This is a genomic window from Micromonospora sp. AMSO1212t, assembly GCF_008868145.1.
Lineage (GTDB): Bacteria > Actinomycetota > Actinomycetes > Mycobacteriales > Micromonosporaceae > Micromonospora > Micromonospora tulbaghiae.
The window spans coordinates 56,960-110,075 of record NZ_WBKS01000005.1 but is presented as its reverse complement, the minus strand read 5'-3'; the positions used below and the strand labels follow the sequence as shown (position 1 = coordinate 110,075).

The following is a 53,116-nucleotide window of genomic DNA, read 5'->3' as shown; positions in this document are numbered from 1 at the left end:
GCCCGTTGTAGGGCACCACGGTGAAGTCCTTCAACGACACCCAACCCGACCGCGGCTGCGCCAACGCACCCGTCGACGACCACCGGTACGACGACGGCAGATTGCACGTGCCACCCGGAGGCGGCGTGGTCGGCGCCGGCGTGGTGGGGTTGCCGCCGCCACCGTCCACCCGGACGAGCTGCCACTGCTGGTTGGCGCCGTTCCAGTCGTCGTACTGAACGATGTTTCCGCCGTCGGCGGTCGAGGCGCCCTGCACCTCCACCACCTTGTTGCTGTTGCGGTTGATCAGGCGAACGTAGCCGCTGTCGGAGTCGGCCAGCCGGAACTGCTGGTTGGTCCCGTTGGTGTCGGACCACTGCACGATGCTTCCGCCGTTGGCGGTCGACCAGTTGTAGACGTCGAGCACCTTGCCGGACAGCCGTGACTTCAGCCGGTAGTAGCCGCCGCCGGAGTCGACGAACTGCCACTGCTGCTGGTTGCCGTTGTTGCGCGTCCACTGGGTGATCCGCGCGCCGTCGTTGGTGGCCAGGTTGTAGACGTCGAGCGCCTTGCCGCTGTTGCGGTTGACCAGGACGTACCAGGCGCTCGTGTCGACGCTCGCGGCGGCGGCGGGCGCGGACACGACCGCCACGGCGCCGGCGCCCACGAGTAGCGCTGCCGCGCCTGTCGCGACGACGCGTGGCAGCCATCCGCGCCGTCGTGGCGGCGACACCGTCGATGGGGACCTACCGAAAGCAAACATGTTCCTCCCTCAGATCAGACATGTTGTGAGCGCTAACAATCCGTCGAAGCGCACTGATCCCACACCCGGCCTGCCACGCGGCCAGCCGCGCCCGCCCGGTGACTCGCCCGAGCCGTCGCCCTATGCCATCGACTGTGAGCGATAACACGCCGTTCGTCAAGTCGTAACAGTCGATGGATGACGGGCGCGTGACGCAGTGGGGCCATGTCAGCTTCTCGACCCAGCACTATCGCCGCCCTCGGCGCGGCCCGACAGTGCACACGGCTGGAGGGGTGGTGGGGGAGTTGGGGCAGCCGACGGACGAATCCGTCATGATCCGGGACTGGTTCAGCGTGCCGCGGGTGTCCGCCGAGGACCGGGCCGCGGTCTTCGGCGTACGCACCCAGGATCCACGGGTGGAGTTCGTCGCGCTGACGATCCGGTACTGGACGGACGCGCACGCCACGCGCTCGATGACCCGCGATCGGGTGCTGGCCGCGATGACCGGCCGCATCACCCCGGACAACGTCTGGGACCTGGTCTCGATGCTCGCGCGACTGCGGCTGGCCGAGGCGTTCTTCGACCTGGCCGCCTCCGACGTCGACTCCGACGGCGCGTTCCGCCGCTACCTGCTCGGCCTCGATCCCGCGCTGCTCGACGCGATGCGGCACTACGCGGCCTGGAACGGGATCAACCCGAAGCTGTTCCTGGACGGCTTCGCCGTCGGCGTCGGGGAGTCCGTCGCGACAGTGGTGGTCGACCTCGGCAAGCTCGTGCAGCTGATCGGACGTCTCCAGCAGGAGCAGTTCACCACGCTCATCGTGCTCACAGTCGACCCCCGCGCCGGTGTCCAGCGCCTCGCCGACCAGGCCACAGTCGTACGCCAGGCGCTGGCCGGCATCGTCGCCGCGCTGGACCCGACGACGGTTCCGGAACGGCTGCTGGCGCTGTGGCGCGGCTGGGCCGCCCAGTTCGCCCGGCACCTGGACGACCTCGACCCGTTCGCCGCCGGCCGCCTGCTCGGCCGCGTCGCCGGCGACCTCTATCAGGTGCTCACCGGTCTGGTGCATCTCGCCCGGCTGCTCGGCGGCGTCGCGGTCCGCGCCGCCGTCCGGTACGTGCCGCTGCTGCTCGCGGGTGCCCGGGAGGCGCGTTTGCTGACCGCCCAGACGGCCGCGCTGCTGGTGGCGATCGGCCGGGCGGCGATCCTCGCCGCGCCCCAGGTCGGCCTCGCGATGCTGCGGACGCTCTTCCCCCCGAAGGTGCTCGACGCGCTGTTCCGGCAGGGCCGGGTGCTGCTCGCCGACGCCGAACTCACACTGACCCTGTTCAACCAGGCGGCGCACGCCGAGGCGTTCGCCGGCGCCGGGGCGGGCACCCGGCTGGGCGCGCTGGTGAGCCTCGACGGCCGGCCCGTGCTGATGGCGAGCATGTCGGAGACCGTGTCGTCGGCCGGCCGTGCCGCGACCCGCGCCGAACTGAACGAGGCGCTCGACGAGATCATCAAGCGGGTCGAGGACCTGCGCGAGCTGAAACCACCGAAGACACCCCGGGACATCCGGGCCGCCGTCGTACGCGCCGCCATCGCCCGGCAACTGGAGCAGCGGCTGACCACCGCGTTCAACAGGGCGCTCCAGACCGTCGCGTACGAGGAGTTCCGTGCGCTGCGCAAGGCCGGGCAGGCGCAGCCGTGGCGGCTCGGTCAGCAGGTGCACCGGCGGATGGCCGCCGAGGTCGCGCAGCTCGTCGGCCGGTCACCCGGCCTGGAGCCGTTCGCGGAGAAGTCGCTGGCGACGGTGGTCGAGGCGGTCCGCGCGGCCCACCCGGAGCTGGCGCCCGCGCTGCGCGGCTCCGAGACGGTGCTGCGGCAGACGGTCGCCCAGATGCTGCTCGGTCACCCGGACCGGGACCTGCTGCTGCGCCTCGTCGGGTTCACCGGCAACCCGGCCGCGACCGGCGCGGAGAAGGCGCTCGCCACCCACCTAGCCGAACGGTTCCGGTGGAAGGCGTCCACCACGGTCGGCGACCTCCGCTCCGACCTGCTGCTCGTCGACCCCGAGGCGGCCCGCGTCACGAACGTCGACTGGACGTCCTCGACGAAGCTGGAGCGCTTCGAGAAGACCTGGGGAACCGTCGCCGACGACCTCGGGGAGACGTTCGACGGGCGCTGGGAGGCGATCGCGGAGGCGTACCAGCGCGCCGCGAAGGGCGGTGTGCCGGCCGAGGTCGTCGCCGGGCTCGACGAGCTGACCGCGCACGCCGTACGCGAGACGGTCGTCCGCCAGGCCGCCCTCAGCCAGTTGTTCCCCGGGTTCTTCGTCACCTCGCACGAGATGACGTACCGGGGCCTGCAAACCCTGTTCAACCTGCCGCTGTAGAGGAGCACCGATGGGCAGAGTCGTCGTCGCCGACGCCGATCCGGCGACGCTTGGTTTCAGCACCGCGCATTCCGACCGGTACGTCTACTCCAACTACTTCGTACCGGTCCGGCTCACCTTCGGCGGTGGCGAGACGCCCATCCTGCCGTTCTACGTCAAGCAGGCGCTGATCGAGGCGATCCGCTACGGCGGGCTCGACGGCGACCGGCTGCCGCACCTGCTCAAGGAACTCGGCCTCTACGACCTGTGGAAGGCCAACGACATGGACGCCGCCACCGAGGCGCTGCCCGGCGCGGACTCGGGCATGTCGTACCGGGAGCCGCCGGCGCGGCGCCAGACGCTGCTCGGCGACCAGCAGGCGGAGTTCCTCGCCGGCCTGCTCCAGTCCGACGTGGGCATCGCGTTCCTCGACCGCACCCGGATCCGGCCGGTGGGTTTCGCGCTCGGCGAGCACGTGTACGCGCTGGCGCTCGCCCCCGGTGAGGAGGCGGTGCTGGAGCAGCGCACCTACACCAAGCGCGAGCTGACCCTGGAGGAGCAGAACGAGTCGGAACAGCAGACCGACGTCGAGCTGACCAGCGCGCTCACCACCGAACTCCAGGAGGGCTTCGAGCGGCAGAAGTCGCTCACCGACACCTGGGGGCTCAACGCGAGCCACACCGGCCAGTACACCAGCCCGACCGGCATCTGGGGCACCTTCAACGCCAGCCACACGATCGGCTTCGCCACCAGCGTCACCTCGGCGAGCCAGGAGACGAGCCGCCGCGCGGTCAAGGACAGCCGGACCGCCACCTCGAAGGTCGCGGCGCGCTACCGCACCCAGCACAGGACCGACTTCAAGCTGGTCAGCGAGACCGGTACGGAGTCCTCCTCGAAGCGCACCGTCCGCAACCCGAACCGGGCCACGCCGATCACGCTGCACTACTTCAAGGTGCTGCAACGGCTGGAGCTGGCCCACGAGCGGTACGGGGCACGGGTCTGCTGGGCCCCCACGATCAAGGATCCGGCGTTCGCCTTCGCCCAGAAGATCATCGACGGGCGGAAGCGGATCCGCGACAACGCGAGCGCCGCGCTGCCCCCGATGCCGGTGAAGCCCGAGCGCCCGCCGCGTGGCGAGCCCGCAGCGGTGGAGACGCGCGTCGTGTACTCCCCCGTGGTCACGCTCGACAAGTGGGGACTCACCGGTGACATGAGCGCCGACTACGACGTCGACGTCGCGTTCGACGCCGGCTGGGAGTGGGACGGCGACATCGACACGATCCGGCAGAACCTCACGCTGATCACCCGCCGCCCGCCCGAGGCGATCGCCGCCCGGGTGGTGGGCGTGCCGGTGGTCACCGAGGCGGACGGCCGGCCGGTGCTGCGCGTACGCGTGCACGTCGGCGCCAGGAGCTGGCTGGCCGGTCCGGGCGCCGACGTACAGCTCGCCGCCGGGTTCCGGCGTACCCCGACGGTGGTGGACCAGACCGCCGACGACGCGGCGTACAACGCGCTCGTCGCGGGCTACCTGACCGATCTCCAGGAGTGGCAGGACCGGCGCGACGAGGCACTGGCGGCGGCGGAGACGGCCGGGGACGAGTTCGAGGCGCGGTTGCGGGCCGGCTTCTCGCCGGTGAACGAGATGGTCTCGCAGATCGTGGAGGCACACTTCCCGGCCAGCGTGCGGGACGAGGCGTGGGAGATCGACTTCTGGCACCGCGTCTTCGACTGGGAGCGCGCGTCGTTCGTGGCGTACCCGGGCTGGTGGTCCGGCGGCGACGCCCGCGCCCCGGAGCGCGACCCCGGCGACTTCGTCAACGCGAGTTGGGCGAAGCTCTACCTGCCCGTGCGGGCCGGCATGGAGCTGATCGCGCTGCGGTGGATCTTCGGCAAGGTGGTGGCGACCAGCCTGGCGCCGCAGGTGGAGCACGAGCTGGCGGCGTTCGTGGACGAGCTGACGACGTACCGGACCGGCCACCTCGGCACCGGCGACGAGATGCCCGAGCTGACCACCGAGTGCCAGGACGTGCCGGAGCGGGTGTACTGCCTGGCGAAGTGGACCGAGTTGATGCCCACCGACGGCACCCACCTGGAGGTGGTGCAGGGGGCCACGACAGCGGCCGACGCGGTGACCGCCAAGGAGATCAGCGACGCGGAGGCGTTGCGGGCGGCGCTGCTCGACGGCGAGGTGCAGACCAACCGGCTCCGGACCAGGGCGTACGACCAGATGACCGAGCCGGCCGACGTCGGCATCCACCTCGGCACGGCCTCCGGGAGCGGCCCGGTCGTCTGAGCCGCTCGTCCACCCCGATCCCTCGTCTGACCAGGGGATCGGGGTGGACGATTTCTGGCAGAGTCTGAACTTTCGATTCGTGGCCTAGATGGTCAAAAAGGCGCATAATTGATCCCTTACGGTCGCTCCCCGAGCGACGACGACGCCGGCCGGCGAACCGTCCAAAAAGAACCGTCTCCCCACCGGTGGGTCGATGGTGCTGGATCCCCCAGAGGCACTAGGTTGGCCGTCGCCGCTGTGCTCGGCCGGCGTACACGAACCTAAGGAAGACTCATGACAACCGCACCCTTGCGCCAGGATGAGCCCCCGGTCTCGCTGGGCAGGGTCCGCGCGGAGCCGCTCGACCGGCTCTCCGCCGCGGACATCTCCCCCATCGTGCGCCGGGTGATGGCGGCTCACCTCGATCAGACCCGGATCCCGGCGGCGAAGTTCTCGTCGTTCATCTGATCCGCGATGGCCCCGGGGCCCGCCCGCGCGGCGCTCACCGAGTTCGTCCTCAAGGTGCACGCCAGGTGTGACCTGGCGTGCGACCACTGCTACGTCTACGAACACGCCGACCAGAGCTGGCGCCGCCGCCCGGTACGGATGACGCCGGAGGTGCTCCGGGCAGCGGCCGGGCGGATCGCCGAACACGCCGCGGCCCACGACCTGCCGGACGTCACTGTCATCCTGCACGGCGGGGAACCGCTGCTGCTCGGTGCCGAGCGGCTGGGCGAGGTGCTCGCGGACCTCCGGCGTGTCATCGACCCGGTCACCCGGCTCCGGCTCGGCATGCAGACCAACGGCGTACTGCTCTCCGAGCGGCTCTGCGACCTGCTCGCCGAACACGGCGTCGCGGTCGGCGTATCGCTCGACGGCGACCGCGCCGCCAACGACAGGCACCGGCGCTTCCGGTCCGGGGCCGGCAGCTACGACCAGGTGCTGCGCGCGCTCGCCCTGCTGCGCCGCCCGGCGTACCGGCGGATCTACTCCGGCCTGCTGTGCACTGTGGACGTACGCAACGACCCGATCGCGGTGTACGAGTCGCTGCTCGCCCAGGAACCTCCGCGGATCGACTTCCTGCTGCCGCACGCCACCTGGGACGACCCGCCGTGGCGGCCGGCGAGCGACGGCACCGCGTACGCGGACTGGCTGCGTGCCGTCTACGACCGCTGGCGGGCCGACGGCCGGCCGGTCTCCGTCCGCCTCTTCGACTCGCTGCTGTCCACCGCCGCGGGCGGGCCCAGCGGCACCGAGTGGCTCGGCCTCGACCCGGTCGACCTGGCGGTGATCGAGACGGACGGCGAGTGGGAACAGGCGGACTCGCTCAAGACCGCGTACGACGGCGCGCCGGCCACCGGCATGACCGTCTTCTCGCACCCGGCCGACGACGTGGCGGCCGACCCGCTCCTGGCCCGCCGCCGCTCCGGCCGGGCCGGGCTCATCGACGAGTGCCGGCGGTGCCCGGTGGTCGACCAGTGCGGCGGCGGACTCTTCGCCCACCGGTACGGCGCCGGGCACTTCGACCATCCGAGTGTCTACTGCGCCGATCTGAAAGAGCTGATCGTGCACGTGAACGAGAACCCACCAGCACCCGTCCGGCTCGACGCCGGCCTGCCCGACGACTTCATCGACCGCCTCGCGGCGCCGACCGGCGACCGGGTCGCCATCGGCCGGCTCGTGGAGGCGCAAATCGCCATCGTCCGCGCGCTGCTCGCCGAGGTGGCCGACCGCCTGCCGGCCGGCGGGGCCGGAGCCGACGGATGGGCCGCGCTGACCGCCCTGGACCGGAGCGCGCCGGAATCCGTGGCCCGGATCGCGGCCCATCCGTACGTGCGGGCGTGGGCTGTCGACTGCCTCGCCGGCACCGGCACCGGCGCCCGGCAGGGGCCGGACTACCTGAGCGCGATCGCCGCCGCCGCCGCGCTCCACGCCGGCACCCCGGTACGCCTCGACGTGCCGGTGCGATCCGGCCGCCTGCACCTGCCGACAGTGGGCACCGTCCTGCTGCCCGAGGTGGGCGACGGTGCCGCACGGGTCGAGACCGGCCCAGGTTCGCTGCGGCTGACCGCCGGGGACGTGACAGTGGCGATCCACACCGGAGAGCCCGGGGACGCGCCCCGATGGTGGCCCACCCGCATGCTCGCCGCGCCGGACGTGAGCGTCCTGCTGGAGGACGGCGACCCGCACCGCGACTGCCACCGGCTGCCCGCCGGTGACCGGCTCGACGACACCGGCGCCGCGCGCTGGGCCGAGACGTTCGCGTCGGCGTGGCAGGTGATCCGGGACGAGGTGCCGGGCCACGCCGAGGAGCTGCGCGCCGGGCTGCGGGCCGTGGTGCCGCTGCGACGCAGCGGCGCCGGTGTCAGCGAGGCGTCGACCGCGCGGCAGGCGTTCGGCGGTGTCGCGGCCACGGAGACCGACGCCGGTTCGCTGGCGGTGCTGCTCGTGCACGAGTTCCAGCACAGCAAGATGAACGCCCTGCTGGACATCTGTGACCTGGTCGACGGCACCCGGCCGATCGACATCACGGTGGGCTGGCGGCCCGATCCCCGGCCCGCGGAGGCCGTCCTGCACGGCATCTACGCGCACGCGGCGGTGGCCGACATCTGGCGGATCCGGGCCGACCGCCAGGTCGACGGCGCGCAGGCGGTCTACCGGCGGTACCGCGACTGGACCGCCGAGGCGATCGGCGCGCTGCAACGGGCGGACGCGCTCACCCCGGCGGGCTCGCGGCTGGTCCGGCAGGTCTCCCGTTCGATGTCCGGGTGGCCGTCGTGACCGTCGCCCGGACCGTGTACCGGACCGGCACGCTCGCCGCCGACCTGCGCGCGCTCGGGCTCGGCCCCGGCGACGTGGTGCTCGTGCACTGTTCCCTGCGCGCGCTCGGGTCGGTCGACGGTGGGCCGGGCGCCCTGGCCGCGGCGTTGCGGGCCGCCGTCGGTCCGTCCGGCACCGTCGTGGTCCCGGCGCAGACCCCGGACAACTCGGTGAGCAGCGCCGCGTACCGCGCCGCGACCGCCGGGCTGACCGACGAGGAACGCCTGGCGTACGAGGAACGGATGCCCGGCTTCGACCCGGCCGTCACACCGTCGTTCGGGGTCGGCGCGTTCGCCGAGTACGTACGCCGGCTGCCCGGCGCGGTCCGCAGCCGGCACCCGCAGACGTCGTTCAGCGCGTGGGGCCCCCGGGCGGAGGAACTGATGCGCGTCCACGACCTGGACTCCCACCTCGGGGAGCGGTCCCCGCTGGCCGCCCTGGAGGCGGCCGGCGCGTGGACGCTGCTGCTCGGTGTCGGTTATGCGACATGCACCGCGCTGCACCTCGCCGAGTACCGGCTGCGCCGCCCGCCGCAGCGGCGTCCGTACCGCTGCTACGTGGTGCGCGACGGCCGCCGGGAACGGCTCGACTTCGAGGCGCCGCACCTCGACGCTGCCCTGTTCAGCGAGATCGGCGCGGAACTGGACCGGGCGGCGTTCACCCGGCACGGGACGGTCGGCGACGCCCCGGCCCGGCTGCTGCCGATATCCGGCGCGGTACGCACCGCCGTCGCCTGGATGGACGCCCACATCGGACGGTGAAGGCCTGGTAACCCGAGCGCAACCTCTCTACCCTGATCGATAGACGCCGTATCGTGTCGACCGGGGAGCAGCGCGTGATCATTGGCGGTTGGGGGTCAGGCGCACTTCCCGTGGAACGGTCGTGTCGCCGTGACCTCTGAGCGGCCCGCGCTGCCGGGCCCGCCCTATTTCTTCCTCAGCTACGTCCCCCCGCCGACGCACAACGACCGCACCCCGGGCGACCACTGGGTCCGCCGCTTCTACCACGATCTCAACCTGGCGATCGACGGCCGGCCCGGCGACCGGTTACGCCGGCAGGGTTTCGCCGACTTCATGGTGCGGCCGCCGGACGACCGGACGGAACGAAAACGCACCGCACTGGCCGAGGCCGAGGTGTTCGTGCCGCTGTACTCACCGGACTACCTCAACCGGGACGACTCGCGCCGGGAGCGGGAGTGGTTCCGGCAACGGCTGCTCCGGGCCGGCCGCCCGCCCGACGGCGACAACATCCTGCCGGTCCTGTGGATCCCGTCGCCCGCCGCCGTGCACGCGCCGGACCAGGCCCGGGCGGTGGCGATGGCCGCCGACGTGGACGCGTACGCCGCGAACGGCATGAGCGCGCTCTGCCGGCTCCAGAAGTTCCAGCACGCCTACAAGGAGGTGCTGGGCCGGCTCGCCCAGCACATCGTCGACACCGCCGAGCAGACGCCGCTGCAACCGGCCGAGCCGCCGACCGGCCCGACCGATCTGCCGTCGTCCCCGACCAGCGAGGTGCCGTTCCGGGCGGTGGTGATCGCGCCCGAGGAACCGGCGGAGGCGGGCCGGCTCAACGGGCGGTCCGACACGCACGCCGGCCGGTGGCGCCCGTTCCGCGACCGGCCGCCGGTGGTCGACGACGTGACCGACGCGGTGCAGCGGTTGCGGATGCCGATCGACGTCCGCGACTTCATACCGGACGCCGGGCTGTTCCGGGGCTGCCCGGGCGTACTCATGATCGATCCTCGGGTGGTCGAGACGCCGGACGGTGCGGAGGCCGTCCGCGCGGCCGTCGCCTCGCTGCACCGCTGGGTGGGCGTCGTGGTGATCATCGAGGACTCGGCACCCGGCCGCCGCTCCCACGCGGCGGTGCTGCTCGACCAGGCCATCGCGATCTTCCCGGCCGCGGCACGCCCGCTGGCGATCACCACGTACGACGACTGGCGGGCCGGGATCCACGGCCTGGTCGACCGGATGCGCCGCCGCTACCTGGAGGCGAGACCGGCCTACCCGCCGCCGGGACGGCCGATCAGCAAACCCCGGCTCTGGGAGAACCCGCCGCCCGACGAGGGAGTGGACACATGACCCGACGCGAGGGACAGGTCGTCACCTTCTACTCCTACAAGGGCGGCACCGGCCGGACGATGGCGCTGGCGAACGTCGCCTGGATCCTCGCCGCCAACGGCAAGCGGGTGCTCGCCGTCGACTGGGACCTGGAGTCCCCCGGCCTGTCGCGCTTCTTCGCGCCGTTCATCGACCGGGACGCGCTGGAGAGCACCGGCGGGGTGATCGACCTGATCCGGGAGTACGAGTGGGCGACCACCACCAAGCAGGACAAGGGCGACGACCGCTGGCACGAGCAGTACGCCCGCGTGCACAAGTACTCGTTCTCGCTGAACTGGTCCAACTTCCCCGGTGACGGGACGCTCGACTTCCTCGGCGCCGGCCAGCAGAACAACGACTACGCCGGCGCGCTCGCCGGGATGAACTGGGACGAGTTCTACGAGCGGCAGGGCGGCGGCTACTTCTTCGACGCGCTGCGCGCCGACATGAAGCGCAACTACGACTACGTGCTGATCGACAGCCGTACCGGGTTCTCCGACGTCGCCGACATCTGCACCATCCAACTCCCGGACGTGCTGGTCACCTGCTTCACCCTCAGCGAACAGGGCATCACCGGCGCGGCCAAGGTGGCCCGGCTGGTCGAGCACCGCTACGGGTCGCGGCGGATCCGGGTGCTGCCCGTGCCGATGCGGATCGACCCGGCGGAGAAGGTCAAGGCGGACACCGGGCGGGCCGTGGCGCGGCAGCGCTTCAGCGGTCTGCCGAGCGGGATGAGCGAGGCCGACCGGGACCGGTACTGGGCCCGGATGCAGGTGCCCTACCAGGCGTTCTACGCGTACGAGGAACTGCTCGCCACGTTCGCCGACCAGCCCGGCGTCAACGGGTCGCTGCTGTCCGCGTACGAGGTGCTGGCCCGGGAGATCACCCGGGGCGAGGTGGAGTCGCTGCCGCCGATGAGTAGCGCGGTACGCGAGCGGGTCAACGCCCGGTTCACCCGCACCTCCAACTCGGTGGAGAACGAGATCCTGCTCCGGCACGCCCCGTACGACCGGGTGTGGGCGGAGTGGATCGGGCACCTGCTGGTCTCGGCCGACGTCCGGGTGACCGACCCGTGGTTCGCCGAGGACGAGACGCCCCGGACGGCCCGGGAGCTGATCATCGTCTCCGAGTCCAACGCCACCGAGGAGGCGGTGCTCGCCGCGCCGGACCGCTCGCCCGACCAGGTGCCGCTCGTGGTCTACGTCGCGGACGTGCGACGCCTGGCGAACGTGCCCGCCGCGCACACGGTCTCGGTGGCCGGCCTGGAGGCCCGGACCGCCGCCGCGCGGATCCTGCGCCTGGTCGGCCGCGAGGGGGTGCCGGCCGACCTGGAACTGCCGACCGGACCCCGCTTCCCCGGCCGCGACAACACGGTGTTCGAGGTGCCGGGCCGCAACAAGCGCTTCACCGGCCGGGAGGCTGACCTGCGCGAGCTGCGGACGCTGCTGCGCAGCAGCCCGAAGGTGGTGCTCTCCGGCACCGGTCCGGTGGCGTTGCAGGGCATGGGCGGCATCGGCAAGAGCCAGCTCGCGCTGGAGTACGCCCACCGCTACCGCGCCGCGTACGACATGGTGTGGTGGATCGACGCCGACCAGGTGCCGTTCATCGAGTCGGCGATCGGTGACCTCGCGCCCTACCTGGGCGTACCCTCGTCGGAATCGAACCGGGAGAACGCCCGGCTGGTGCTCCAGGCGCTGCGCCGCACCGACCTCCGCTGGTTGCTGATCATGGACAACGCGGACGAGATCGAGGGCGTCCTGCCGTACGTGCCGGACGGCAAGGGCCACGTCCTGATCACGTCCCGGAACCTCCAGTGGGTCGAGCGGGCCACCACCGTCCAGGTGGACGTGTTCAAGCGCGCGGAGAGCATCCAGCACCTCACCGAGCGGGTGCCGACCATGCGCGTCGACCAGGCCGACCGGATCGCCGCCCTGCTCGGTGACCTGCCGATCGCGGTGACCGCAGCCGCGGCATGGCTCGCCGACACCGGCCACTCGGTCGACAGCTACCTCAACGAGATCGCGAAGTTCGGTCCGGGCGCGGTGATGGAGCCGAACAGCAACGTCTCCGTGGAGGCCACCTGGGAGCTGTCCCTCAACCACCTGCGGACCCGCAACCCGGCCGCCTACCGGGTGCTGCAACTCTGCTCGGTGTTCGCGCCGGAGATCTCCGCCGACCTGGTCTACAGCGACGAGTTCGCCGAGGCGCTGGTGCCGTTCCACCCGCAGGCGAAGGAACGGCTGGTCCGCCAGCAGCTGGTGCAGCAGGCCAACCGGCTCGCCCTGGTCCGCGTCGACCTGCGGGCCGAGAACCCGTCCGGCAGCGAACGGGGCCGGGGCGGCCTGGTGCTCATGCACCGGCTGCTCCAGCACGCCGTCCGGTCCCGGATGACGGAGGTGGAACTCGACGAGGCCCGCCAGCAGGTCCACCTGGTGCTCGCCGCCGCCCGCCCCGAGGGCGAGGTCGACGACCCCGACGGGTGGCCCCGGTTCCGGGTCATCTGGCCGCACCTGGAGGCGTCGAAGGCGCCGCTGAGCCGCAGGGTGGAGGTGCGGGCGCTGATGATCGACCGGGTCCGCTACCTCCAGTTGCGCGGCGACCTGGAGACCGGCCGGCGGCTCGGGCAGGAGGTCGCGCAGACCTGGGAGCAGATGCTGGCGGAGGAGACCGACCCGCGGGCGCGCGACGACCTGCGCCGGCAGTTGCTGCACCTCCAGTTCAACCTCGCCAACATCCTCGCCTTCCTCGGGCAGTTCACCGAGTCCCGGGCGCTGGACGAGGAGGTGCTGGGGGCCCAGCGGGAGCTGCTCGGCGAGGACCACCCGCACACGTTGATGACCGCCGGAGGACTCGCCCGCGACCTGCGCGGCATGGGCATGTACAACGAGGCGCTGCGCCTGGACGAGATCACGTTCAACGCGTGGAAGCGGAACTTCACCGAGGAACATCCGCGTACCCTCGCCGCGCTCAACAACCTCGCCAGCACCCAGCGCCTGATGGGCGACTTCCGGGAGGCGCGAAAGAACGACGAGATGGTGCTGGCCGGGCGCCGCGCGATCCTCGGGGAGAACCACCCGGACACGCTCGCCTCCTCCACGTACGTCGGCATCGACATGCGCGACGCGGGCGACTTCGAACAGTCGGTCACCCGCCTGCGCAGCGTCCACCGGGACCTGCTGCACACGGCCGGGCCGGAACACCTCATCACCCTGCGGACGCAGACGAACCTGGCGGTGTCGCTGCGCGCGGCCGGGCACGCGGTCGAGGCGGGCAAGCTCCTCGAAGCCGCCTACGAGCTGCTGAACGAGCGGTTCGGGCCGGACAACCCGGAGACGCTGACCTGCCGGCTGAGCCTGTCGATCAACCTGCTCACCGTCGACCTGTTCCAGCGCGCCAGCCGGGAACTCACCGAGGTGCACCGCGTCTACCAGCGCAACCTCGGCCCGATGCACCCGCTGACCCTGGTCTGCATGGTCAACCTCGCCATGGTGGCCCGTCGCGCCGGAGACTTCGCCGAGGCCCGGCAGCTCGCCGGCCGGTCCGCCGACGCGCTCGCCGGGGTGCTGGGCAGCGGGCACCCGTACCCGCTCTCCGGCTGGATGAACCAGGGCATCTGCATCGCCGAACAGCCCGACCCGCCGGAGGGCCGGGAGGCCGCGGACCTGGAGGCGCTGAACCTGCTGCGGCGCGCCCACGACGGGCTGGTCCGGATCCTCGGCCGCGACCACACCAACACGCTGCGCTGCCGGGCGAACCTGGTGGTGATGCAGGAGCGGGTGGAGAGCGGCCGGCGGGCGGAGCTGGAGGCGGTCACCCGCGAGCTGACCTACCGGCTGGGCGAGAACCACCCGGCCGTCGAGGCCGTCCGGGAGAGCCGGTTGCAGCGGCGCATCATCGACCCGCATCCGATCTGACAGCGGCGCGCTCCACCGGGTCGGCCAGCCAGGCGAGGATCTCCGGCAGCACCTCCACCGCGCCGAAGTGCGCGCTGCGCGGCTGCACGTGCAGTTGCGCGCCGGGGATCTGCTCGGCCAGCCAGCGGGTGTGGCTGGCCGGGGCGAAGTTGTCGTCGGCGCCGTGCCACAGCCGGACCGGCATCCGGATGTCCGTGAGCGTGATGCCCCAGTCGGCGCGCAGCGCGAGGACGTCGTCGATCCAGCCGTGCGGCCCCTGGCGCAGCGCCTCGGCGTAGGCGTCGGTCAACTGCCTGCGGATCGGCACGCCGGCCACCACCCGGCGGTCGGCCTCGGTCATCTGCTCGACCAGCAGCGCGAGCAGCGAGCCCGGGTCGTCCATCGTCCGCTCGGCCCGCAGCCGCAGCTGCTCGGCCAGCACCGGAACGTCGCGCTCGGCGGCGCCGTAGTCACGCACGTTGGCGTCGGTCATGCCGCCGAACCAGTCCAGCCCGGCCGCTCCGGCCGGGGCGAGACCGACCAGGACGGCGGTCCGCCGTACCCGATCGGGCAACAGCGCGGCGCAGGCCAGCGCGTGCGGGCCGCCGCCGGAGCGCCCCACCACCGAGAACCCGTCCAGGCCCAGGTCGTCAGCGATGGCCGCGACGTCCGCGGCGGCGTCGGCGACCCGGCGGCCGGGCAGCCGGCTGGAACCGCCGTAACCCGGCCGGTCGTACGAGATCAGCCGTACGCCCAGCCGGTGCAGCACGATGGACCGTGGTCGTGGACCGTTGCGGCTGCCGGGTGTGCCGTGCATCAGGAAGACCGGCCAGCCGCGTTCCGCCCCGGCGATTTCGACCGCCAGGTTCCTCCTTCCCGTTCGGACGATGTGCTCTCGGTGCCGGGGCGTGTGTGCCAATCGGGGCCTCCGAACGGGTGGTGGCGGTAACGGGTGGCGTGGTCAGACCGCCTCGGCGGCCGGGATCTGGTCGGACGGGTCGGACGCTGCGAGGACGCGCAGCGTGTCGAGCGCGGACGCCAGCGAGACCTCGGCCGGTAGCCGGTCGTAGGCCCGCAGGTAGTCCAGGAGCAGCCGGCACAGACTCGCCTCGTCGAGGAACTCGTCCGGCAGCCGGTGCGCGAGCAGGGCGTTCATCGTCCTCGGCGGGATCTTCGGCCAGGCCAGTTCGGCGTACTCGCTCAACGCCATCAGCAGCCACAGCGCGGTGCGGTTGTCGACCCGGGCGGCGGCGAACTGCTCGGCCATCTCGGCCGACACCACGCCGTCCTCCAGCGGCAGCTCCGCGAGCCGGTCCTCGATGTCCGCGAGCACCCGGCGGACCCGGGGCACGTACCGCTGCGGCAGCCGGTGGAGCCCGTGCCGCAGGATCAGCGCGTGCAGCACCGCGTGGTCGTCGGTCGTGCCGAGCGAGTCGACCAGTTCCGGGAACTCGTCGATCAGGTACGGGCACGAGATGATCAGCTCGGGCGGCGCGGTCGGCGAGTCGGGCAGGCGGCTCAGCGCCACCCGGGTCAGCCCGCACACCACCTCGCGGGGCAACTGCGCGCCGTCCTCGGCGAGGCACTCCAGCAGGACCGTGGCGCTCGTGCTGGACACCGCCTCCGGTGACTCGACGGCACGCGCCCACAGCCGCCGGTAGCTGCGCTCGTCGTACAGGATGAGCTGGTGCAGGGACGGCACCGGCCAGCGGCGGGTGGCCAGCGACACCAGGTCGGCGTGGAACCGGCCGGCCTCGAAGCTGTCCGGCTGCTGGCCGCGCCACGTCCGCGCGCCCGCCTGCAACTGGCCGTAGGTGGTGATGTCGCCGAGCAGCCGCGCCTCCTCGGCGGCCACGTTCACCGTCTCCCCCCGGCGTTCGCGCCACCGCTCGGCGATGATCCGGCCGTCGGCGTCCCGGCCGAGCCAACTGATCATCGCGAGCTGGCCCTTCTCGTCCAGCCCTGCCCGCCACAGCCGGACCGTCGACACCCAGGTCGCCTCGTCCATCAGGTCGGTGTGGCGTACACCGTCCGGTGACACCAGCGCGGCGAGCGCGACCAGGTTCGCGGTGTACGCCGCCAGCAGCCGCACCGGGTCGTACGGCGCGGGCCGGTAGCCGTCCACGCCGGCCAGGTTGGTCCGCTGCCGGGCCTCGGCCAGCAGGCCGGCGATGGTCTCCACGATCCCGTTCCGCTCCTCCGGGTGGCGGGAACTGAGCTCACGGGCGAAGCCGACCACTGCCTCCCGCTTCACCAGCGGCTGGTGGGAGAGCAGCGCGCGGAACTGGCCGGTGTCCAGTTGATAGCCGAAGCCGGCCGGGCTGCGGGTGTGCCGGCGCAGCTCGGCCAGGCTCCGCAGCGCCCCGATGACGTACTCGGCGATCAGGAAGTCGCCGATCGTGGTGTGCAGGAACTCGTACGTGCGCCGGGCGTCCTCGCCCTGCACGTCGTCCGGGCCATACACCACGAAGAACGCGGCGGTGACCAGTTGTTCCGGGCCAAGCACGTCGCCGAGTTCGAAGCGGGAGCCGTCTCCGGACCCGGAGCCGAAGCAGCCCAGGTCGAGGCGGAGCGCGGCCCGGTTCACCAGCTCCCGGTTGCGGTTGAACATGGCGAACGCGGTGATCGCCAGGTCGCGCCGGAGCTGGTGCTCGCGGGCCTCCCGCTCGTGGGGCGGAAGGGCGGTCGGCGCCTTCTCGCTCACCTGTCGCCTGATGAACGCGGTGAGCAGGCCGGTGAAGAGGTCGGACCGGGAGATGGTGACGCCGGGACGGCGGTCGGCCCAGTGCTCGTTGTAGTAGATCGCCAGCAGCGTGAGCAGCAGCGGCTGGCGGGCCAGCTCGCCGTGCGACAACAGTTCCCTCGCGGACAGCCGGCGGTAGCCGGGCCGGTCCTCGTTCGCCGCGTTGACGGCGGCCAGCCACGCCGTCACCTGGGCGTCGGTCAGGTCCTCCAGCCGGACCAGCACAGTGCCCTGCGGCACGCTGGCGCGGTCCATCACCAGGATCCGGGACGTGATGATCGGGATGACCGAGTAGCCCAGGTCCCACTGGGCCTCCTGGAACTCGGCCACCCGGTCGATGTACTGCGAGTGGGCCGTGCCGGTCACCTGCACGAGTTCGTCGAACCCGTCGAAGATCACCACGACCGTGGTGTGCTGGGTGGCCCGGCGCAGGTCCGCCCAGCGGATGCGCTCGTCCATCATCTGCTCGATCGCCGCCTCGATCTGCTCGGTCGGCGACGAGTCACCGGACATTCGCCGCAGCGGCACCACTATCGCGGTGAACCGGCTCGCCGGCAGCCGGGCCGCGATCACCCGGGTCAGCAACGTCTTGCCGGCGCCCGGCTGGCCGAGGAGCAGCAGCGGACGGTGCAGGCTCGCCGGGTCGGTCAGGTACTCGGAGAGGAACCCGACGAGGTCGCCCCGGCGCGGCTGGTCCTCCCACCAGCGCTCCCGCTCCGGTGATGTGTGCTTGCCGTACTCGGCGGCCCGGAAGTCGGGGCTGATGAAGCCGCTGTCCACGTTCGGCAGCCGCAGGTGGAAGTCGACGTCCTTGATCCGCAGCAGCGGCTGCCGGAACACCGCCGCGAGCGAGCCGGTGAGCCGGTCGAGTGATTCGCGGAGCAGGTCGGGCCGGTCGGCGGCCACCGGGCCGGACAGCTCGGCGAGGTTGCGGTAGAGCTGCGCCAGCGCGTCCAGCCGGGCCGAGACCTCGGTGGTGAGTTTCCGGTTGTCGATCAGGTTGTGCTCGATCGCCTGCCGGATCATCCGGAACCCGAACTCGGGGAGGTCCGCGGCGAGCCGGTCGAAGCGGTCCTCGTAGTGCCACATGGCCCGGCCCACCACGCGGGAGCGCATCGACGTCAGGTCGAGTCCGCGCCGCACCGACGGCCAGGCGGCGAGACCCTCGCAGAACGCGATGGTGGCGTCGTAGAGCTTGACGTAGGCGGCCTCGACGTCCCGCCGGGTGTCGTCCATGCCGTGCACCGAGGAGGGCAGCGGGAAGTAGCCTCCGTCGATCTCCTGCGGGAGCGTGTGGTGCCGCCGCTCGGCCGGCACCATGCCGGCCTTCTCCTCGTCGGTCAGTTCCAGCCTGTCGAAACCCGGCCCGACCTCGTCGCGGAAACCGTCGAAGAACGCCGAGAGCGCCAGCACGGTATGGCTGGCCTCCAGCAGTTCGTAATACGACTTCCCGCCGGTTGTCCGGATGCGGCCGGCCTGGTTTCCGGTGGCGTCCCGGACGAGCTGCATGAGCGCGTTCTTCGGGCCGAGCAGAGCGAGCGCCGCACCCTGGGTGAGCGCCCCGGCACCGAGGATTCCCGCGCTGACGACCTTGTCGGTCTGGGTGATGCGCGTGCTGCCCGGGGCCAGCAGTCGTAACGCATCTCGATAGCTGAGGCTCGAACGGCGCGGCATGCCGCCCCTTTCGCCGCTGACGGCCGGATCTCTTACAAGGATAGAAACTCCAGTGACGGAAAGCTATCTATCCCTCACTTTTCGATGTCGATCCCGTCCAGGCCTCCGGGGCGGTCCACCGCTCGCCGCCCCCGCTTGACGGGGACATTTACACCCTTTAGCTTTGCATGACGTCGGACGTAAGACGTCTTTGCGCGCAGCATCACTCCTGGGCACGCCTCACACGCCCCCGTCCGACGTCTCCCCCTCGAAGGACAAACCACATGAAGCTGTCGGCCCTCGGCCGCATCGCCCTGGCCACGAGTGTCACAGTGCTGACCGTCGGCGTCCTGCCCGACTCGGCGCAGGCCGCCGCCCCTTCGGTGAAGCGGAAGATCCTTCCCGTCCTGGTGGAGTTCAGCGACGCCTCGTTCCAGTTCCCGGACAAGGTGAAGGCGTCCACGCCGGACACCTACTTCGGGTCGAAGAAGGACTCCGCCGCCTCGTTCCTCTCGGAGGTGTCCCGCGGCAGGTACACGGTGGTGCCCGCCGTCACCGGACAGTTCCTCGGTCCGATCACACTCGACCTGAGCGCCGCCGGTTGCCCGCACGGCCAGATCAACACCATGACGCGGGCGGAACTCGCCAAGCGCGGCCTGGTCGCCGGCGAGGACTACGACAGCCTCTCCATGGTCTTCCCGGCCCAGAAGACGAACTGCCCCTGGGCCGGGCTCGCCACCCAGCCCGGCCCCACCACCTGGATCAACCTGTACGGCACGGCCAGCGGGATCGACGTCGTCGGGCACGAACTGGGACACAACCTGGGCTTCAGGCACCAGGGCCGCTTCCTGTGCACCGGCGGCGACCTGACCGCGTGCAGGTCCGAGGGTTCCAGCTACAAGAGCATCATGGGCGGCGGCGGCTACCGGTCGGGCTTCACGGCACCCGAGATGATCCACGCCGGATGGCTCTCCGACAGCACCACCAAGGTCACCAAGTCGGGGACCTACACGCTGCGTCCCCTGCACGGCACGGGCAGCGGAACGCGGGCACTCGACATCGCGCTGGGCAAGGACCGGCTCGTCCTCGAGTACCGCCACGCGGCGGGCAGCTTCGACGCGACGATCGAGGGTGTGCACGCCTACCGGGTGCCGGCCGGCACGTACAGCGGCGCCTCGCTCATCGACACCACGACGGCGAACAAGACGGCCGCCAACGACGCGCCGGCCAACGTGGACGCCGTCAAGAAGCTGACGGACCGAGCGAACCGGGTCTCGGTGGCGGTCGTCTCCTCCGGCAACGGCACGGCGAAGATCAAGGTCGCGCTCAACGGCGACTCCCTCGCCGCCGTCGGAGCCCCCAAGGCGAGCCCGTCCGCGACGCCCACGGCGAGCGTGTCCCCCACCCCGGGCGCGAGCGCGTCCCCGACCGCCGGGCAGGTCGCTGCCGGTGACACCGGACCGGCCCCCGACGGGTCCGCGACGGCGGACCTCGCCGCCACCACCACCGGCACCTCCCGGACGGGGCTGCTCGGCGCCGCCGCCGGTGCGGTGGCGTTGGTGCTGGCCGGCCTGGTGACACTGTTCCTGACGCGCCGTCGCGGTCGCGGCAAGCACGCCTGACGTCGCTGTCCCCGGCCTGGCCCGCATCGCGCGGCGCCGACCTGTACACCGGCCATAGGCGTTCGCACGCGTATGGTCGGTGGGTGGGCAGCAGACAGGTTCGGCAGGCGTACGGGTCGGTCGCGGAGCTCTACATCGGGCTCTTCGGCACCACCGGGCAGGTGCACGACGACGACCTCGCTCTCATCGGCCGTCACCTGGCCGGTCGGCCCGGCCCGGTGCTCGACCTGGGATGCGGGCCGGGTCATCTCACCGATCACCTGCGTTCGCTCGGCGTCGACGCCACGGGCATCGACATGGTGCCCGAGTTCGTGGCGCACGCGCGGGCTACCTATCCGGGCGGCCGGTACCTGCTCGGGTCGCTGGACGACCTCGCCGTCGCCGACGACTCCGTCGCCGGCATCCTCGCCTGGTACTCGCTGATCCATCTGCCACCACCGGACCTCGACCGTGTGCTCGCGGGCTTCCGGCGCGCGATCGTCGCCGGTGGACCGCTCGTGGTCGGCATCTTCGTCGGCGACGAGATCGGCGCCTTCGACCACAAGGTCGCCACCGCGTACCGCTGGCCGGTGGACGAGTTCTCCGCGCGGCTGCGGCAGGCCGGGTTCGCCGAGGTCGAGCGCCTGACGCGCCTCGACGACGCCACCCACCGTTCGCACGCCGCGCTCGTGGCCGTCGCGGCCGGCGATCAACCGGCCGGACGTCCGGGCCAGCAGGAATGCCGACGGCCGTGACAAGATCGGCGCTCGGAGCCCGACCGGCCGGAAGGACACCATGACCGCGTACGCCATCGCCCATCTCCAGGACGCCGCCCCGCACCCGGACATCGCCGAGTACATCGAACGCCTCCCGGCCACCCTCGCGCCGCACGGCGGCCGCTTCCTCGTGCACGCGACGCCGCACGAGGTGAAGGAGGGCACCTGGCCCGGGGCCGTCGTGATGCTCGGCTTCCCGGGCATCGACGAAGCGCGGGCCTGGTGGGACTCGCCCGCCTACCAGGAGATCGCGCCGCTGCGCTCACGGCACATCGAGGGCGACATCATCCTGGTCGAGGGCGTGCCTGACGACTACTCCCCGACCGGCATCGTGCAGGCCATCCGGGCGTCGCTGCCAGACGCGTCGTGACCCAGGCCGGCCGCCGCGCCCGCGACCTCGGGATCGTCGTCGGGTCGCTGCCCACCGGGCCGCACAACGCGATGACCGACGTCCCCGGCGTCCTGGTGGGCCACACCACCGTCGACGACGGCGCCGACCTGCACACCGGCGTCACCGCGATCGTGCCGGAACAGCTCGGCACCGGGCGGGGGACGCTGCCCGCCGCGGTGTACGCCGGCAACGGCCACGGGAAGCTCGTCGGGTCGACCCAGGTGGACGAGCTCGGCGTACTCGAATCCCCGGTCGTGCTGACCGCCACGCTGTCGGTGTTCCGGGCGGCGGACGCGCTGCTCGGGCACCTGATGGAGCGCCGGCCGGACGGGCTGTCGTTCAACCCCCTGGTCGGTGAGACCAACGACGGGCACCTGTCGGACATCCGCCGCCGCCCGATCACCGAGACTCATGTGCTGGCCGCCCTCGCGGGAGCGACCGGCGGACTCCCCGCCGAGGGCTGCGTCGGGGCCGGCGCCGGCACCACAGCCCTGGGCTACAAGGCGGGCATCGGCACCTCGTCCCGCACGGTCCGAGCCGTCGGCCGCACGCAGACGGTCGGCGCGCTGGTCCAGTCCAACTTCGGCGGCGTCCTCACCGCGCTCGGCGTACCGCTACCGGTGGACGATCTGGTCCCGGCCGCCGACCGGGCCGAACCGCCCGGCAACTCGTGCATGATCGTGGTGGCGACCGACGTACCGCTGGACGCGCGACAGCTCCGGCGGCTCGCCCGCCGGGCGGTGTTCGCCATGGCCCGGGTGGGTGCGTCCTTCAGCAACACCAGTGGGGACTACGCGATCGCGTTCACCACGTCGGATCAGCCGCCGATTCCGGACGCCGCGATCGATCCGGTGTTCGCCGGCGTGCTGGACGCCGTGGAGGAGGCGCTGCTCAACTCGCTGTTCACCGCCGTCACCACGACCGGCGTGGGCGGTCGTACCAGTCACGCGGTTCCCCACCGGGCCGCCGTCGAGCGGCTCGCGGCGGCGGGACGGCTCACAGCCCGGCCGTACGCCTGATCCACTGCGCCTCTCGCCGTCGGCCGTTCGGCGAGGGGCCGAGTCCGATCATCCGCGCCATCGATGCCGATGCTCCGGCCGCTGCCAGCCGTTTCGTCGCTTGTCACGCCGGTAAGGGCCGGTCTGTCGGCTCAGCGACACTGTGGGCCGGACGCGTCGCTCCACACTGCCCGCTGTGACCGAACTCCCTCCCCAGAGTCCGCGGCGCGTACTGGCGCCGCTGTCCGACAAGCCCGGTATCCCGCTCGCGGCACCGCCACGGCCGTCGTGGTGGAGCCGCCGGTCGGCTGCGATCAGGGCTTTCCTCGGCCTTGCCTGCAGCGGCGCGCTGCTGGGCATCGCCATGACCGGATGCTCCACTTCCGAGCCGAGCGGATCACCGGAGAAGGCGGTGGCCCAGGAGGTGCCGACCGTGGCGGCGCCCACCACCGCGGCCCCCTCGCCCGAGGTCAGCACCGTGTCGCCCGAGCCGTCGCCCTCACCGACCACGGCCGCGCCGACCACCGCGAAGCCCGCGTCGAAGCCGAAGCCGCGCAAGACCACGGCGCCCGCCGTCTACTACAAGAACTGCGATGCCGTACGCGCAGCCGGCAAGGCGCCGCTGCGGCGCGGCGAGCCGGGGTACCGGACCGGGCTGGATCGTGACCTCGACGGCGAGGCATGTGAGCCGGGTGGCGGCAACGGCAGCTCCGGCGGCGGGAGCACCGGAGGCGGCAGCACAGGCGGTGGCGGCAGTTCGGGCGGCGGCAACGACCCGCGCTTCGGCACCTGCAAGGAGGCGAACGCCAACGGGTACGGCCCGTACCGGCAGGGCAAGGATCCGGAGTACTACTGGTACATCGACCGGGACAACGACGGCACGGTCTGCGAGTGACACGCGACTCCGGGGCGGACCGTGGTGCCGCCCCGGTTGTCACTCCAGCTCGTCGTCGAACGCCCTGCGGGCGCGCTCGATCTGCCCCATGTGCGCCTCGGCCCATTCGAGCAGGACGTCGACCGGAGCACGCAGGGTCTTGCCCAGCGGGGTGATCCGATACTCCACCGCAACCGGGCGGGTCGCCACGACGTGGCGTTCGACGATGCCGTTGCGTTCGAGCCGTCGCAGGGTCGCCGTGAGCGACTTCTGCGTGACCGCCGGGATCGCGCGGCGCAGCTCGTTGAAGCGGCACGGGCGCTCGCACAGCTCGTTCAGGACGCTCAGCGACCACTTGTCCAGCACCTGATCGAGCAGCTCTCGATGCGGCGCGTCGATGCGCAGCTCGACGGCACCGGGGCTCGCGGTATCGCTCATGAAACCAGGTCTCCTTGAAGTGTCCTTCGTCAACTAGGTATCAATAGTAAACCTAAGTTGTCCTGCGGAGGAGAAACGATGTCTGTCACCCGCTTCAGCCCTGACGGTCTTCAGCCGAACACGCCGTACCACCACGTGGCGGTCGCCACCGGATCGCGCCACATCCACATCAGTGGCCAGGTCGCGCGGTTGGGCGACGGCTCGCCTGTCGCGCCCGGGGACCTGGCCGGGCAGGTCGCGCAGGTACTGCGCAACACCGGCCGGGCGCTCGCCGGCGCCGACGCCTCGTTCGAGGACGTGGTCCGGTTGACCTTCTACGTCACCGACTGGGCGCCCGAGAAGATCGGGCCGTTCATGACCGGCATCGAGTCGGTCGCCGAGGAACTCGGCCTGCCGTGGCCGCTTCCGCCGGCGTCGCTGATCGGGGTCGACCACCTGTTCGAGCCCGATGTGCTGGTGGAACTGGAGGCGACCGCGATCGCGCAGTGAGCACCTTCTTGCTCCGGAAACCCGGTCGAGCAGAGAGGCAGTCGATCAGCCTCGGCCGGGGTGCCCCTACGGTCCAGGGTCAGTTGAGCTGAACCGTAGGGACACCTGGTCGACCACACCCACCTGAGCCGTTTTCGGTGGCCTGGGTGGGCCACCGGGATCAGCCCGTGGTGCAGGAACGGATCTGAGGTCTGGCGCTGCTGTTGCCGTTCATCATCGTGGTGAAGCCGAAGGTGTTGCCGCTGCCGTTGGACCGCATCGTCATCACGTAACCGGTGCTGTCCCAACTGGGGGAGCCGTTCCAGGTGGTGGAGACCCGCTGCGGCGGGGTCAGAGCCACGACCACGGTCCAGTTGCTGGCTCCCTGAACCGTCACCGAGGTGTTGTACCGGTCACCCCAGACGTTGGGGATCGTCGCCGTCGCCGTGCACCCGCCGGTGGGAGGCGGAGTGGTCGGCGGCGGAGTGGTCGGCGTGCCGGTCGGCGGCGGAGTGGTCGGCGGCGCAGTGCCGTCCGGGGCCACCGCTCGGCCGGTGCTCGGTGAGATCATGCCCGGACAGAGGTTGCGGCTGCTCAGGTTGGCCATGATCTGCGGAATCGCGTCCCGGGTGTTCTGGATGCCGTCGTGCATCAGGATCACCTGGCCGTCCTGGAGACGGCCGGCATTGGAGACGATCTGGCTGACGCTGGCGCCGTTCCAGTCCTGGGAGTCGACGTCCCAGATCACCTGGCGCAGGCCGAGCGACGACGCGACCGACTGGAGGGTCGAGTTGGTCTCCCCGTAGGGCGGGCGGAACAACTGCGGCCGGACGCCGGTCGCCGACTGGATCGCCGAGTTGGTCTGGGAGAGGTCCGACTGCATCTGGCTCTGGTTCATCGAGGTCATGTGCGCGTGGTTCCAACTGTGGTTGGCCACCCACATGCCCGCGTCGACCTGGGCCCGCGCGGCGGACTGGTTGCTCTGCACGTTCTGCCCGACGTTGAACATGGTCGCCCGTACGCCGTTCGCGCGCAGCACGGACAGCAGTGCGCTGGTGCTGCCGGTCGGCCCGTCGTCGAAGGTGAGGCCGACGTACCCGTTGCAGGTGGCGGCGCTGGACGGAGTGGCGGCGACCGCGAGACCGGCGGCACTGAGCGCCACGGTGGAGGCAAGCACGGCCAACCGGGTGAGACGCGATGTTCGGGGGGCGGACGGGCGGCGGGAGCCGCCGATGCTGGCATACATGCGCAGGTCCTCCTTGGGACTGGTGACACCTGACGACGCATGGATTCAATCGACCAGAGTTGATGTCGACGCGTTCGGAGTATTGCAGCGGCGTTTCGAACACGTCAACGATTTTCCGGAAATTTTCCGGAAAGGATCGGCTGGTCGCTCGCGACCTTGGCGCGGAACCACTCGAAGTCCGTGCCGATCTTGATGTCGTCCAGCGCGACGACCGCGGGCACGCCCAGCTCGTCGGTGAAGTCGGTGTAGACGATTGCCCGCTGGGACCTCTCGATCAGCGCTCCCGGATCAGGTGCAGCATCTCGCCGACCGAGCCGACGGGATCGGTCACCGGAAACTGGACGGCGCGTACCGTGCTGGTCGGGTCGAGCAGCAGGGTGGTGCGCTTGAGCCGGTCGGTGCCCGCGGCGCGGAAGGTGGGCAGCAGCAGCGCCGCGGCGAGCCGCCCGTCGGCGTCGGACAGCAGCGGAAACGGCAGCCCGGCGTACGCGGCGAAGGCGGCGAGTTGATCCGGTGGCTGGGTGCTGACCCCGCGGATGCGGGCGCCTGCGGCGGCAAAGTCGGTAGCCCGAGCGGCGTAGGTGGTGGATTCGAGGGTGCAGCCGAGAGCGCCCGGGATGTCCGCCCAGTGCGGCGGCGGGTCGGGGGTGCCGGGCGCGAACGCGCCTGGGAAGCAGTAGAGCACCGTCCAGGCGTCGGGTGTGGTCGGTGGCACGGGAACGCCATCGTGGCGTACCAGAGTCAGTTCGGGCAGCCGGCGCCCGACGAGGGCGTGGACCCGGCGCGCCTCCGCCGACGCGGCCGTCGCGGTGGCGGTGAGCGAACCGTCGCCGAGCAGGTACCGGTCGCCCCACTCCTGGAGCGCGATCAGCACCGGCAGCAGGCCCTCGCCCTTTGCGGTGAGCAGGTAGTCGTAGCGCGGCGGGCGGTCGGTGTAGCGCTGCCGGCGCAGCACGCCGTGCTCGACGAGGGCGGCGAGGCGCTCGGTCAGTGCGCGGCGGCTCATCCCGAGCCCTTGTTGCAGGCGATCGAAGCGGGTCACCCCGCCGGCGATGTCGCGGACGAGCAGAAAGGTCCACCAGTCGGTCAGCACGCCGAGGGATTGTGCGATGCCGCAATCGGCGTCGGCGAGGTCGACTCTTTTCATGATCATCAGTATAGTGCGTTCCACTATGGAACTGACTACGTTCTGGCGCTGGTGGCTCGCCGGCACGACCAGTCACCTCGGCTCGGCCGTCGGCGGGGTGGCCCTGCCCCTGACCGCGCTGACCGTGCTGGACGCCTCGGCCTTCGAGATGGGCCTGATCACGGCGGCCAGCTACCTCGCGTACCTGTTGATCAGCCTCCCGGCGGGCGTGGTGGTGCAGCGGACGCCGCTGCGCGGCATGCAGGTCACCCTGGACCTGGTCCGCGCCCTCGCGGTCGTCTCCATCCCTCTGGCCTGGTGGTTCGACGTCCTGACGGTGGCCCAACTGGTCGCGGTCGCCCTGGCCGTGAGCTTCGCAAACGTGCTGTTCGACGTGGCGAACCAGACCTTCCTGCCGGAGATCGTGCCGGCCGCGCAGTTGCAGGCGCGCAACAGCCTCAACTCCGGCACGCATGCCGCCACCCAGCTCGGCGGGCCGTCCCTGGGCGGGCTCGCGGTCCAGGTGCTGGGCGCGGTGCCGACGCTGTTCGTGGACGCCCTCAGCTACCTGATGTCCGCGGTGCTGCTGCGCACCCTTCCCGCCCGGCGGGTGCAGCGCCCGGCCGACCGGCCACCGATGGTCCGGATGATCCGCGAGGGCTGGCACTTCGTGCTCCGGCACCCGATCATCGGCCCGGCCATGTGGGACGCCACCGCCACGAACTTCGTCAGCGGGGCGATGCTGGCCCTCTTCCCCTACTACCTGGTCCGCGAGCTGGGCGCGCCGCCGGTCATGGTCGGCCTGCTGCTCGCCGCCGACGGCCTCGGCGCTCTCCTCGGCGCCGCGCTGACCACCCGGTTCACCGACCGGTTCGGCACCGCCCGGGGTCTGATCATCGCGGCATTCGCCAGCGTGCCCGGCGCGCTCATCATTCCGCTCGGCACCGGCGCCGCCGGCTACCTCGCCTTCGCCGCCGGCACCATCATTCTCGCCGTCTCCTCGGTGGTGCTCAGCGTGACCACCCGCACCTACCGGATGCTCGCCAGCCCGCCGGAACTCCTGTCCCGCGTGATCGCCACGGTCAAGTTCGTCTCCTGGGGTGCCATCCCGCTCGGCAGCCTTCTCGCCGGCGTGCTAGCCGGACCGCTCGGGGCCCGCACCACCTTGTTGATCTTCGGTGCGCTTACCGTGCTGTCCCCGATCATCTATCTCTCGACACCGATCCGCCGGCTGCGCGACCTGCCACTCGACGCACCGACACCCACCGAAGCCCGGGCGCCGAGCCGGTAGCAGGACACGCACCCGGACCCTCACACCGCGGTGGGATCACCCGACGAAGGTCCGTAGATCCACCAATCGGTGGAGGCGGGAATCAACCCGAGCTTCGACGCGACGGTCGACGTGGCGGGGTGCGGTGCGGCCGTAACTTCGCGGCATGACCGCGCTAGAGGTACGACATCTGCACAAGCGCTACGGCCAGCAGGTTGCCGTCAACGACGTCTCCTTCACCGTTGAAGAGGGGGAGATCTTCGGCATCATCGGATCCAACGGCGCCGGCAAGACGACAACCGTCGAGTGCATCGCCGGTTTGCGAACACCTGACTCGGGAACGATCTCCGTGCTGGGTCTCGACCCGATCAAGGACCGGGCGCAGGTACGTGAACGACTCGGCGTGCAGCTGCAGGAGAGCAGCTTCCCCGACGCGATCAAGGTCGCCGAAGCGCTCGAGCTCTACAGCTCCTTCTACCGCAAACCCGCCGATTGGCGCGAGCTCATGGAGCTCCTGGGTCTCACCGAGAAGCGCCACACGCGGTACAAGGCGCTCTCGGGCGGGCAGAAGCAGCGGCTTTCGATCGCGCTGGCGCTGGTCGGCAACCCGAAGGTCGCGATTCTCGACGAGCTCACGACGGGACTGGACCCGCAGGCCAGGCGCGACACCTGGAGCCTCATCGAGCGGGTTCGGGACACGGGCGTCACGATCCTTCTCGTCACGCACTTCATGGACGAGGCGGAGCGCCTCAGCGACCGGGTCGCCGTGATTCATGGTGGCCGGGTTGCCGCAGTGGACACGCCGGCCGGACTGATAGCGCAGGCGAGCACGGTGCAGCAGGTGCGGTTCCGGGTGCGGCAGCCGCTCGACAAGAGGGTCCTGACCGAGCTTCGCGACGTGACCGATGTCGCGATCACCGATGACCGTTGGCTGGTCACCGGCAGTGGGCAGCTGCTGAGCAGCGTCGCAGGGGCTCTGGCCCGGGCGCAGGTCGTGGCGGAGGATCTGCGCCTCGACCGGCGCAACCTCGACGACGCGTTCGTGGCCTTCACCGGTCGCGCCCCGCAATCTCCAGGACCGTTCCGGAAGGAGGGCTGACTCGTGCCTGCTCTCACGAACATGATCAAAATTGAGGCGAAACTCCTGCTGCGTGACTCCGCCACCGTCCTCTTCGGGGTGCTGTTCCCGACCGGGTTGCTGCTCGGGCTGGGTGCCGTCCCGGCGCTGCGGGAGTCGTCGCCGGAGACCGGCGGGCTCCGGCCCATCGACATCTGGGCGCCGACCGCACTGGTGTTCGCGATGGTGATGATCGCCGTGCAGCACGTCCCGGCGGTGATCACGACGTATCGGGAGCGCGGCATCCTGCGCAGGGTGTCGACCACGCCCGCGCATCCACGCACCATCCTGCTCGCGCAGATGATCGTCGCGTTCGCCTCGGTGGTCGTCTCCGCGGCACTCATGATCTTCGCCGGGTGGGCGGTGCTGGACATCGCGCCGCCCGCGCGGCCCGTGGAGCTCGCGGTCGCCTTCCTCGTCGGGTATGCGGCTCTGCTCGGGCTCGGCATGATCTCCGCGGCGGTGGTCCGCACGAGCAGTGCCGCGAACCAGATCGGCACCCTGCTGTTCGTGGCGCTGATGTTCTTCGGCGGGGCCTTCCTGCCCCGGACCCTCATGCCCGACCTGCTGCGCGAGGCCGGCCAGTTCGTCCCGCCCGGTCTGCAGGCTCTCACCGCGGCATGGTCCGCCGAAGCGGGCGAGATCACCGCCACCGCGGGTGGGCAGCCCTTCTGGCTGCAGATTGCCATAATGGCGGGCATCGCAGTGATCCTGAGCTCGGTCGCCGCGAAGCTCTTCCGCTGGGAATAGGTGACGATGACCCGAGTTGCCGGGGCCGGCTCCCCTACGCATCCCTCCGCCGTCGCGGAAGAGGCAGAGATCGCCAATCGCTCCCGGCTGGCCTGGAAAGAGGAGCAGCTGCGGGTCTGGGACCTGCTGCATCTGTTCACACCGTGGCTGCTGTTGACGATCTCGACGGCGATCTACTTCGCGTGGGTGCTGCCGACCTCCGGTGAACGTTTCTGGCCGGAGGGGGCATCCGTGCTCGCGCTGGTCATGGTCGCGGTGCTGTGGGTGCTGTTCGGGCACACACGGCCCATCAGGAGGAGAAGGCTGCGGCGGATGCCGATGGCCGTCTACGTCGTCGGACTGCTCGCTCTGTGCGTCACCCTCATGACGTACTCCGACATCTTCCTCGTCTTCACCATCGCGGGCTTCTTCCACGCCTACCTGCTCAAGCCATGGCCGGTGGGGGTGCTCGGAGTCCTGGCCACCTCCGTTGCCCTCAACGGGTCGGCGATGGGAGTGTGGGCGGACCCCGCCCCGGAGGCTCTCGCGCAGTTCATCCTGATCGTCGCCGTGCAGACCGCGGCGATCGGGGCGGGCATCCTGCTCACCGCGCGCAGCGAGCCGGAGGAACGCAAGCGGGAGAGACTCGTCGAGCGACTCGAGGCGGCGCTGCACGAGAACGCCGGGCTCCACGCCCAACTGGTCGTCCAGGCCCGGGAGTCCGGCGCCCAGGACGAACGGCAGCGACTGGCCGGTGAGATCCACGACACCCTGGCGCAGGGCCTCACCGGCATCATCACTCAACTGCAGGCCGCCCAGCGGTCCGCAAGTGTGCGGGGCGAGACGCAGGAGCACGTCACCCGCGCGCTCCAGCTCGCGCGCAGCAGCCTCACCGAGGCCCGGCGTTCCGTGCGGGCGCTCGCTCCACAGGATCTCGCCCGGGCTCACCTGCCCGACGCGCTCCGCACACTCACCGAGCGCTGGTCACGGGACGAGGGGACGCGAGCACATCTGGAGGTCACCGGCGACATCGAGCCGCTGAGCCCTGCCATCGAGGTGTCACTCTTCCGCGTCGCGCAGGAATCCCTGACCAACGTGGCGAAGCACGCCGCGGCCTCCCGCGTCGGTGTCACGTTGTCCTACACGGGCACCGAGGTGCTGCTCGACGTGCGTGACGACGGACGCGGGTTCACGACAGCGACCGGCACCGGATTCGGCCTGACCAGCATGCGGCAGCGCATCAGGGGCGTCGGCGGCCACGTGGAGGTGCAGAGCGCACCGGGTGAAGGGACGTCCGTCAGTGCGCGCGTTCCGGCGATCACCCCCGCGGGTGCCGCAACGAAGGAGGAGACCGACCGATGATCCGGCTGTTGATCGTCGACGACCATCCGATCGTGCGGGGTGGCCTGCGTGACACCTTCGCGTACGCCGAGGACATCGTCGTGGTCGGCGAGGCCGGCGACGGTGCCGAGGGCATCGAGCGGGCGACGGCGCTGGTGCCCGATGTCGTGCTCATGGACCTGCGGATGCCCGTGCTGGACGGTGTCGCCGCGACCGCTACCCTCCGTGAGCGGACCCCGGACGTCCGGGTGTTGGTCCTGACGACTTTCGACAGCGAAAGCGACGTCCTGCCGGCGATCGAGGCGGGCGCGATCGGCTACCTCCTGAAGGACGCTCTGCCGGACGAGCTGATGCGGGCGGTCCGGGCGGCCGCGCGCGGCGAGTCGGTGCTCGCGCCGTCGGTGACGCAGCACCTCATGGGGCAGATACGGCGGCCCAGCGCCGGCACACTGACCGATCGGGAGAAGCAGGTGCTGCAACTGGTCGCGAACGGCAACTCGAATCGCGACGCCGCCAAGGCGTTGTTCATCGGCGAAGCAAGCATCAAGACCCATCTCCAGCACATCTACGACAAACTCGGGGTACGTGATCGAGCGTCGGCGGTTGCCGAGGGTTACCGTCGTCGCCTGCTCACCTGAGGCCGCCGCCGGCCGCCGCACGGCAGGATCGTCGCGAGCGGCATCCAGATCGGGATGGACGACGACTCGGAGTCGAAAATGGGAAAGAAAAAGGCCGTGACCCTTGTTTCCGCAGGTCACGGCCTTGATCTTTGGTGCGCCCGAAGGGACTCGAACCCCTAACCTTCTGATCCGTAGTCAGATGCTCTATCCGTTGAGCTACGGGCGCCTGGTGCTCGGCCAGTCTACACAACCGGCTTTCGCGCGGAGACTCCGGGATTCGAACCCGGGAGGGGCTTTAAGACCCCAACCGCATTAGCAGTGCGGCGCCATAGACCAGACTAGGCGAAGTCTCCCTGGTGACCCCGAGGTCACCGCGCCCGAGGATACAGGCCCGCACCCGCCCGGGGCAAAGCGGATACCGGGACCGGCCCCCGTGACCGCGTTTCCGTCGTGTGCCAGATCACGTCCACGGCTACGCTCCATCGATATGCAGGAGCAGCCGCCGAGCGATCCGCCCCGTCGCGAGCCCGCAGCCAAGGCCCGGCGGAGCCGCTCCCCACGACCGACGTTCAACCCACCGACACCGGATCCCGCCGCGGAGAACGCGACGAGCGACACGCCGGCATCCCGGCGTCCGCGCCGGTCGCCGCCCACAGTCGTCTTCCAGCCGCCGACACCGACCGACGCCGCAGCGCCGACGCCGCGTCCCCGTCCGGCCGCCGAGCCTCCGACAAACGATCCGGGTACGCCTCCCGCTGCACAGCCCGACCCCGTGCCCGCCGAGGCCGGCACGAGTACGCCTCCGGACAAGCCGGCCGCGCAATCACGCCGTCCGGCCGAGGAGTCGGTGCCCGCCGAACCTCCGGGCGGGGACGAGACGCCGAAGCGGACCCGCCGTGCACCCGCCGCGAAGAAGGTCGCCCCGAAGAAGGCCTCTCCCGCAGTCAGGAAGGCCGCCCGGAAGGCGACCCTTCCGAAGCAGGTGGCACCCGAGGCACCGGCCGAGCCGGAAGCCGCCGCGTCCGGGCAGGAGCCCGGCGGGACCGACGCGGTCACCGCGGAGAAGCCCGGCCCCACGCCAGCGAGAGGAGCCCGGACCACCAAGAGCGCCAAGACGCCCACGACTACGGAGTCCTCCGCGGCGGCCACGGCCACCATAGCCACTCCGGCACCGCAGCCAGCGGCGTCAGCCGCCGAACCCGCAGCCGGCGGTCAAGCCCTGTCCGTCGACCAATCCGCAGCCGACGAGAGCCGGAAGATCGAACCGCCCGCCCTGGACCGGCCGGAAGAAGAGCAGCCGCACGACGAGACCGAGACCCCGCCAGCCACCGTCGACGTCCAGCACGTGGCGCGTACCCCGGAAAAGGGCTGGCGGGCGGTGGGGCCGCAGCTGCGCGACCACCCCGGGTTCGCGCCGGAGCTGCTGGCCCTGGCGGCGGTCGACGTGCTCGGGCCGCGCGCCCGGGACTGGGTGGAGCAGGTCCGGCGGGCCTACCCGGAGGCGGACGCCGACGGGGTGGCCCGGCTGGCGACGCGGCGGTTCGTCCGGATGGCCGGTACGGGTGGGGCGCTGGCGGCGGGTGCCGGGCTGTTCGCGCCCGTCGCGGAGCTGGCGGCGGTGCTCTGGACGCAGGCGAACCTGGTGCTGCATCTGGCGGCGGCGTACGGGCGGGATCCGGCGCACCCGGATCGGGCGGCCGAGCTGCTGGTGCTCACGTTGGTGCACCCGGACGACGGCACCGCGCGGGCGGCGCTGGCGGCGGCTCGGGCGGCTGATGCTCCGGCGGAGGGTCCGTGGGGTCGGGTGGCGGAGGCGGCCTGGCGGCTGGCCACGCCGGTGGCCGCGCAGGCGGGCGGCTGGCTCGGGCTGCGGTTGGCGGCGCGGTTGCTGCCGGGGGCGGCGGCGCTGGCGGCCGCGACCGGCGGTACGGCGACTGCGGAGCGGGTGGCCGCGCGGGCGGTCGCCCGATACCGGCCACGCCGCGCCTGACCGGCGGCAGGACGGTGAGGTGGCGACGACCTAGAGCCAGTCGAACCAGGACTTCGGCAGCATCGCGTAGCCGACGAACGCGAAGATGTCGAGCAGCGTGTGCGCGACGATCAGCGGGGCGACCCGGCGGGTACGCAGGTAGAACAGCCCGAAGATGACGCCCATGACGGCGTTGCCGACGAACGCGCCGAAGCCCTGGTAGAGGTGGTAGGAGCCGCGCAGCAGCGCGCTCGTGGCGAGCACCGCGCCGATCCGCCAGTTGAGCTGCCGGAGCCGGGTGATCAGGTAGCCGACCACGATCACCTCCTCCAGCACGGCGTTCTGCACGGCGGCGAGGATCAGCACCGGCACCGTCCACCAGAGGTCCGGCAGCGCGGCCGGGACCAGCGTGGCGTTGATGCCGAGCTGCGCCGCCGCCCAGAACAGCGCCAGCCCGGGCAGGCCGATGAGCGCGGTCAGGCCCGCGCCCCGGGCCAGGTCGGAGGCGGGCCGGCGGAAGTCGACGCCGAGCGTCCGTGCCGGGTCGCCGGGGTCGCGCGCCAGCAGGTGTACGGCGAGCAGCACCGGCAGCAGCGCGAAGACGATCCCGAGCAGCTGGTACGTGAGGTCGAGGTACGGCCGGGCCGACGCGGAGGTGTTCAGGGCGGCGGTCTGCTTGGACAGTCCACCGGTCGCGGTCAGCTTGGCGATCAGCGAGACGAGTGCGTACACGGCCGACTGGCCGAGGGACAGACCGAGCACGAGCAGCGTCTCGGTGCCCAGCATCCGGCGGGAGACCGGGCGGGCCAGCTCGTCAACCGTCACCGGACCATGAAAGCACTTCGGCGACCGGGCCGGACGGTCGCACAGTCTGTGCGACCGGCGTACACGCTCCGTGGACATTCTATGGGGGCCGATCCGCCCGTACGGAGAAGGAGCGTGCCCCTGTGGAGAACTTCGCGCGGCTGCTGAAGGAGAGCTGGACCCTGGTCGAGGAGAACCGGGAGCGGCTCAGCGGTCACTTCTACGCCCGGCTGTTCCTCCTCGACCCGGAGCTGCGCAAGCTCTTCCCGGTGCAGATGAACGGCCAGGGTGACCGCATCCTGGAGGCGATCGTCACCGCCACCCAGACGGTGGGCGACCCGGAGAGCTTCGACGAGTACCTGCGGGCGCTGGGCCGGGACCACCGCAAGTACCACGTGGCGGCCGAGCACTACGCGACGATGGGCGTCGCGCTGCTCGACGCGCTGCGCAGCACCGCCGGGGACGGCTGGAACCTGGAGTACGACCAGGCGTGGCGGGAGGCGTACGCCGGCATCAGCGAGCGGATGCTGGCCGGCGCGGAGGCGGACGAGAACCCCCCGTTCTGGCACGCCGAGGTGCTGACGCACGAGCGGCACGGCCCGGACACGGCGGTGCTGACCGTACGTGCGCTCCAGGATCCGCTGCCCTGGCGGGCCGGGCAGTACGTGAGCGTGGAGGTGCCGCGCTACCACCCGCGGGTGTGGCGGACGTACTCGGTGGCGAACGCGCCGAACGAGGAGAACGTGCTGGAGTTCCACGTCCGCACGCCGCCCGGCGCGGCGGGCTGGGTGTCCGGCGCGCTGGTGCGCCGTACCAAGCCGGGTGACCTGCTGCGGGTGGCCGCGCCGATGGGGTCGATGACGTTGGACCCGGAGTCCACCCGGGACGTCCTCTGCGTGGCCGGCGGGGTCGGCCTGGCGCCGATCAAGGCGCTGGTGGAGGAGCTGACCCGGGTCAACCGGACCCGCTGGGTGCACGTCTTCTACGGCGCGCGCCGCCCGGACGAGCTGTACGGGCTGCCCGGCCTGGAGGAGCTGGTGGCCTCCCACCCGTGGTTGTCGGTGACGCCGGCGTGCAGCGAGGACCCGGACTTCGGCGGCGAACTCGGTGACGTCTCCGAGGTGGTCACCCGGTACGGCCCGTGGACCACGCACGACTGCTACGTCTCCGGCTCGGCCGCGATGGTCCGGGCCACCCTGCGGGCGCTCGCCGCCGACGACGTCCCGCCGGACCACATCCGGTACGACACGTTCGGCAACCTCTGACCTTGCTCCCCCCGAGCCGGGTCGCGTGCCCCCGCCCCCTGGGGCACGCGACCCGGCCCCCCGTTTCTCAGTAACGCCACGGGGTGCCGGTCTCGCGGTACTCCTCCACTGGCACCAGCGGCACGCCGGGTGCCATCCGGTCGACGTAGAGCCGCCCCTCCAGGTGGTCGATCTCGTGCGCGACCAGCCGCGCCATCGCGTACTCGTAGGACGTGATCACCCGGCTGCCGTCCCAGAGGGCGTGTTCCACGTCGATGCGCAGCGGCCGGGGCACCAGGCCGCGGTGGTCGAAGAAGGAGAGGCACCCCTCGTACTGCTCGTCGGTCTCGGCGGCGGCGTCCACCACCCGGGGGTTGAGCAGCACCACCGGGTCGGCGGCCCGGTCGGCCGGGCGCACCAGCGCGGCGGACCAGCCGATGCCGAGCTGGGGCGCGGCGAGGCCGACGCCCTTGCTGAACGGGTGCAGCTCGTCCAGGCGGACCAGCATCCCGGCGAGCCGGTCGATCACCTGCCGGGCGTGCTGTTCGTCGGCCGGCAGGTCGAACTGGCGGGCCCGCTGCCGCAGCAGGTCGTCGCCGCGCTGCACGATTCCCACGGCCCGCATCCGGTCGCCGGCCCGCACCCGGGCGTCGCCGTTGGGCGCGCTGTCCGGTTCGGCGTCCGGCTCGGGGCTGCGGAACCGCCACTGCATTCGGTATCGGGCGTTCAGCGGCGGGTCGTCGGTCCCCCAGTCGAAGACCACCCGGCCGCCGTCCACCGAACGCTGGATCGGGGTACGCAGCGGCCCCTCCTCCGCCGACAGCGAGGTCTCCGCGCCCCACACCTTGGGGTCGAGGTCCGCGGGCAGGTCGAGCCGCACCGCCAGGTGCCGGGTGGGCAGGCGTACGGCCCGCTGGAACCAGGGGCCCCACTTGTCCCGGCCGACGCGGTACGCGTACTCGATGATGACCCGGTCGCCGGGGTAGAGCGGGAAGCGTCCCTCGTCGTTCTCGAACAGCAGCCAGATCTCCTTGAACGCGTCCCGGTCGTGCTTGGCCCGCCAGTGCATCGGCTCGTGTCCGTTGCCGTCGTCCCGGTACGCGGTGAGTTGCAGCTCGGCGAAGGTGAGCGGGTGTTCCCGGTGGTGCCGGTTGGAGCGGCCCGGGTCGTTGGGGAAGCGGTCGACGGCGACCCGGACCAGGTAGCGGGTGACCGGTTCGGTGCCCGCGTTGTACAGCTCCCGCCGGATCGCGCAGTGGTAGCCGTCACCGGTGTGGGTGAGCGTGGCCACCTCCCGTTCCACCACGAGGCCGGTGCCGGGAGGAAGCCACTGACCGGGTACGGGCGGGTCGCGGTGGGCGGTGCCGGTCCGGCCGTGCCGCAGTTCGTCGTACTCCCGGAAGCGCTGCCAGATCGCGCCGCTGGCCTCCAGGACGGCCTCGGCCCGGCGGGCGAAGTCCTCGGTGGGCCGGTGCCGGCGCCCTTCGACGTGGCTGACGTAGGACGGGTCGAAGCCCATCAGTGTCGCCAGCTGCTTCTTGGACAGCCCTCGGCCGGTCCGGTGCCGTGCGAGTTCCGCCGCGAACGAGTCCGCGGCACGCTCGATCGGTGAGGTCGTCATCAGCTTCCTCGTACGCGGGAAGACCATTTTCACGTTGGGTGGCCGAACGTGTACGGAAACTGCCTCGTATTCGACACTCACCTTGACTTTTCAGCGGCGTACGTCGATCCTTACGCCGTCCGCCGCCGGTTCTCCGGCGGCGTTTTCCGTCTCCAGGGCCGGGTAGTACGCGACGACGCGCCAGTGACGGGGGCCTCCCCGCAATGCCGCGGCACCTCTTCCCCTCCCGCCGGGAGAGTGGTTAGGCTAGCCTTAGCTTGGGTCGACGGCAGGCGCCGACCGCAGGGCGACAGGACAGGGGACGGCCAGGTGACTGCGGTGATGCCGGGGCGCGACGCCGCCACCCCGCTCGCCCCGGTGACCGCGACCCTGCGCGCCATGTTCGGCACCGACGACCTGCCCGGGCTCGCACCCGGCCTGCTGGTCCACGACGAACTGGACCGCTGGTCCCCTGCCACCCGGCTGATCGACGGCACGCTGCTGGCCGAGTTCCTGACCGCCGCGGGCCGCCGCTGGGGCGGCACCCCGCACGCCTGCGCCGCGCTGGCCTGGAAGTCCTACAGCTACTGGACTGCGCTGCCCGCGGTGCTCGGCTGGGCGTCCGCCCGCCGGGTGCCGCTGCTCGACCCGGCCCACGTCCTCGTGCACTTCGAGGACCACCACCAGCTACTCACGCTGGGACTGCGCGCCTCGACCCCGGTGGCCGTGCTGCCCGGCGACCCGCTGGCACTCGCCGGCGCTCCGGGAGTGGCGGTGGTGCCGGACGAGGCGGCGCTGCTCGGCGCTCTGCGCGCCTCCCTGCTCGACGCCCACTTCGCGCCGCTGATCGGCGCCATCCAGGGCGAGGTCCGGATCGGCACCCGTACGCTGCTCGGCTCGGTTGCCTCCGGCATCGCGCACGGCATCCTGCGCGCCTCGGACGCGCTGCCCGGCTCGGCCACGGCGGCCGTCGGCACGGTGCTCGACGCGCTGGACCTGAGCGACCTGGTCGAGCTGGTGCCCGGCCCGGCCGGCGAGCCGACCGTGCAGCGGCGTACCTGCTGTCTGGCGTTCACGCTGCCCCGGCCCAAGGTGTGCCAGGGCTGCTGCGTCCGCCAGGGCTGACCGCTCAGCCGGCCAGCGGCCGGACGTCCCACAACCACACCCCGCCGGTACGCCTCGGCGTGATCCCGCTCAGCTCCGTCATCGCCCGGCGCAGCGCCTCGGCCTGCGGCAGCCGGGGGTCGAGGATCACCGCCCCGGCCCGCCAGTAGCGCAGGTCGTCCACGGCGGCCACCCGGTCCTGCGGCGTGATCGGCGGCACCGCGTCGGTGCGCCGTACCGTCTCGAAGAACGTGCTCGTGGGACGCGGCGGCGCGGTGAACAGCGCGATCCGGTCCCCGCCGGGGCGGGTGTCCGGATAGAGGAAGTAGCCGCGGGCCAGCGGCATGTCCAGCCGGGTCTCGGCGGACCAGCGCAGCGGGACCGCGTACGTGGTGTCGGGCAGCGGCAGCGTGACGATGCTCCGCCCGTCGGCGACGTAGGGACGCCAGGCGCCGGAGGTGACGAACACCGGGGTCGGTTCGAGGCGCTTCGCGGGCAGCGGAGTGGGCAGGATCGGCAGCAGCGCCATCGCGAGCACGGTGACCGTGGCGAACCTGATCTGGTCGCGCGCGTCCGGATGCCGTACGGCGAGCCGCCGGGCCCGGTCGGCGCCGAGCGCGAGCAGCACGCCGATGATCGGGGTGAGCGCGAGCGACCAGCGGGTGGGCACCACCGAGTGCAGGACCGGCAGGTTCTCCAGCGCGGCCCAGGGGCCGGGAATGCCGGTGTCCCGCCCGTCGTAGCGGATCTCCCGGCCGAGCGAGAAGAGGGCGAACACGAGCCCGACCGCTGCGAGCCCGAGCACCACGGCGTTGCGGCGCAGCCACCAGACCAGGGCGACCACCAGGATCACCAGCGGCCAGCCGAAGAACGCGTTCTCCTCGGTGGCGTTCTTGACGAGCGGTTCGCTGCCCCGGGCGTCGCCCGCGACCGACTCCCGCGACCAGGCCACGTACGCGGCGAGGTCGGTGGAGTAGCCCCGGATCAGCGTGGAGAGCCCGCTGTACGCGCCCGGGCCGAAGAACTGGACCCAGAGCGGGTACGCGAGCAGCACCCCGGCTACCACCGCGGCCACCCCGAGCCCGGCGGCGAACGGGCGTGCCGCCGACCGCAGGGCGGGCCGCCCCAACGCCAGCGCGAGCACCACCACGCCGAGCCCGATGGCGGTCATCAGCAGGATCTCCAGGTTGAGGAACGCCTGCCAGACGATCACGAGGCCGAGCAGGACGCCGTTGCGCAGCCACCGGCCGGGTTCGGCCAGGCGCAGCGTCCGCCAGATGATCAGCGGCACCACGTACTGGCTGACGATGTTGGGGTGCGAGTTGGCGTGCGAGATCATCGCCGGCGCGAACGCGCAGAAGGCCGCGCCGAGCCACGCCGGGCCACGGGCTCCGACGGCCACCCGGGAGAGCAGGAAATACCAGGACACTCCGGTCGCAGCGAGCCCGAGCGTGAGGAAAATCAGGAATGACCAGCGGGGACCAGCCCAGAGCGTTATCGGGGCCAGGGGTATGGATACGGATAATACGGACGTATTCGCCATCAAATTGACGACGTCCGGCACATTCATCCGGTCCGAGGTGAACGGATAGGCGAAATCGGTGACGACTCGCGCACCGTGCGCCATCATCCATTCGAACTGCGCCTGATCGGTACGATTGTCGCGGACACCATTGCGTGGATCGACCCACAACCGGACGGTCACCCAGAACGCGAGCAGCACGAAGCTGAGCACGGCGAGCGCGTCGATCCGCCTACCCTGCCCCGATTTCGTCGTACTCGCGCTGCTTTCCGGAGTAGTCATGACATTTCAGAGCGTAGTCAGGGTATGACGGGCACGTGCAATGTTCCGGGGAATCACGTACTATGTGCCGAGTTCGCCGACCGCCGAACAGGCACCCCTCCGGATCACAATTCGGCCCCTCTCCGTCCCCTGATTTCCCCATCAGCCATCCAGATGGTTGACTCTGACGGTCCAGGCGCGGGTCAGTCATATCGTGAGGAATCGACGCATGGCAGAAATCACTGGGGATCAGCGCGTCCAGTCCGAGGTGCTCGAAGGCCTGGCGACGGCTGTCAACCACCGGCAGTGGTTCGTCGAGCTGGCGGTGCCCTACCTCGGTGACAACCCGATCGAGATCGGCAGTGGCCTGGGCGACTACGCCTCGGCCTGGGCCGCGCACGTACCCCGGATCACCGCCACCGAGGCCGACCCGGACCGGCTGGTCCAGCTCAAGGAGCGGCTGTCCGACCACCCGGGCGTCGAGGTCCGGCAGATGCTCCTCCCGCACCACGAGCGCGGCGACTACAGCGCCGCCGTCTCCTACAACGTGCTGGAGCACATCGACGACCACGTGGGCGCGCTGCGCAGCATGCGGGACCTGGTCCGCCCCGGCGGCGCCGTGGTCATCATCGTGCCGGCGTTCCAGTTCGCCATGAGCCCTGCCGACATCGCCACCGGTCACGTCCGCCGCTACACGAAGAAGACGCTCGCCGCGGCGATGACCGAGGCGGGCCTCACGGTCGAGCGGATCCACTACGCCAACGCGCTCGGCCTGATCGGCTACTTCATGGCCACCAAGGTCTTCCGGCTGATGCCGAAGGAGGGCCCGATGGTGAAGGTGTACGACACCCTCGTCCTGCCCGTCACCAAGGCCGCCGAGCAGCGCGTCCGGCCGCCGTTCGGCCAGTCCGTCTTCGCCGTCGCCCGCGTACCGGCCTGAGGGCCGGGGGCCGCGACGGCCCCCGGCCGCCGGTCACTCCTTGATCTGGTACGTCGGGCGGATGACCGCCCGCGCCAGCGTGTGGAACGCCAGGTTGAAGCCGACGAAGGCCGGGCTGGCCCCGGCGGGGATGTCGAGGCGGTCCACGTCCACCGCGTGCACCGCGAACACGTACCGGTGCGGGCGGTCCCCGGCCGGCGGCGCCGCGCCCCCGTAGCCGGTGTCGCCGTAGTCGTTGCGGACGCTGAACGCGCCGTCCAGGTCGGCCTCACGCACGCCGGTGGGCAGCTCGGTGACGGACGCGGGCAGGTTCACCAGCACCCAGTGCCAGAAGCCGCTGCCGGTCGGGGCGTCCGGGTCGAAGCAGGTGACCACGAAGCTCTTGGTCTCGGCCGGGAAGCCCGACCAGGACAGCTGCGGGGAGACGTTCTCCCCGCCGGTGCTGCCGTGCGCGTACCGCGCGTCCATCGGCTCGCCGTTGTGCACGTCGTCGCTGGTCAGGTCGAACGACGGCACCGTCGGCAGCAGCTCGTACGGGTCCGGCGCGATCGGTCGTTCCAGGGTCATCGAAACGGTCCTTCCGGGTACGCGAATGTCCTGCGCCCCTTCATACCCCGTTGTCCGCGCCGCCGTGCTGCCGGCGCACCATCTCGTTGATCCAGACCGGCGCGTACGGGGACGTGCAGCCCGGCGGCGTCGGATAGTCCTTGAGCACCCCGAGCCGCTCGCCGATCCCGATCGCACGCTCCCGGTACGCGGCGTGCTCGATCCCGATCTGCGCCAGGCAGTGGTTCATCGCCCACTGGAGGCGCTCCGGCGCGTCCGCCATCTCCGCCTCGACCACGTCGAGCAGGCCGGCCAGGTCCAGCCCGTCCGGGTTCCGCGCCACCCGCTCGGTGGTGAGCGCCCAGCCGGCGCTCGCCACCACCGGATCGGGATCGGCCGACCAGGCCAGGCGCAGCGACTCGGCGTGCGGGCTCTTCTTCACCACGTAGTTGACGAGCCAGTCGTGCACCTTCGGCGTACGCGCCTCGCGCAGCATCGCGTCCAGCTCGTCCCGCCCGTACGCCTTCGGCCGGCAGATCAGCAGCGCCAGCAGCCGGGCCGCGCTGTCGCCGGTCGCCCACAGCTCGCGCGCGAGGTCCTGCTGCGTCTTCAGGCGCTTCGCGATCGCCCGCAGCTTGCCCAGGTTGACCCCGTGGTCGTCGCCGTGCCGTTCGTTGACCGCGCGGATCTTCGGATCGTCGAGCGCGGCCAGCTCGGCCATCGCCGCGGCCGCCGTCGTCGTCTCTGCCACCCCGGCCTCCCGTCGTCGCGGCGTCACGCAGCCTACGACCGGGCGGGGGTGAGTGAGAGTGGCGGAGGGTGTGGGATTCGAACCCACGAAGACATCGCTGCCTTACCGGTTTTCAAGACCAGCGCCATCGGCCACTAGGCGAACCCTCCCGGCACGCCCCCGAGGGGTGCGCGACCGGGGACCAGTCTGCCACGAACCCCGTACCGGGCAAGCCGCCGTCCCACCTCCCCTGCGAGAATGTGTGCGTGTGGGAGAGCCCGGCAGTGGTGCTGATCAGCGGAATCATGGCGGCCGGCAAGTCCACAGTGGCCGAAGGGCTGGCCCGGCGGCTGCCCCGGGCGGTGCACCTGCGCGGCGACGTGTTCCGCCGCATGATCGTCAGCGGGCGGGCCGACATGACGGCCGAGCCGACCGAAGAGGCGCTGCGGCAGCTCCGGCTCCGCTACGACCTGGCCGCCTCGACCGCCGACCGGTACGCGTCCGCGGGCTTCGCAGTCGTACTCCAGGACGTGGTGCTCGGCGCGGACCTGCCGGCCATGATCGGCCGGATCCGGCACCGGCCGCTCGCCGTGGTGGTGCTCGCGCCCCGACCGGAGGTGGTCGCCGTCCGCGAACGGGACCGGTCGAAGGACGGGTACGGCGACTGGCCGGTCGCGGACCTGGACGCCGAGTTCCGGGCCGACACGCCCCGGATCGGGCTCTGGCTGGACACCTCCGACCAGACGCCGGAGGAGACGGTGACGGAGATCCTCGCCCGCGCGTGGACCGACGGGCAGATCGGGTAAGACTGAGTCATGCGCGCAGTCACGATCACGGAACCCGGCGGACCCGAGGCGCTCGTCTGGACCCACGTGCCGGATCCGGAGCCCGGCCCCGGTGAGGTGATCGTCGAGGTGCGCGCGAGCGCGGTGAACCGGGCCGACCTGTTGCAGCGGCAGGGGCACTACCCGCCGCCACCGGGAGCGTCCGCGTACCCCGGTCTGGAGTGTTCGGGGACGGTGCGTGCGCTCGGTCCCGGCGTGACCGGCTGGTCGGTGGGCCAGGAGGTCTGCGCGCTGCTGGCCGGCGGCGGCTACGCCGAGCAGGTCGCCGTTCCGGCCGGGCAGTTGCTGCCGGTGCCGGCCGGGGTGGACCTGGTCGACGCGGCGGCGCTGCCGGAGGTGGCCAGCACGGTCTGGTCGAACGTGGTGGACCTGGCCCGCCTGGTCGAGGGGGACACGCTGCTGGTGCACGGCGGCGGCAGCGGGATCGGCACGTTCGCGATCCAGCTCGGCGTGGCGCTCGGCGCGACAGTGGTGGTGACGGCCCGGTCGGCCAAGCACGAGCGGCTGCGCGAGCTGGGCGCCGCGCACACGATCGACTACCGCGAGCAGGACTTCGTCGACGAGGTACGCCGGGTCACCGACGGCCGGGGCGCGGACGTGATCCTCGACATCATGGGCGCGTCCTACCTGCCCCGGAACGTGGCCGCCCTGGCGACCGGCGGGCGGCTCGTGGTGATCGGCATGCAGGGCGGGCGCAAGGGCGAACTCGACCTGGGGATGCTGCTGACGAAGCGCGCGGCGGTGCACGCGACAGCGCTGCGGTCCCGCCCGGTCGAGGAGAAGGCGGCGATCGTCCGGGGCGTACGCGAGCAGGTGTGGCCCCTGGTGGAGGCGGGCCGGATTCGGCCGGTGGTGCACGCCCGGGTGGACATGGCCGACGCCGCCGCCGCGCACCGCCTGGTGGAGACGAACGACCACCTGGGCAAGGTGCTGCTGGTCCGGTGAGGGTCAGCCCTGGCCGGGGCGCGGGAGCATGAGGCGCGGGCCGGGCCCCTCGGCGGCGAGCGAGTCGCCGGGGTTGTAGAGCGTGCAGCGCTGCAACGACAGGCAGCCGCAGCCGATGCAGCCGTCCAGGTCGTCGCGGAGCTTGCCGAGCAGCCGGATGCGTTCGTCCAACCGGTCCCGCCAGGCGCGGGACAGCGCGGCCCAGTCGTCGGGCGTGGGGGTACGCCCCGACGGCAGCGAGTCGAGCGCCGCCCGGATCTCCTCCAACGAGACACCCACCTGCTGGGAGATCCGGATGAAGGCCACCCGGCGCAGCTCGGTGCGCGCGTAGCGGCGCTGGTTACCGCCGGTGCGGACGGCGTGGATCAGGCCGAGCCGCTCGTAGTACCGCAGCGCCGAGGGCGCGACGCCACTGCGGTCGGCGAGTTGCCCGATGGTCAGTGTTGCTTCGTGCATCACACGGCCTTGAGTTGAAGTTCGCTTCAAGTCGGAGGCTAGCGGTATGACGACGACCACCGCCACCGACTTGGGCGCGCTTCTGGACCGGGTGCGCGCCGGCCGCGAGTTCGGCGCCAACGTGTACTCGACGCTCGACGTGCTCCAGGTGCTCTACGACCGGGTGCTCCGGATCACCCCGGCCACCGTGGCCGACCCGGACCGGGACCGCTTCCTGCTCTCCAAGGGCCACGCGGTCGCCGGGTACTACGCGCTGCTCGCCGCCCGCGGCTTCCTGCCCGCCGAGTGGCTGGACGACCAGGGCGGCCCGGCGAGCCGGCTCGGCGACCACCCGGACCGGACGCTGGTGCCGGGGGTCGAGATCGGTTCCGGTTCGCTGGGCCACGGGCTCGGGCTGGGCGTGGGCACCGCGCTCGGGCTGCGGGCCCAGGGCCGCACCGGACCCCGGGTGTACGTGCTGCTCGGCGACGCCGAACTGGACGAGGGCTCCAACCACGAGGCGATCGCGTACGCGGGCGCGACCGGGCTGGGCAACCTGACAGCGATCGTGCTGGACAACCGCTCGGCCACGTACGGCTGGCCGGGTGGTGCGGCGAGCCGGTTCACGGTGAACGGGTGGAGCGCCGCCACCGTCGACGGGCGCGACCACGACGCCCTGCACGGCGCCCTCACCGGGCACGACGATCACCGGCCGCACGTCGTCGTCGCGGTCGTCACGGACGGGGAGTGAGCATGACCAGCACCATGCGGGACGCGTTCGTGACAAGCACCGAGGAGGTGCTCGCCGATCCGCGTACGACAGTCGTGCTCGCCGACATCTCCGCCGCCGCGTTCGAGCCGGCCGCCGCCCGGTACCCGGACCGGGTGATCAACGTGGGCATCCGGGAACAGTTGATGATCGGGGTGGCCGGAGGGCTGGCGCTGACCGGGCAGCGGCCGATCGTGCACAGCTACGCCCCGTTCCTGGTCGAGCGGGCGTACGAGCAGATCAAGCTGGACCTCGACCACCAGGACGTCGGCGCGGTGCTCGTCGGCATCGGCGGCTCGTACGACCGCGCGTCGGCGGGACGCACCCACCTCGGGCCGGCGGACGTGGCGCTGCTGGACACACTGGACGGCTGGACCGTGCACGTGCCGGGGCACCCGGACGAGGTCCGGCCGCTGCTGCGCGACGTCGTGTGCGGGCAGGACTCGGCGTACCTGCGGTTGTCGATCCGGAGCAACACCGCCGCGTACCCGCGGGCAGGTGACCTGCATGTGGTCCGGGACGCCGGGCCGGGCGCGCCGCTGCTGGTCGCGGTCGGCCCGGTGCTGGACGCGGCGGTGGCGGCGACGGCCGACCGGCCGGTCACAGTGGCCTACACCCACCGGCCGCGACCGTTCGACACGGCCGGGCTGCGGGCGCTCGCCACGACCGAGGTGATCCTGGTCGAGCCGTACCTGGCGGGCACCTCGGCGCGGGTGGTGTCGGAGGCGCTGGCCGACCGGCCGCACCGGCTGCTGGCGCTCGGGGTGGGCCGCAGGGACCTGCGCCGCTACGGCAGCGCCGAGGACCACGAACGCTGGCACGGCCTGGACGCCACCGGGCTGCGCCGCTCGGTCGACGCGTTCCTCACCTGAGCGTCCCGGACACGACGGAACCCCGGGACCTCGGCTGGTGCCGGGATCGCGGGGTTCCGTCGGTACGGGCTCAGTGCGCGGCGGCGGGATTGGCCGGGCGGCGGCGGGCGCGCTCGCGGGCCAGGATCCAGATCGCCTCGACGCCGTCCTTCCAGGTGATCTTCTTGCCCTCCTCGCGGCCCCGCGCGCGGTAGCTGATCGGCACCTCGTAGGGGCGGATGCGGCGGCGCAGCAGCTTGCCGGTGACCTCGGCCTCCATGCCGAAGCCACGGGAGCGGACCTCGAGCGAGCGGTACAGCTCCAGCGGCATCAGCTTGAAGCAGGTCTCCAGGTCGCCGATGTAGGAGTTGTAGAGCACGTTCGCGGCGAGCGTGACGCCCTTGTTGCCCATCACGTACCAGAAGCTGTACGAGCTGTGGCTGCCGAAGGTCCGGTTGCCGTAGACGACAGTCGCCCGGCCGTCGAGCACCGGCTCCAGCAGGCGCGGGATGTCCTGCGGGTCGTACTCCAGGTCGGCGTCGAGGATGACCATGTACTCGCCCTCGGCGCTGTCGACAGCCGTCTTGATGGCCGCGCCCTTACCGGCGTTGCGCTGGTGGGTGATCACCCGCAGGCGGGCGTCGTCCACGCGGCCGAGGATCTCGCCGGTGCCGTCCCGGCTGCCGTCGTCCACGACGACGAGCTCGATCTCGCACGGGTAGTCGACCGCCAATGCCTGCTTGAGGGCATCCGCGATTCGTTCTTCCTCGTTGTAGACCGGCATGAGGATCGAGAGCTTCACGGAATCTCCACGGAGGCGATGGCAGGTCGGGGCATAGCGTAGCCTGGCACATTGCTCAGGTCACGACAGCCCAGGCACCCTATTCCTGGCGAAGTGGTACCACCACGAGCCGGGCCACGCTGCGGTCGCCGTCCTTCGCGCCGGCCACCCCGACCGTCGTACCGATCTTGATGTCGGTCGATCGGATCGTGGTCCGCCGCTCGACCACCCGCAGTTTCTCACCGAACGTCCACGTCACCGTGAAACCGTCGGTGGACTTCACAGTCATCGACCTCTCGTCGATCGCGGTCACCTCGCCGCGCTGGACCGCGACGGTCTTCGTACCGCCGTCCCTGGTCTTCACCACTGCCTCGCCGTGCAGCGTGTTGCGCCGCAGCAGCACCCTGGCGCGGTGCCGCTTGTGTCCCTCCTTCGCCCGCTCGCCCTTGCCGTCCGGCCCGGCCTGCGGCGTATCGGAGGGCGCCGGCGCGGCGACCGGATCCACGTCCAGTTCCCCGGCGTCGACGCCGAGCGCCGCGAGCGCCTGGCCGTCCGCACCCAGGGCGGCGCTCACCTCGACCCCGTCGTCCGGCGCCGCGCCGGACCGGGTCGCGCCGCACCCGGCGAGCACGAGCGCCGCGGCGGCGAGCAGTGCGGTGGCGCCGGTGACGATTCGCTGACGTCTCATCTGTGGTCCTCTCCTCGCGGTGACGATCCGAGCGTTCCGCACCGACGCGAGGGGACGGTCAAGCCGATGTTCGAGCCGCGTAAGGATCCGGGGGCACCCGGACGGTGAAGGCCGCTCCGCCCTCCGGCGCGTGGCCGGCGGCGATGTCCCCGCCGAGCCGGCGGACCAGCCCGGCGGCGAGCGCCAGGCCCAGCCCGCTGCCCACCTTGCGCACCCCGCGGTACCGCTCGTTCAGCGCGCCCCGCTCGAACGCCACCCGCAGGTCGTCGTCGGTGAAGCCGGGTCCGCCGTCCCGGACCTCCAGCACCCCGCCGCCCGCCGGGCCGTCGGCCCGGACCGCGAGCACCACCGGCGCCCCCGGCGGTACGACCCGCAGCGCGTTCTCCAGCAGCCCGTCCAGAACCTGCCGGATGCGCCCCGGATCGGTGTGCGCCGGCACCGGCTCCCCCGGCGTCTCCAGCCGGAACGGCACCCCGAGCGCCGCGCACCGGCCGGACCAGCTGCGCTCCGCGTCGGCGGCGAGCCCGGTCAGGTCGACCGGCACCGGTTCCAGGGGGAAGTCGACCGCCTCCAACCGGGCCAGTGCCAGCAGGTCGCGGACCAGCCGGTCCAGGTGTTCGGCCTCGGCGAGCACGGTCCGGCCGGTCGCCGGCACCGCGTCGGCCTCGATCACACCGTCCGCGAGCGCCTCGGCGTAGCCGCGGATCGCGGTGAGCGGGGTACGCAACTCGTGCGAGACGGAGAGCAGGAACTCGCGCTGCCGTCCCTCGCTCGTGGCGAGCGCGGCGGCCAGGCCGTTGAGCGCGTGCGCCAGGTCGGCCACCTCGTCGGGCGGCTCGACCGGCACCCGGACCGCCCGGTCCCCGGCGCGCAGCCGGGCGGCGGCGGTGGCGGCGGTACGGATCGGCCGGGCCAGCCGGCGGGCGAGCAGCAGTCCGGCGGCCGCCCCGGCGGCGAGTCCGGCGAGCAGCGGCAGCCACAGTCCGCGCAGCACCTGCCGCCAGGGCGCGGCGCTACGGGCCCGGGTCAGCACCACCCCGTCGCCACCGGGCAGCGACCGCGCCTCGACCAGCCGGCGTTCCCCCTCGACAAGTCGCCGGCCGGAGACGTTCTCGCCGCCGGCCACTCGCGTCACCAACGGCCGGGGCAGGCCCGGCCGGTCGGCCCGGCCGTCCCGGATCACGTACACGTCGATCCGCTGCTGGCGCAGTTGCCGGATGAGCCGGTCCCCGGCGCCGTCGCGCTGGCGTACCGGCCGCACCCGGAGCACGTCGGCGGCGAGCCGGGCCTGGGCGGCAAGTGCCTCCTGGTCCCGGCGCTCCGCGCCGCGTACCGCCAGAGGCACCGCGACCAGCGCGGTGACGAGCACCGACACCAGCGCCACCGCGCAGGTGGCCAGCACGGCGCGGGCGGTGAGCGTCCGCCCGGGCCGCCGGCCGGGTCGAGCCGCACCGGTACGCGGGATCGGCACTGTCGGTTGCTCAGGCATCGGCGGCGTACCCGACGCCCCGATGGGTGCGGATCACGCTGTCCGGGCCGAGTTTGGCCCGCACCTGCGCCACGTGCACGTCGACGGTCCGGGTGCCGGCGTGCGCCGCGTACCCCCACACGCCCGCCAGCAGCTCCTCCCGGGTGAACACCCGGCCGGGCCGGGCCATCAGATGGGCGAGCAGGTCGAACTCGGTGGAGGTGAGCTGCACCGGCGTGCCGCCGGCGGTCACCGTCCGGCGGGCCGGGTCGAGCGTGACGGCACCGAGCGTGCGGGGCTGCTCGGCGGGCGTGCCTGCGGTGCGGCGCAGCACCGCCCGCAGCCGGGCGAGCAGCTCGCGCGGGCTGAACGGCTTGGTGACGTAGTCGTCAGCGCCCAGTTCCAGGCCGACGACGCGGTCCACCTCGTCGTCGCGGGCGGTGAGGAAGATGACCGGAGTCCAGTCGCCGGCCGCGCGCAGCCGGCGGCAGATCTCGGTGCCGGCCAGGCCGGGCAGCGCGATGTCGAGCACGCAGGCCACCGGGCGCAGCCGCCGCGCGGCGGCCAGCCCGGCCTCGCCGTCCCGTTCCAGGTGTACGCCGAACCCGTCCCGGGTCAGGTAGAGCCGGACCAGGTCGGCGATGGCCGGCTCGTCCTCCACCACGAGGACGAGCCCGGGCGGGGCGGCTGCGGTCACCGGCTCATGATGACCGACCGGTGACCGCCGAGCCGGTCAGGAAATGTTCGGATCAGGTAAGAGGACGTCAGCGCGCCGGGGCGGGCCTCAGCACCGTCGGGCGGACGGCCGCCGGCGACTCGCCGATGGTCGCCACCACCCGCTCGGCCGGCGTACGCAGGCGGGTCCGGAAGGCGTGGTTGAGCAGCGCGTCGAGCTGCCACACCTGCTTCGGGTGGTGGGTACGCAGGACGAACCGCTCGCGTACCCCGTCGATCGCCGTGGCCGCCAGCTCCACGCGGTGCGCGCGGGGATCGGGGCTCCACGTCACGTTGCTCAGCTCGCGCAGTTCGGTGTTGAGGTGCAGGCGCAGCCGGTGCAGCACCCGGGTCTGCCGGGTGACCACCAGCCGCCGGTGGGTGAGGAGCATCAGGTAGTCGCCGCCCACCGGGTCGTCCGGGCGGCTGCACCGGGTGAGCAGGATGGTCGCGTCGCCGGAGCCGACGCACCGGCGGAACACCGGCATGTGCCGGGTGACGGTCTGGGTCGCCAGGCCGGTCTCGGCGGCGGCCGGAAGGAACGTTCGCGAGAACACGTCCATGCCCGGTCCAACGAGCCGATGACCAGGGGTGATATGGGTCACGCCCGATTTCTGGAACTTCCACACGTGCAAGTCGCACCAGCGGTGCGACACCGGCCGCCGGTCGGATCAGAGCAGCTCGACGATCGTGGCGTTGGCCATGCCACCACCCTCGCACATGGTCTGGAGGCCGTAGCGGATGCCGTTGTCCCGCATGTGCTGGAGCATCGTGGTCATGATCCGCGCGCCGGACCCGCCGAGCGGGTGACCGAGCGCGATCGCCCCGCCCCGGGGGTTGAGCCGCTCCGGGTCCGCCTCGGTCTCGGCCAGCCACGCCAGCGGCACCGGGGCGAACGCCTCGTTCACCTCGTACACCCCGATCTCCTCGATGCCCAGCCCCGCGCGGCGCAGCGCCTTCGCGGTGGCCGGGATCGGCGCGGTGAGCATGGTGACCGGGTCGTCGGCGGCGACCACTGCGGTGTGCACCCGGGCCAGCGGGCGCAGGCCGTGCCGGCTGGCCCACTCGGCTGTGGTGACCGCGAGCGCGGCGGCGCCGTCGGAGATCTGCGACGCGGACCCGGCGGTGACCACGCCGTCGGCGCGGAACGGGGTGGCCAGCTCGCCGAGCTTGGCCAGCGAGGTGTCGCGGCGGATGCCCTCGTCGGCGGAGAACTTGCCGCCGTCGGCGAGCGCCACCGGCGCCAGCTCGGCCTCGAACGCGCCCGCGTCCTGCGCGGCGGCCGCCTTCTCGTGGCTGGCCAGCGCGAACTCGTCGAGCTGGGTACGCGAGAAGCGCCACCGCTGTGCGATCAGCTCGGCCCCGACGCCCTGGTTGAACGGCAGTGGCGAGTCCGCAGCGACGCCCTCGACGCCGCGGTAGCGCTCCAGGATCGCCGCGCTGAACGGCATGCCGCCGGCGACGCTGGAGCCCATCGGCACCCGGGTCATCGACTCGACGCCACCGGCCACGACCAGGTCGGCCTGGCCGGAGAGGACCGTCGCGGCGGCGAAGTGCAGCGCCTGCTGGCTCGACCCGCACTGGCGGTCGAGCGTGGTGCCCGGGACCGACTCCGGCCAGCCGGCGGCGAGCACGGCGTTGCGGGCCACGTTCCAGGACTGCTCGCCGACCTGCGACACGCAGCCCCACACCACGTCGTCGACCTGGCCCGGGTCGATGCCGGTGCGCTCGGCGAGCGCGCGCAGCACGTGCGCCGAGAGGTCGACCGGGTGCACTCCGGCGAGGCTGCCCTTGCGCCGCCCGACCGGGGTCCGTACCGCGCCGACGATGACCGCGTCACTCATGTCTACTCCCCGGTAACCTCGCTTGCCCCGATCCTACGTGCTGACCGGACCGGTCGTCCTCCCCCCGGCGTGCGGCAGGTGCGGCTGGCATGCTGGGCGGATGGATCCACAGTCGCCGCCGGTCCGGCAGTGGCGGGTGCCGCGCGAAGTGCCGGTGATCAAGGCGGTCGGCGCGCTCGCGCTCGTCGCCCTGGGGCTGGTCTTCGCCGCCGGCGACCCGGTCCGTCCGGCGCTCGCCGGGCTGGCCGCCGCCGGCCTGCTCGGCTGGGCGCTGCGCGACGTGGTCGCACCGATCCGCCTCGCCGTCGACCCGGACGGGCTCACCGTGCTGCGGGGGTTCGCCGGGCGGCGCCGCCTGCCGTGGGACGCGGTGGAGGCGATCCGCCTGGACCGGCGCGCCCGACGCGGGATCACCGCCGAGACGCTGGAGATCGACGCCGGGGAGTCGCTGCACCTGTTCGGCCGCCGCGACCTGGACGCCCCGCTGGACGAGGTGGCCGCGGCGCTGACCGAGGCCCGCCCCGCGCGCTGAGACCGCTCGGCTCAGCCGAGCAGGGCGGCGGTCCGGACGAGCGTCAGGCCGATCAACGCGACCAGCACGATCGCGCAGCCCGCCACCTGGAACACGGTCCGCCGCGACCGTGGGGCGTACGCCAGGACCAGTGCCACCAGGGCGCCCACGACCAACCCGCCGAGGTGACCGGCCACCGAGATGCTCGGCACGGTGAACGTGAAGATCAGGTTGATCACCAGGATCGGCACGATCGCCGACGTGTCCCGGCCGAGCCGCCGCATGATCACGAAGACGGCGGCGAACAGGCCGAAGACGGCGGTGGAGGCGCCGGCCGTGAACCGGTTCGGCTCGGTGAAGACGTAGGCCGCCACATTGCCACCCAGCCCGGCGAGCAGGTAGAGCGCCAGGAAGCGCAGCGGCCCGAGCACCGCCTCCAGCGTCCGGCCGAGCACCCAGAGCGCCCACATGTTCAGCAGCAGGTGCAGCACGCCGTAATGCAGGAACATGGCGGTGACGAGCCGGTACCACTCGCCGTCGGCCACCCCGCCGACATGCCCGTCGGGGAAGCGCGCCAGGCCGAGCACCGCCCCCCACTCGGTGAGCGGCGTCCCGCTGCCCATCAGGCCGCCCAGGCCGCCACCGGCCACGGCGGTCCCGCTGCGCGCCGAGAGGACGGACAGCAGCATCATCACCACGTTCAGCGCGATCAGCGCCTTGGTGACGTTGCCCTGGCGGCCGGCGGCACCGCCACCGAAGGCGGTACGCGCCGGCCGCACGCTGCGGCGGCCCTCGGCGACGCACTCCGGGCACTGGTGCCCGACGGAGGCGTCCCGCATGCACTCGGTGCAGATCGGCCGATCGCATCGACTGCACCGGATGTAGGTCTCCCGGCCGGGGTGCCGGTAGCAGACCGGGGTGGTCGGCACCGGACCCCCGGTGGCGTCGCCTGGCTGGCCGGAGCGCTCAGTCATGCGAGCAAAGGTACCCGC

The 53,116-nt window shown here is 72.0% G+C and carries 47 protein-coding genes and 3 tRNA genes; 27 read left to right on the top strand and 23 right to left on the bottom strand.

The genetic code is table 11. The features are described from left to right. The coding region (locus tag F8279_RS02870) for a non-reducing end alpha-L-arabinofuranosidase family hydrolase (RefSeq protein WP_192580607.1) at positions 1-742 on the bottom strand (742 nt) is incomplete at its 3' end. A gap of 311 nt (positions 743-1,053) precedes the next feature. Between F8279_RS02870 and F8279_RS02865 the strand changes: the two genes are divergently transcribed. From F8279_RS02865 to fxsT, 7 genes are all read left to right on the top strand, one after another. Then, positions 1,054-3,099, top strand: coding sequence for a hypothetical protein (locus tag F8279_RS02865; protein ID WP_225853095.1), 2,046 nt, complete (start codon positions 1,054-1,056; stop codon positions 3,097-3,099). A 10-nt stretch (positions 3,100-3,109) separates the two neighbouring features. Continuing rightward, the gene (locus F8279_RS02860; RefSeq protein ID WP_091413219.1) at positions 3,110-5,371 is read left to right on the top strand and encodes a hypothetical protein; all 2,262 of its coding nucleotides are present in this window, start codon (positions 3,110-3,112) and stop codon (positions 5,369-5,371) included. 273 nt (positions 5,372-5,644) lie between these two features. Continuing rightward, positions 5,645-5,818, top strand: coding sequence for a hypothetical protein (locus tag F8279_RS30160; RefSeq protein WP_013289092.1), 174 nt, complete (start codon positions 5,645-5,647; stop codon positions 5,816-5,818). A 6-nt stretch (positions 5,819-5,824) separates the two neighbouring features. Continuing rightward, positions 5,825-8,131 carry an FxsB family cyclophane-forming radical SAM/SPASM peptide maturase gene (locus tag F8279_RS02855; protein WP_091413220.1) on the top strand — a complete coding sequence of 769 codons (2,307 nt, stop codon included), beginning with the start codon at positions 5,825-5,827 and terminating at the stop codon, positions 8,129-8,131. Then, positions 8,119-8,931, top strand: a complete 813-nt coding sequence (locus F8279_RS02850) for an aminoglycoside N(3)-acetyltransferase (protein ID WP_225853094.1) — start codon at positions 8,119-8,121, stop codon at positions 8,929-8,931. Before F8279_RS02855 ends, F8279_RS02850 begins: the two co-directional genes overlap by 13 nt. Positions 8,932-9,060: 129 nt before the next feature. Further along, on the top strand, positions 9,061-10,251 hold the full coding sequence (locus F8279_RS02845) for a TIR-like protein FxsC (protein ID WP_151498976.1): 1,191 nt from the start codon (positions 9,061-9,063) through the stop codon (positions 10,249-10,251). Then, entirely contained in the window at positions 10,248-14,183 is a 3,936-nt protein-coding gene (gene fxsT / locus F8279_RS02840) for an FxSxx-COOH system tetratricopeptide repeat protein (RefSeq protein WP_151498975.1), read from the top strand. The genes F8279_RS02845 and fxsT overlap by 4 nt, the downstream gene beginning before the upstream one ends. Here the strand turns inward: fxsT and F8279_RS02835 are convergent. Together F8279_RS02835 and F8279_RS02830 are read right to left on the bottom strand one after the other, a co-directional pair. After that, positions 14,161-15,081: an alpha/beta fold hydrolase gene (locus F8279_RS02835; RefSeq protein ID WP_151498974.1), complete on the bottom strand. Its 921-nt coding sequence runs from the start codon at positions 15,079-15,081 to the stop codon at positions 14,161-14,163. The two genes, fxsT and F8279_RS02835, sit on opposite strands and share 23 nt — an antisense overlap. Before the next feature lie 42 nt (positions 15,082-15,123). Further along, positions 15,124-18,579, bottom strand: a complete 3,456-nt coding sequence (locus tag F8279_RS02830; RefSeq protein ID WP_151498973.1) for an NACHT domain-containing NTPase — start codon at positions 18,577-18,579, stop codon at positions 15,124-15,126. 263 nt (positions 18,580-18,842) lie between these two features. Here F8279_RS02830 and F8279_RS02825 point away from each other — a divergent pair, with 263 nt between their 5' ends. The 5 genes from F8279_RS02825 to F8279_RS02805 all read left to right on the top strand — a co-directional run bounded on the left by F8279_RS02825 (position 18,843) and on the right by F8279_RS02805 (position 23,219). Further along, a complete protein-coding gene (locus tag F8279_RS02825; protein ID WP_175438575.1) occupies positions 18,843-20,180 on the top strand; it encodes a hypothetical protein in 1,338 nt (445 codons plus the stop codon). Between the two features lie 83 nt (positions 20,181-20,263). Beyond that, positions 20,264-20,914 carry a bifunctional 2-polyprenyl-6-hydroxyphenol methylase/3-demethylubiquinol 3-O-methyltransferase UbiG gene (locus F8279_RS02820; RefSeq protein ID WP_091413228.1) on the top strand — a complete coding sequence of 217 codons (651 nt, stop codon included), beginning with the start codon at positions 20,264-20,266 and terminating at the stop codon, positions 20,912-20,914. Between the two features lie 40 nt (positions 20,915-20,954). After that, on the top strand, positions 20,955-21,305 hold the full coding sequence (locus tag F8279_RS02815; RefSeq protein ID WP_151498972.1) for a DUF1330 domain-containing protein: 351 nt from the start codon (positions 20,955-20,957) through the stop codon (positions 21,303-21,305). Next, positions 21,302-22,345, top strand: a complete 1,044-nt coding sequence (locus F8279_RS02810) for a P1 family peptidase (RefSeq protein WP_192580606.1) — start codon at positions 21,302-21,304, stop codon at positions 22,343-22,345. Before F8279_RS02815 ends, F8279_RS02810 begins: the two co-directional genes overlap by 4 nt. Positions 22,346-22,520: 175 nt before the next feature. Then, positions 22,521-23,219 carry an excalibur calcium-binding domain-containing protein gene (locus F8279_RS02805; RefSeq protein ID WP_225853092.1) on the top strand — a complete coding sequence of 233 codons (699 nt, stop codon included), beginning with the start codon at positions 22,521-22,523 and terminating at the stop codon, positions 23,217-23,219. A 39-nt stretch (positions 23,220-23,258) separates the two neighbouring features. Here F8279_RS02805 and F8279_RS02800 read toward each other — a convergent pair whose 3' ends face one another. Then, positions 23,259-23,636: a helix-turn-helix domain-containing protein gene (locus F8279_RS02800; protein WP_091413237.1), complete on the bottom strand. Its 378-nt coding sequence runs from the start codon at positions 23,634-23,636 to the stop codon at positions 23,259-23,261. Between the two features lie 78 nt (positions 23,637-23,714). Here F8279_RS02800 and F8279_RS02795 point away from each other — a divergent pair, with 78 nt between their 5' ends. Further along, positions 23,715-24,125, top strand: a complete 411-nt coding sequence (locus F8279_RS02795) for a RidA family protein (RefSeq protein WP_091413239.1) — start codon at positions 23,715-23,717, stop codon at positions 24,123-24,125. Between the two features lie 160 nt (positions 24,126-24,285). On the opposite strand, the gene F8279_RS02790 is transcribed toward F8279_RS02795, so the two are convergent. Next, positions 24,286-25,350 (bottom strand): polysaccharide deacetylase family protein, encoded by a 1,065-nt coding sequence (locus F8279_RS02790; protein WP_091413241.1) that lies wholly within the window; start codon positions 25,348-25,350, stop codon positions 24,286-24,288. A 274-nt stretch (positions 25,351-25,624) separates the two neighbouring features. Further along, entirely contained in the window at positions 25,625-26,497 is an 873-nt protein-coding gene (locus F8279_RS02785; RefSeq protein WP_091415913.1) for a winged helix-turn-helix transcriptional regulator, read from the bottom strand. 25 nt (positions 26,498-26,522) lie between these two features. Between F8279_RS02785 and F8279_RS02780 the strand changes: the two genes are divergently transcribed. The 5 genes from F8279_RS02780 (at position 26,523) to F8279_RS02760 (ending at position 31,571) form a co-directional block, all read left to right on the top strand. Then, on the top strand, positions 26,523-27,767 hold the full coding sequence (locus tag F8279_RS02780) for an MFS transporter (RefSeq protein ID WP_091413243.1): 1,245 nt from the start codon (positions 26,523-26,525) through the stop codon (positions 27,765-27,767). A gap of 145 nt (positions 27,768-27,912) precedes the next feature. Then, on the top strand, positions 27,913-28,845 hold the full coding sequence (locus F8279_RS02775; RefSeq protein WP_091413251.1) for an ABC transporter ATP-binding protein: 933 nt from the start codon (positions 27,913-27,915) through the stop codon (positions 28,843-28,845). Between the two features lie 3 nt (positions 28,846-28,848). Continuing rightward, positions 28,849-29,613 (top strand): ABC transporter permease, encoded by a 765-nt coding sequence (locus tag F8279_RS02770; protein ID WP_208576547.1) that lies wholly within the window; start codon positions 28,849-28,851, stop codon positions 29,611-29,613. A 6-nt stretch (positions 29,614-29,619) separates the two neighbouring features. Further along, complete coding sequence (locus F8279_RS02765; RefSeq protein ID WP_225853096.1) at positions 29,620-30,954, top strand: sensor histidine kinase; 1,335 nt, start codon at positions 29,620-29,622, stop codon at positions 30,952-30,954. After that, on the top strand, positions 30,951-31,571 hold the full coding sequence (locus tag F8279_RS02760) for a response regulator transcription factor (protein WP_091413256.1): 621 nt from the start codon (positions 30,951-30,953) through the stop codon (positions 31,569-31,571). The genes F8279_RS02765 and F8279_RS02760 overlap by 4 nt, the downstream gene beginning before the upstream one ends. Before the next feature lie 132 nt (positions 31,572-31,703). On the opposite strand, the gene F8279_RS02755 is transcribed toward F8279_RS02760, so the two are convergent. The 3 genes from F8279_RS02755 to F8279_RS30475 all read right to left on the bottom strand — a co-directional run bounded on the left by F8279_RS02755 (position 31,704) and on the right by F8279_RS30475 (position 32,898). Beyond that, positions 31,704-31,779: transfer RNA gene (locus F8279_RS02755), tRNA-Arg, on the bottom strand. A 36-nt stretch (positions 31,780-31,815) separates the two neighbouring features. After that, positions 31,816-31,906, bottom strand: a tRNA-Ser gene (locus tag F8279_RS02750). 833 nt (positions 31,907-32,739) lie between these two features. Continuing rightward, entirely contained in the window at positions 32,740-32,898 is a 159-nt protein-coding gene (locus F8279_RS30475) for a hypothetical protein (protein WP_225853091.1), read from the bottom strand. Here F8279_RS30475 and F8279_RS30470 point away from each other — a divergent pair, their 5' ends adjacent. Continuing rightward, the gene (locus F8279_RS30470; RefSeq protein ID WP_225853090.1) at positions 32,899-33,543 is read left to right on the top strand and encodes an EcsC family protein; all 645 of its coding nucleotides are present in this window, start codon (positions 32,899-32,901) and stop codon (positions 33,541-33,543) included. A gap of 30 nt (positions 33,544-33,573) precedes the next feature. On the opposite strand, the gene F8279_RS02740 is transcribed toward F8279_RS30470, so the two are convergent. Further along, the gene (locus tag F8279_RS02740; protein ID WP_091413258.1) at positions 33,574-34,347 is read right to left on the bottom strand and encodes a CPBP family intramembrane glutamic endopeptidase; all 774 of its coding nucleotides are present in this window, start codon (positions 34,345-34,347) and stop codon (positions 33,574-33,576) included. Positions 34,348-34,469: 122 nt separating this feature from the next. Here F8279_RS02740 and F8279_RS02735 point away from each other — a divergent pair, with 122 nt between their 5' ends. Then, entirely contained in the window at positions 34,470-35,591 is a 1,122-nt protein-coding gene (locus F8279_RS02735) for a globin domain-containing protein (RefSeq protein ID WP_151498971.1), read from the top strand. A gap of 67 nt (positions 35,592-35,658) precedes the next feature. Here the strand turns inward: F8279_RS02735 and F8279_RS02730 are convergent, their stop codons facing one another. Beyond that, positions 35,659-37,191, bottom strand: a complete 1,533-nt coding sequence (locus F8279_RS02730) for a peptide deformylase (protein WP_091413261.1) — start codon at positions 37,189-37,191, stop codon at positions 35,659-35,661. Positions 37,192-37,512: 321 nt separating this feature from the next. On the opposite strand from F8279_RS02730, the gene F8279_RS02725 reads away from it, so the two are divergent. Then, a complete protein-coding gene (locus tag F8279_RS02725) occupies positions 37,513-38,295 on the top strand; it encodes a hypothetical protein (RefSeq protein WP_091413264.1) in 783 nt (260 codons plus the stop codon). 4 nt (positions 38,296-38,299) lie between these two features. Here the strand turns inward: F8279_RS02725 and F8279_RS02720 are convergent, their stop codons facing one another. Next, complete coding sequence (locus F8279_RS02720) at positions 38,300-40,078, bottom strand: hypothetical protein (RefSeq protein WP_091413266.1); 1,779 nt, start codon at positions 40,076-40,078, stop codon at positions 38,300-38,302. A 208-nt stretch (positions 40,079-40,286) separates the two neighbouring features. Between F8279_RS02720 and F8279_RS02715 the strand changes: the two genes are divergently transcribed. Then, entirely contained in the window at positions 40,287-40,997 is a 711-nt protein-coding gene (locus F8279_RS02715) for a class I SAM-dependent methyltransferase (RefSeq protein WP_091413268.1), read from the top strand. A 33-nt stretch (positions 40,998-41,030) separates the two neighbouring features. Here the strand turns inward: F8279_RS02715 and F8279_RS02710 are convergent, their stop codons facing one another. From F8279_RS02710 to F8279_RS02700, 3 genes are all read right to left on the bottom strand, one after another. Next, entirely contained in the window at positions 41,031-41,564 is a 534-nt protein-coding gene (locus F8279_RS02710) for a YbhB/YbcL family Raf kinase inhibitor-like protein (protein WP_091413270.1), read from the bottom strand. Between the two features lie 40 nt (positions 41,565-41,604). After that, a complete protein-coding gene (locus F8279_RS02705; RefSeq protein ID WP_091413273.1) occupies positions 41,605-42,294 on the bottom strand; it encodes a DNA alkylation repair protein in 690 nt (229 codons plus the stop codon). Between the two features lie 59 nt (positions 42,295-42,353). Beyond that, positions 42,354-42,443 (bottom strand) — tRNA-Ser (locus F8279_RS02700). A gap of 96 nt (positions 42,444-42,539) precedes the next feature. Between F8279_RS02700 and F8279_RS02695 the strand changes: the two genes are divergently transcribed. Further along, positions 42,540-43,079: an AAA family ATPase gene (locus tag F8279_RS02695; RefSeq protein ID WP_225853089.1), complete on the top strand. Its 540-nt coding sequence runs from the start codon at positions 42,540-42,542 to the stop codon at positions 43,077-43,079. A 9-nt stretch (positions 43,080-43,088) separates the two neighbouring features. Then, positions 43,089-44,063 carry an NAD(P)H-quinone oxidoreductase gene (locus tag F8279_RS02690; protein WP_151498970.1) on the top strand — a complete coding sequence of 325 codons (975 nt, stop codon included), beginning with the start codon at positions 43,089-43,091 and terminating at the stop codon, positions 44,061-44,063. A gap of 3 nt (positions 44,064-44,066) precedes the next feature. On the opposite strand, the gene soxR is transcribed toward F8279_RS02690, so the two are convergent. Then, complete coding sequence (soxR, locus tag F8279_RS02685; protein ID WP_091413277.1) at positions 44,067-44,519, bottom strand: redox-sensitive transcriptional activator SoxR; 453 nt, start codon at positions 44,517-44,519, stop codon at positions 44,067-44,069. Positions 44,520-44,565: 46 nt separating this feature from the next. Here soxR and F8279_RS02680 point away from each other — a divergent pair, with 46 nt between their 5' ends. Together F8279_RS02680 and F8279_RS02675 are read left to right on the top strand one after the other, a co-directional pair. Next, a complete protein-coding gene (locus tag F8279_RS02680) occupies positions 44,566-45,249 on the top strand; it encodes a transketolase (protein WP_091413279.1) in 684 nt (227 codons plus the stop codon). Positions 45,250-45,263: 14 nt separating this feature from the next. After that, complete coding sequence (locus F8279_RS02675) at positions 45,264-46,139, top strand: transketolase family protein (protein WP_175438620.1); 876 nt, start codon at positions 45,264-45,266, stop codon at positions 46,137-46,139. Between the two features lie 70 nt (positions 46,140-46,209). Here F8279_RS02675 and F8279_RS02670 read toward each other — a convergent pair whose 3' ends face one another. The 6 genes from F8279_RS02670 to F8279_RS02645 form a co-directional block, all read right to left on the bottom strand. Next, positions 46,210-46,920 (bottom strand): glycosyltransferase family 2 protein, encoded by a 711-nt coding sequence (locus F8279_RS02670; protein WP_091413283.1) that lies wholly within the window; start codon positions 46,918-46,920, stop codon positions 46,210-46,212. 79 nt (positions 46,921-46,999) lie between these two features. Beyond that, a complete protein-coding gene (locus F8279_RS02665) occupies positions 47,000-47,587 on the bottom strand; it encodes a hypothetical protein (RefSeq protein ID WP_091413285.1) in 588 nt (195 codons plus the stop codon). Positions 47,588-47,645: 58 nt separating this feature from the next. Beyond that, positions 47,646-49,076 carry a sensor histidine kinase KdpD gene (locus F8279_RS02660; RefSeq protein ID WP_151498969.1) on the bottom strand — a complete coding sequence of 477 codons (1,431 nt, stop codon included), beginning with the start codon at positions 49,074-49,076 and terminating at the stop codon, positions 47,646-47,648. Next, on the bottom strand, positions 49,069-49,752 hold the full coding sequence (locus F8279_RS02655; RefSeq protein WP_091413289.1) for a response regulator transcription factor: 684 nt from the start codon (positions 49,750-49,752) through the stop codon (positions 49,069-49,071). Before F8279_RS02655 ends, F8279_RS02660 begins: the two co-directional genes overlap by 8 nt. Before the next feature lie 67 nt (positions 49,753-49,819). After that, positions 49,820-50,332: a hypothetical protein gene (locus tag F8279_RS02650; protein ID WP_091413291.1), complete on the bottom strand. Its 513-nt coding sequence runs from the start codon at positions 50,330-50,332 to the stop codon at positions 49,820-49,822. 108 nt (positions 50,333-50,440) lie between these two features. Further along, positions 50,441-51,613: an acetyl-CoA C-acyltransferase gene (locus F8279_RS02645; protein ID WP_091413294.1), complete on the bottom strand. Its 1,173-nt coding sequence runs from the start codon at positions 51,611-51,613 to the stop codon at positions 50,441-50,443. A gap of 100 nt (positions 51,614-51,713) precedes the next feature. Between F8279_RS02645 and F8279_RS02640 the strand changes: the two genes are divergently transcribed. Further along, positions 51,714-52,145, top strand: coding sequence for a PH domain-containing protein (locus F8279_RS02640; protein WP_192580605.1), 432 nt, complete (start codon positions 51,714-51,716; stop codon positions 52,143-52,145). Between the two features lie 11 nt (positions 52,146-52,156). Here the strand turns inward: F8279_RS02640 and F8279_RS02635 are convergent, their stop codons facing one another. Then, complete coding sequence (locus tag F8279_RS02635) at positions 52,157-53,098, bottom strand: rhomboid family intramembrane serine protease (protein ID WP_175438577.1); 942 nt, start codon at positions 53,096-53,098, stop codon at positions 52,157-52,159. Positions 53,099-53,116: the final 18 nt, after the last annotated feature.

Excerpts from the sequence above, each read along its gene's own strand:
- F8279_RS02865 (WP_225853095.1), top strand. The coding sequence starts at position 1,054 with ATGATCCGGGACTGGTTCAGCGTGCCGCGGGTGTCCGCCGAGGACCGG.
- F8279_RS02860 (WP_091413219.1), top strand. The coding sequence starts at position 3,110 with ATGGGCAGAGTCGTCGTCGCCGACGCCGATCCGGCGACGCTTGGTTTC.
- F8279_RS30160 (WP_013289092.1), top strand. The coding sequence starts at position 5,645 with ATGACAACCGCACCCTTGCGCCAGGATGAGCCCCCGGTCTCGCTGGGC.
- F8279_RS02855 (WP_091413220.1), top strand. The coding sequence starts at position 5,825 with ATGGCCCCGGGGCCCGCCCGCGCGGCGCTCACCGAGTTCGTCCTCAAG.
- fxsT (WP_151498975.1), top strand. The coding sequence starts at position 10,248 with ATGACCCGACGCGAGGGACAGGTCGTCACCTTCTACTCCTACAAGGGC.
- F8279_RS02830 (WP_151498973.1), bottom strand. The coding sequence starts at position 18,579 with ATGCCGCGCCGTTCGAGCCTCAGCTATCGAGATGCGTTACGACTGCTG.
- F8279_RS02825 (WP_175438575.1), top strand. The coding sequence starts at position 18,843 with ATGAAGCTGTCGGCCCTCGGCCGCATCGCCCTGGCCACGAGTGTCACA.
- F8279_RS02815 (WP_151498972.1), top strand. The coding sequence starts at position 20,955 with ATGACCGCGTACGCCATCGCCCATCTCCAGGACGCCGCCCCGCACCCG.
- F8279_RS02800 (WP_091413237.1), bottom strand. The coding sequence starts at position 23,636 with ATGAGCGATACCGCGAGCCCCGGTGCCGTCGAGCTGCGCATCGACGCG.
- F8279_RS02795 (WP_091413239.1), top strand. The coding sequence starts at position 23,715 with ATGTCTGTCACCCGCTTCAGCCCTGACGGTCTTCAGCCGAACACGCCG.
- F8279_RS02790 (WP_091413241.1), bottom strand. The coding sequence starts at position 25,350 with ATGTATGCCAGCATCGGCGGCTCCCGCCGCCCGTCCGCCCCCCGAACA.
- F8279_RS02785 (WP_091415913.1), bottom strand. The coding sequence starts at position 26,497 with ATGAAAAGAGTCGACCTCGCCGACGCCGATTGCGGCATCGCACAATCC.
- F8279_RS02780 (WP_091413243.1), top strand. The coding sequence starts at position 26,523 with ATGGAACTGACTACGTTCTGGCGCTGGTGGCTCGCCGGCACGACCAGT.
- F8279_RS02775 (WP_091413251.1), top strand. The coding sequence starts at position 27,913 with ATGACCGCGCTAGAGGTACGACATCTGCACAAGCGCTACGGCCAGCAG.
- F8279_RS02765 (WP_225853096.1), top strand. The coding sequence starts at position 29,620 with ATGACCCGAGTTGCCGGGGCCGGCTCCCCTACGCATCCCTCCGCCGTC.
- F8279_RS02760 (WP_091413256.1), top strand. The coding sequence starts at position 30,951 with ATGATCCGGCTGTTGATCGTCGACGACCATCCGATCGTGCGGGGTGGC.
- F8279_RS02730 (WP_091413261.1), bottom strand. The coding sequence starts at position 37,191 with ATGACGACCTCACCGATCGAGCGTGCCGCGGACTCGTTCGCGGCGGAA.
- F8279_RS02725 (WP_091413264.1), top strand. The coding sequence starts at position 37,513 with ATGCCGGGGCGCGACGCCGCCACCCCGCTCGCCCCGGTGACCGCGACC.
- F8279_RS02720 (WP_091413266.1), bottom strand. The coding sequence starts at position 40,078 with ATGACTACTCCGGAAAGCAGCGCGAGTACGACGAAATCGGGGCAGGGT.
- F8279_RS02715 (WP_091413268.1), top strand. The coding sequence starts at position 40,287 with ATGGCAGAAATCACTGGGGATCAGCGCGTCCAGTCCGAGGTGCTCGAA.
- F8279_RS02710 (WP_091413270.1), bottom strand. The coding sequence starts at position 41,564 with ATGACCCTGGAACGACCGATCGCGCCGGACCCGTACGAGCTGCTGCCG.
- F8279_RS02690 (WP_151498970.1), top strand. The coding sequence starts at position 43,089 with ATGCGCGCAGTCACGATCACGGAACCCGGCGGACCCGAGGCGCTCGTC.
- soxR (WP_091413277.1), bottom strand. The coding sequence starts at position 44,519 with ATGCACGAAGCAACACTGACCATCGGGCAACTCGCCGACCGCAGTGGC.
- F8279_RS02680 (WP_091413279.1), top strand. The coding sequence starts at position 44,566 with ATGACGACGACCACCGCCACCGACTTGGGCGCGCTTCTGGACCGGGTG.
- F8279_RS02675 (WP_175438620.1), top strand. The coding sequence starts at position 45,264 with ATGCGGGACGCGTTCGTGACAAGCACCGAGGAGGTGCTCGCCGATCCG.
- F8279_RS02665 (WP_091413285.1), bottom strand. The coding sequence starts at position 47,587 with ATGAGACGTCAGCGAATCGTCACCGGCGCCACCGCACTGCTCGCCGCC.
- F8279_RS02660 (WP_151498969.1), bottom strand. The coding sequence starts at position 49,076 with ATGCCTGAGCAACCGACAGTGCCGATCCCGCGTACCGGTGCGGCTCGA.
- F8279_RS02650 (WP_091413291.1), bottom strand. The coding sequence starts at position 50,332 with ATGGACGTGTTCTCGCGAACGTTCCTTCCGGCCGCCGCCGAGACCGGC.
- F8279_RS02645 (WP_091413294.1), bottom strand. The coding sequence starts at position 51,613 with ATGAGTGACGCGGTCATCGTCGGCGCGGTACGGACCCCGGTCGGGCGG.
- F8279_RS02640 (WP_192580605.1), top strand. The coding sequence starts at position 51,714 with ATGGATCCACAGTCGCCGCCGGTCCGGCAGTGGCGGGTGCCGCGCGAA.
- F8279_RS02635 (WP_175438577.1), bottom strand. The coding sequence starts at position 53,098 with ATGACTGAGCGCTCCGGCCAGCCAGGCGACGCCACCGGGGGTCCGGTG.